Annotated in this window: 52 protein-coding genes (2 of these 52 only partly in view); 30 read left to right on the top strand and 22 right to left on the bottom strand. The window is 40.1% G+C overall.

Annotation, left to right across the window (positions count from 1 at the left end; translation table 11 throughout):
• Window positions 1-1,415, bottom strand: partial view of a DUF885 family protein gene (locus tag AN390_RS09735; protein WP_055254166.1) — the 5' portion only. Its footprint begins 427 nt before the window's first position; only the first 1,415 of its 1,842 coding nucleotides appear in the window; it begins with the start codon at window positions 1,413-1,415; the stop codon falls past the left edge of the window.
• Between the two features lie 152 nt (window positions 1,416-1,567).
• On the opposite strand from AN390_RS09735, the gene AN390_RS09730 reads away from it, so the two are divergent.
• From AN390_RS09730 to AN390_RS09720, 3 genes are all read left to right on the top strand, one after another.
• Window positions 1,568-2,839, top strand: a complete 1,272-nt coding sequence (locus tag AN390_RS09730; RefSeq protein ID WP_055254164.1) for an amidohydrolase family protein — start codon at window positions 1,568-1,570, stop codon at window positions 2,837-2,839.
• A 210-nt stretch (window positions 2,840-3,049) separates the two neighbouring features.
• Complete coding sequence (locus AN390_RS09725) at window positions 3,050-5,467, top strand: TonB-dependent siderophore receptor (RefSeq protein ID WP_055254162.1); 2,418 nt, start codon at window positions 3,050-3,052, stop codon at window positions 5,465-5,467.
• A 154-nt stretch (window positions 5,468-5,621) separates the two neighbouring features.
• Window positions 5,622-6,173 (top strand): GbsR/MarR family transcriptional regulator, encoded by a 552-nt coding sequence (locus AN390_RS09720; RefSeq protein WP_004586357.1) that lies wholly within the window; start codon window positions 5,622-5,624, stop codon window positions 6,171-6,173.
• A 54-nt stretch (window positions 6,174-6,227) separates the two neighbouring features.
• Here AN390_RS09720 and AN390_RS09715 read toward each other — a convergent pair whose 3' ends face one another.
• Together AN390_RS09715 and AN390_RS09710 are read right to left on the bottom strand one after the other, a co-directional pair.
• Window positions 6,228-7,244 carry a lytic transglycosylase domain-containing protein gene (locus tag AN390_RS09715; RefSeq protein WP_004586358.1) on the bottom strand — a complete coding sequence of 339 codons (1,017 nt, stop codon included), beginning with the start codon at window positions 7,242-7,244 and terminating at the stop codon, window positions 6,228-6,230.
• A complete protein-coding gene (locus tag AN390_RS09710) occupies window positions 7,237-7,524 on the bottom strand; it encodes a YcgL domain-containing protein (RefSeq protein WP_004586359.1) in 288 nt (95 codons plus the stop codon). The genes AN390_RS09715 and AN390_RS09710 overlap by 8 nt, the downstream gene beginning before the upstream one ends.
• 155 nt (window positions 7,525-7,679) lie before the next feature.
• Between AN390_RS09710 and minC the strand changes: the two genes are divergently transcribed.
• From minC to minE, 3 genes are read left to right on the top strand one after another with little or no spacing between them, the layout of a single operon-like run.
• The gene (gene minC, locus AN390_RS09705) at window positions 7,680-8,387 is read left to right on the top strand and encodes a septum site-determining protein MinC (RefSeq protein WP_004586360.1); all 708 of its coding nucleotides are present in this window, start codon (window positions 7,680-7,682) and stop codon (window positions 8,385-8,387) included.
• Window positions 8,388-8,392: 5 nt separating this feature from the next.
• A complete protein-coding gene (gene minD / locus AN390_RS09700; protein ID WP_024031716.1) occupies window positions 8,393-9,202 on the top strand; it encodes a septum site-determining protein MinD in 810 nt (269 codons plus the stop codon).
• Window position 9,203: 1 nt separating this feature from the next.
• Entirely contained in the window at window positions 9,204-9,467 is a 264-nt protein-coding gene (minE, locus tag AN390_RS09695; protein ID WP_004586362.1) for a cell division topological specificity factor MinE, read from the top strand.
• An 85-nt stretch (window positions 9,468-9,552) separates the two neighbouring features.
• On the opposite strand, the gene AN390_RS19885 is transcribed toward minE, so the two are convergent.
• The gene (locus tag AN390_RS19885) at window positions 9,553-9,810 is read right to left on the bottom strand and encodes an outer membrane protein (protein ID WP_236695090.1); all 258 of its coding nucleotides are present in this window, start codon (window positions 9,808-9,810) and stop codon (window positions 9,553-9,555) included.
• Window positions 9,811-9,956: 146 nt separating this feature from the next.
• Window positions 9,957-10,274 carry an outer membrane beta-barrel protein gene (locus AN390_RS19880; RefSeq protein ID WP_236695088.1) on the bottom strand — a complete coding sequence of 106 codons (318 nt, stop codon included), beginning with the start codon at window positions 10,272-10,274 and terminating at the stop codon, window positions 9,957-9,959.
• 134 nt (window positions 10,275-10,408) lie between these two features.
• Between AN390_RS19880 and AN390_RS09685 the strand changes: the two genes are divergently transcribed.
• Entirely contained in the window at window positions 10,409-11,305 is an 897-nt protein-coding gene (locus tag AN390_RS09685; RefSeq protein ID WP_055254160.1) for a LysR family transcriptional regulator, read from the top strand.
• A gap of 70 nt (window positions 11,306-11,375) precedes the next feature.
• Window positions 11,376-13,061: an RluA family pseudouridine synthase gene (locus tag AN390_RS09680; RefSeq protein ID WP_055254405.1), complete on the top strand. Its 1,686-nt coding sequence runs from the start codon at window positions 11,376-11,378 to the stop codon at window positions 13,059-13,061.
• Window positions 13,062-13,233: 172 nt separating this feature from the next.
• Here the strand turns inward: AN390_RS09680 and rnd are convergent, their stop codons facing one another.
• From rnd to AN390_RS09665, 3 genes are all read right to left on the bottom strand, one after another.
• Window positions 13,234-14,364 carry a ribonuclease D gene (gene rnd, locus AN390_RS09675; protein ID WP_055254158.1) on the bottom strand — a complete coding sequence of 377 codons (1,131 nt, stop codon included), beginning with the start codon at window positions 14,362-14,364 and terminating at the stop codon, window positions 13,234-13,236.
• Window positions 14,365-14,415: 51 nt separating this feature from the next.
• On the bottom strand, window positions 14,416-16,068 hold the full coding sequence (gene fadD / locus AN390_RS09670; protein ID WP_004586367.1) for a long-chain-fatty-acid--CoA ligase FadD: 1,653 nt from the start codon (window positions 16,066-16,068) through the stop codon (window positions 14,416-14,418).
• Between the two features lie 115 nt (window positions 16,069-16,183).
• Window positions 16,184-17,035 carry an alpha/beta hydrolase gene (locus AN390_RS09665; protein WP_055254156.1) on the bottom strand — a complete coding sequence of 284 codons (852 nt, stop codon included), beginning with the start codon at window positions 17,033-17,035 and terminating at the stop codon, window positions 16,184-16,186.
• Window positions 17,036-17,615: 580 nt separating this feature from the next.
• On the opposite strand from AN390_RS09665, the gene AN390_RS09660 reads away from it, so the two are divergent.
• The gene (locus AN390_RS09660; protein ID WP_054981946.1) at window positions 17,616-18,905 is read left to right on the top strand and encodes an alkaline phosphatase; all 1,290 of its coding nucleotides are present in this window, start codon (window positions 17,616-17,618) and stop codon (window positions 18,903-18,905) included.
• 64 nt (window positions 18,906-18,969) lie between these two features.
• Here AN390_RS09660 and AN390_RS09655 read toward each other — a convergent pair whose 3' ends face one another.
• The 3 genes from AN390_RS09655 to AN390_RS09645 all read right to left on the bottom strand — a co-directional run bounded on the left by AN390_RS09655 (window position 18,970) and on the right by AN390_RS09645 (window position 21,998).
• On the bottom strand, window positions 18,970-19,299 hold the full coding sequence (locus AN390_RS09655; protein WP_055254155.1) for a hypothetical protein: 330 nt from the start codon (window positions 19,297-19,299) through the stop codon (window positions 18,970-18,972).
• 68 nt (window positions 19,300-19,367) lie between these two features.
• Window positions 19,368-20,072: a tRNA (adenosine(37)-N6)-threonylcarbamoyltransferase complex dimerization subunit type 1 TsaB gene (gene tsaB / locus AN390_RS09650; protein WP_055254153.1), complete on the bottom strand. Its 705-nt coding sequence runs from the start codon at window positions 20,070-20,072 to the stop codon at window positions 19,368-19,370.
• Between the two features lie 9 nt (window positions 20,073-20,081).
• Window positions 20,082-21,998, bottom strand: a complete 1,917-nt coding sequence (locus AN390_RS09645; RefSeq protein WP_055254151.1) for an ATP-dependent DNA helicase — start codon at window positions 21,996-21,998, stop codon at window positions 20,082-20,084.
• A 395-nt stretch (window positions 21,999-22,393) separates the two neighbouring features.
• On the opposite strand from AN390_RS09645, the gene AN390_RS09640 reads away from it, so the two are divergent.
• Window positions 22,394-23,677: a sodium:proton antiporter gene (locus AN390_RS09640; protein ID WP_004586375.1), complete on the top strand. Its 1,284-nt coding sequence runs from the start codon at window positions 22,394-22,396 to the stop codon at window positions 23,675-23,677.
• A gap of 133 nt (window positions 23,678-23,810) precedes the next feature.
• Window positions 23,811-25,748 (top strand): cytochrome c/FTR1 family iron permease, encoded by a 1,938-nt coding sequence (locus AN390_RS09635; protein WP_055254403.1) that lies wholly within the window; start codon window positions 23,811-23,813, stop codon window positions 25,746-25,748.
• A 58-nt stretch (window positions 25,749-25,806) separates the two neighbouring features.
• Here the strand turns inward: AN390_RS09635 and AN390_RS09630 are convergent, their stop codons facing one another.
• Window positions 25,807-26,055 carry a hypothetical protein gene (locus tag AN390_RS09630; protein WP_004586377.1) on the bottom strand — a complete coding sequence of 83 codons (249 nt, stop codon included), beginning with the start codon at window positions 26,053-26,055 and terminating at the stop codon, window positions 25,807-25,809.
• 435 nt (window positions 26,056-26,490) lie between these two features.
• On the opposite strand from AN390_RS09630, the gene hisG reads away from it, so the two are divergent.
• The 11 genes from hisG (at window position 26,491) to AN390_RS09575 (ending at window position 35,249) form a co-directional block, all read left to right on the top strand.
• On the top strand, window positions 26,491-27,390 hold the full coding sequence (gene hisG / locus AN390_RS09625; RefSeq protein WP_004586378.1) for an ATP phosphoribosyltransferase: 900 nt from the start codon (window positions 26,491-26,493) through the stop codon (window positions 27,388-27,390).
• 5 nt (window positions 27,391-27,395) lie between these two features.
• A complete protein-coding gene (gene hisD / locus AN390_RS09620) occupies window positions 27,396-28,697 on the top strand; it encodes a histidinol dehydrogenase (RefSeq protein ID WP_055019036.1) in 1,302 nt (433 codons plus the stop codon).
• The gene (gene hisC / locus AN390_RS09615; RefSeq protein WP_055254149.1) at window positions 28,687-29,796 is read left to right on the top strand and encodes a histidinol-phosphate transaminase; all 1,110 of its coding nucleotides are present in this window, start codon (window positions 28,687-28,689) and stop codon (window positions 29,794-29,796) included. The genes hisD and hisC overlap by 11 nt, the downstream gene beginning before the upstream one ends.
• The gene (gene hisB, locus AN390_RS09610) at window positions 29,793-30,854 is read left to right on the top strand and encodes a bifunctional histidinol-phosphatase/imidazoleglycerol-phosphate dehydratase HisB (RefSeq protein WP_024031732.1); all 1,062 of its coding nucleotides are present in this window, start codon (window positions 29,793-29,795) and stop codon (window positions 30,852-30,854) included. The genes hisC and hisB overlap by 4 nt, the downstream gene beginning before the upstream one ends.
• A complete protein-coding gene (hisH, locus tag AN390_RS09605; RefSeq protein WP_004586382.1) occupies window positions 30,851-31,441 on the top strand; it encodes an imidazole glycerol phosphate synthase subunit HisH in 591 nt (196 codons plus the stop codon). Before hisB ends, hisH begins: the two co-directional genes overlap by 4 nt.
• A gap of 33 nt (window positions 31,442-31,474) precedes the next feature.
• Window positions 31,475-32,209 carry a 1-(5-phosphoribosyl)-5-[(5-phosphoribosylamino)methylideneamino] imidazole-4-carboxamide isomerase gene (locus AN390_RS09600; RefSeq protein WP_055254146.1) on the top strand — a complete coding sequence of 245 codons (735 nt, stop codon included), beginning with the start codon at window positions 31,475-31,477 and terminating at the stop codon, window positions 32,207-32,209.
• On the top strand, window positions 32,191-32,970 hold the full coding sequence (gene hisF / locus AN390_RS09595; RefSeq protein ID WP_055254144.1) for an imidazole glycerol phosphate synthase subunit HisF: 780 nt from the start codon (window positions 32,191-32,193) through the stop codon (window positions 32,968-32,970). The genes AN390_RS09600 and hisF overlap by 19 nt, the downstream gene beginning before the upstream one ends.
• Entirely contained in the window at window positions 32,961-33,575 is a 615-nt protein-coding gene (gene hisIE / locus AN390_RS09590; RefSeq protein ID WP_029772961.1) for a bifunctional phosphoribosyl-AMP cyclohydrolase/phosphoribosyl-ATP diphosphatase HisIE, read from the top strand. Before hisF ends, hisIE begins: the two co-directional genes overlap by 10 nt.
• Before the next feature lie 123 nt (window positions 33,576-33,698).
• A complete protein-coding gene (locus AN390_RS09585) occupies window positions 33,699-34,193 on the top strand; it encodes a lipoprotein (RefSeq protein ID WP_055254143.1) in 495 nt (164 codons plus the stop codon).
• The gene (locus AN390_RS09580) at window positions 34,194-34,379 is read left to right on the top strand and encodes a DUF1289 domain-containing protein (RefSeq protein WP_024031736.1); all 186 of its coding nucleotides are present in this window, start codon (window positions 34,194-34,196) and stop codon (window positions 34,377-34,379) included.
• Between the two features lie 63 nt (window positions 34,380-34,442).
• Window positions 34,443-35,249: a glycosyltransferase family 25 protein gene (locus tag AN390_RS09575; RefSeq protein WP_055254141.1), complete on the top strand. Its 807-nt coding sequence runs from the start codon at window positions 34,443-34,445 to the stop codon at window positions 35,247-35,249.
• Between the two features lie 8 nt (window positions 35,250-35,257).
• Here AN390_RS09575 and AN390_RS09570 read toward each other — a convergent pair whose 3' ends face one another.
• From AN390_RS09570 to AN390_RS09560, 3 genes are all read right to left on the bottom strand, one after another.
• Window positions 35,258-36,529, bottom strand: coding sequence for an O-acetylhomoserine aminocarboxypropyltransferase/cysteine synthase family protein (locus AN390_RS09570; RefSeq protein WP_024031738.1), 1,272 nt, complete (start codon window positions 36,527-36,529; stop codon window positions 35,258-35,260).
• A gap of 315 nt (window positions 36,530-36,844) precedes the next feature.
• Entirely contained in the window at window positions 36,845-38,917 is a 2,073-nt protein-coding gene (locus AN390_RS09565) for a bifunctional diguanylate cyclase/phosphodiesterase (protein ID WP_055254139.1), read from the bottom strand.
• A gap of 142 nt (window positions 38,918-39,059) precedes the next feature.
• Window positions 39,060-40,850, bottom strand: a complete 1,791-nt coding sequence (locus tag AN390_RS09560) for a M61 family metallopeptidase (RefSeq protein WP_055254137.1) — start codon at window positions 40,848-40,850, stop codon at window positions 39,060-39,062.
• Window positions 40,851-41,053: 203 nt separating this feature from the next.
• Here AN390_RS09560 and AN390_RS09555 point away from each other — a divergent pair, with 203 nt between their 5' ends.
• The 6 genes from AN390_RS09555 to AN390_RS09530 all read left to right on the top strand — a co-directional run bounded on the left by AN390_RS09555 (window position 41,054) and on the right by AN390_RS09530 (window position 48,144).
• Complete coding sequence (locus tag AN390_RS09555) at window positions 41,054-42,589, top strand: GGDEF domain-containing protein (RefSeq protein ID WP_055254135.1); 1,536 nt, start codon at window positions 41,054-41,056, stop codon at window positions 42,587-42,589.
• Between the two features lie 79 nt (window positions 42,590-42,668).
• Entirely contained in the window at window positions 42,669-44,012 is a 1,344-nt protein-coding gene (gene ppnN / locus AN390_RS09550; protein ID WP_055254133.1) for a nucleotide 5'-monophosphate nucleosidase PpnN, read from the top strand.
• Window positions 44,013-44,022: 10 nt separating this feature from the next.
• Window positions 44,023-44,796 (top strand): flap endonuclease Xni, encoded by a 774-nt coding sequence (gene xni, locus AN390_RS09545; protein ID WP_055254131.1) that lies wholly within the window; start codon window positions 44,023-44,025, stop codon window positions 44,794-44,796.
• A 69-nt stretch (window positions 44,797-44,865) separates the two neighbouring features.
• Complete coding sequence (locus tag AN390_RS09540) at window positions 44,866-45,252, top strand: DUF3192 domain-containing protein (protein ID WP_004586398.1); 387 nt, start codon at window positions 44,866-44,868, stop codon at window positions 45,250-45,252.
• 6 nt (window positions 45,253-45,258) lie between these two features.
• A complete protein-coding gene (locus AN390_RS09535) occupies window positions 45,259-46,947 on the top strand; it encodes a hypothetical protein (RefSeq protein ID WP_055254129.1) in 1,689 nt (562 codons plus the stop codon).
• A gap of 189 nt (window positions 46,948-47,136) precedes the next feature.
• Window positions 47,137-48,144: an isocitrate dehydrogenase gene (locus tag AN390_RS09530; protein ID WP_004586400.1), complete on the top strand. Its 1,008-nt coding sequence runs from the start codon at window positions 47,137-47,139 to the stop codon at window positions 48,142-48,144.
• A 204-nt stretch (window positions 48,145-48,348) separates the two neighbouring features.
• On the opposite strand, the gene AN390_RS09525 is transcribed toward AN390_RS09530, so the two are convergent.
• Entirely contained in the window at window positions 48,349-51,348 is a 3,000-nt protein-coding gene (locus tag AN390_RS09525; protein WP_055254126.1) for an immune inhibitor A domain-containing protein, read from the bottom strand.
• A 444-nt stretch (window positions 51,349-51,792) separates the two neighbouring features.
• Here AN390_RS09525 and AN390_RS09520 point away from each other — a divergent pair, with 444 nt between their 5' ends.
• Window positions 51,793-53,517, top strand: a complete 1,725-nt coding sequence (locus tag AN390_RS09520; RefSeq protein ID WP_054981927.1) for an acetolactate synthase 3 large subunit — start codon at window positions 51,793-51,795, stop codon at window positions 53,515-53,517.
• Entirely contained in the window at window positions 53,517-54,014 is a 498-nt protein-coding gene (gene ilvN / locus AN390_RS09515; protein WP_004586403.1) for an acetolactate synthase small subunit, read from the top strand. Before AN390_RS09520 ends, ilvN begins: the two co-directional genes overlap by 1 nt.
• A 207-nt stretch (window positions 54,015-54,221) precedes the next feature.
• Here the strand turns inward: ilvN and AN390_RS09510 are convergent, their stop codons facing one another.
• The 6 genes from AN390_RS09510 to AN390_RS09485 form a co-directional block, all read right to left on the bottom strand.
• Window positions 54,222-54,497, bottom strand: a complete 276-nt coding sequence (locus tag AN390_RS09510; protein WP_004586404.1) for an HU family DNA-binding protein — start codon at window positions 54,495-54,497, stop codon at window positions 54,222-54,224.
• Window positions 54,498-54,703: 206 nt separating this feature from the next.
• Window positions 54,704-55,243 carry a DUF3833 domain-containing protein gene (locus AN390_RS09505; protein ID WP_055254124.1) on the bottom strand — a complete coding sequence of 180 codons (540 nt, stop codon included), beginning with the start codon at window positions 55,241-55,243 and terminating at the stop codon, window positions 54,704-54,706.
• Between the two features lies 1 nt (window position 55,244).
• Window positions 55,245-55,718 (bottom strand): chalcone isomerase family protein, encoded by a 474-nt coding sequence (locus AN390_RS09500; RefSeq protein WP_055254401.1) that lies wholly within the window; start codon window positions 55,716-55,718, stop codon window positions 55,245-55,247.
• A 50-nt stretch (window positions 55,719-55,768) separates the two neighbouring features.
• Entirely contained in the window at window positions 55,769-56,281 is a 513-nt protein-coding gene (locus tag AN390_RS09495) for a DUF2878 domain-containing protein (RefSeq protein ID WP_055254122.1), read from the bottom strand.
• Window positions 56,256-57,518, bottom strand: a complete 1,263-nt coding sequence (locus tag AN390_RS09490) for a cyclopropane-fatty-acyl-phospholipid synthase family protein (RefSeq protein ID WP_004586408.1) — start codon at window positions 57,516-57,518, stop codon at window positions 56,256-56,258. Before AN390_RS09490 ends, AN390_RS09495 begins: the two co-directional genes overlap by 26 nt.
• Before the next feature lie 53 nt (window positions 57,519-57,571).
• A protein-coding gene (locus tag AN390_RS09485) for a DUF1365 domain-containing protein (RefSeq protein WP_055254120.1) crosses the window boundary here: on the bottom strand, window positions 57,572-57,671 show its end. The gene runs 638 nt beyond the window's last position; only the last 100 of its 738 coding nucleotides appear in the window; its start codon lies beyond the right edge, outside the window — the gene reads right to left on this strand; its stop codon occupies window positions 57,572-57,574.

The raw sequence follows: 57,671 nt of genomic DNA, 5'->3' as shown, positions 1-57,671 counted from the left end.
ACCGTGTAGCCGCCAAACTTTCTAAAATCTGGTAGGCCATCTATTTCTTGCTGTAAAGCAATTTGAAAGTGATGGCCTGGCGCGGCTTCGTGTATAGAGAGTGTTTCTAATAAAAATTTTGGCTGCGCTTTTAAGTTATAAGTATTGATGTAAAAAATACCTGGTCGAGAGCCATCAGGTGCCGGCGCTGCATAAGATGCACCCGCTGCAGATTGAGCTCGATAAGGTTCAACCGCTTTTACAACATAAGGGGCTTTAGGCGCAACATCAAACAGTAAAGGGACGCGCGCATCTATTTTTTGTTTTATATCTTCATACGCTGCAATTAATGCCTCTGGCGTATCGTAATAAAATTGGTCCGAATCACGTAAGTGCTGAAAAAATTCATCCAAGGTGCCGTTAAAACCTACCTCGTGTTTTACTTTTTTCATCTGACTTAAAATACGCGAAACTTCACTTAAACCAATATCATGTATTTCATCTGCAGAAAGGCTCAACGTGGTATTTTTTTTAATTTGATATTCATACCAAGCTTTACCATTAGGCAAGTCACTATAACCTACCGTTTCTCGGCTTTGAGGAATGTATTGATTGGCTAAAAAGTCGCTCATACTTTTATATGCAGGCACTAATTGCTGCATAATAAGTGCTTTATATTGCGCCGTTATTTGCTGCTTTTGCTGTGCAGTAAATGAGGCTGGTAAGTTTTTAATTGGCCCCCAAAATAACGAATCCTCTGCATTTTTAACCACATGCGCAGCAAATTGTGGCTGAAGCTTTTTAGCTAATGGTTTTGGTAAGGTAATGCCCGCTTTAATCCCTTTCGCCATCGCGCGCTCTACACTGCTGAGCCACGTAATAAAGCCTTCGCTTCGTTTTATAAAATTATTGTAATCTTCTACGGTATTAAATGGCTGCGCACTTTGTCCCGAGCCAAAACCTGCAAAGGTATTATGCGCTCCCGCCATTTGGTTAATAGGCAGCATATAGCTTGGAAATTGCATTCCCTCTAAATTAAGTGCTAGGTCTCTTTGTAATATTTCATAGCTGAGTAACGCTTGCCCTGTTAATTGCGACTTATCAATAAGTGTTAAACGTTGTTGATACTTTTTGTAAAACGCGGCTTTTTTTGCCCGATTTTTTTGAGTAATAGCGGGGGTAAACTTATCATTAAATTCACTGCGCCCACTATAAGTTGCATTAATAGGTTTAAAGCTGAGTAACTCGTTGTAGTACTGTGCTACAAGTACATCTAATTGCTGCTCATAAGAGAGCTCTGAAACAATAGCTGCAGGTGCGTTTGACGTGTTTAGCTGTGCACTATTGCCAGTGTTATTACTGGTTTGTGTGTTCATACAGCCACTTAAAGCAAACATAACGCCACTGGCAACTAAGGCTAATTTAATTGATTTCATGGTAATCCTTTTTAGTATCGTCAGTCGATTATGCGCATTTAACCTGCGTTAATAAAGAAATTACGATAAGTGGCGATTAACCTATTATATTTACACTTTTATATTAGGTTGTTACATTTCAATTAATTGAACCGCCACCAGAAGAAAAAACAATGAAAAAAAAGCTACTCAGCGCCTCCGTTGCACTTATGTGTTTAGGAAGCTTTAACGCGCAAGCCCTTACTTATATATCTGCTAAAGCAATGGTAGATGTACAAACAGGCGAGGTTATTCAATCGCCGCTGATCACCATTGATAATGGGGTGATCACTGATGTTACACAAAACAAAAAGCCGAGCATGAGCAAAAACGATCAGCATATTGATTTACCCGAGCTCACTTTAATGCCGGGCCTTATGGATATGCATGTACATTTGACCAGCGACCCTACGGTATCTCGAAGTGAGCGTTTAAGTCAGTCGGTACCGCGCATGGCCATTAAAGCCGCGCACTTTGCTAAAAAAACATTGCTTGCAGGTTTTACTACCCTCAGAAATGTAGGAGCCGAGGGCTATAGCGTTATTGCAGTGCGTGATGGTATTAACGCCGGAGATATTGTAGGCCCGCGTATTTGGGCAGCTGGCCCTTCGCTTGGGATCACAGGCGGACATTGCGATAATAACCGTTTACCACCAGAGCTAAAATACACTTCAACAGGGGTAGCCGATGGCCCATGGGCTGCACGTGTAAAAGTACGAGAAAACATAAAGTATGGCGCTAATGCCATTAAGTTTTGCGCCACGGGGGGCGTTTTTTCTAAAGGTACAAAAGTGGGTGTACAGCAGTATTCATTTGAAGAAATGAAAGCCATTGTAGATGAAGCCCACATGCGTGATTTACCTGTAGCCGCTCACGCACATGGCACAAGTGGTATTAAAACAGCTATAAAAGCCGGCGTAGATAGTATTGAACATGCCAGCTTTTTAGATGATGAAGCCATCGCACTTGCTAAAAAACATGGCACGTGGTTATCAATGGACATTTATAATACAGAATACACACTGAGCTTTGGTGAGCAAAATGGGGTAGATGAAGAAAACCTCAATAAAGAACGTCAAGTGTCTAAAAAGCAGCGCGACAGCTTTAACCGCGCAGTAAAAGCCGGTGTAAATATGGTATTTGGTACCGATGCTGCTATTTACCCTCATGGCGATAACGCCAAACAATTTAGCCGTATGGTTAAATTTGGCATGAGCGAACTACAAGCAATACAAGCTGCCACCATTAACAGTGCAAAGCTATTAAAAATGGATAATAAACTGGGTCAGCTAAAATCAGGGTTTGCAGCCGACATTATTGCCGTAAAAGGTAATCCACTTAAAAATATCTCTGTGCTTGAGCGCATTCCTTTTGTTATGAAAGCAGGCGTTGTTTATAAAAAATAGTCATTAATTAATGTATTATTTTACAAAAGCATGAAAGCTTACACTTTCATGCTTTTTTATTAACCGCATTAATTTAACCTTAAATTTACTTTTTAGAACAATAACTCACCTACTACGCAATTAATTTCACTTTTTTAGAATTTTTTATTCACTTAACGAATAATAACTATTATTATTCGCACACTCTATGGAATGCGAATAATTATCAATATGAAAAAGTTCAAATACTCTCTTGTTACACTTGCGTGTTTAAACGCATCATTAGCGGTTGCTGCAACAACGGCTGAAAAAGACATTGAGCGCATCAGCGTTTACGAAAAGCAAAACCAAGTTGTAATGAGCTCAGGCCTTGCAACTAAATCAGACATGTCGTTAATGGAAACACCGGCACCAGTTGTTATTATTGACCGTGAACTTATAGAGTCACAAGGTGTAGATAGCCTACAAGAACTTGTACGTAATGTAAGTGGTTTAACTCAAGCCGGTAATAACTACGGTATAGGCGACAATTTAGTCATTCGTGGTCTTGATGCTAATTACACTTACGATGGTATGTATGGTGGTGCAGGCTTAGGTAATACATTTAACCCAACTCGTTCACTCACTAATGTTGAGTCGGTTGAAGTACTTAAAGGCCCTGCTACCGGTTTATATGGCATAGGTAGTGCTGGTGGTGTTATAAATCTAATTGAAAAAAAGCCTGAGTTTGAAGAAAAACATAAAATATCTGCCGAACTTGGCCAGTGGGATAGTTATTCACTTGCCTTTGATAGCACCAATGCGATTACCGATGACCTAGCGTATCGCGTAATGGCTAAAACAGCCTCAAGCGATGGCTTTCGTGATTTAAAAGAAGACCGCGACGAAATTTATACCTCGCTTAAATACATACTAAGCGACAAGCAAGATATCATGCTCTCTGCTGCCTATATTAAAGACTCAATTGCAGTAGATTCTATTGGCCACCCTATTCGAATTTATAATGCAGAAACCGCCAATGGTTTAACTGCAGGTGAAGTAACTGGCGCAGATTTAGTAAATGACCCATCTGGTAATGGTGTTCAATTAACTGCGGCTCAACAAACACAATTGGCACAGTCGCTTTCATCAACCGATGGCCTTACCCCGTACGATTTTGGTACTAACGGTATTATCTCTCCTATGGCGGATGATAATGAAGGTGAAGAGCTTCGCTTTAAGCTAACCCATAATTACTTTATTACAGATGATTTATTTTTAAATCAGCAGTTACAGTACCGTAACTACACATCAAGCTTTGCTCGTCAAACTGGCGCGTTTAATTACGTGTATTCAACACGCGATGGCATTATAAATAACGACCCGCGTGCCCCGTTAGTTGAAGACGGTGTGCTTTACCCGTTTGCAGCGCGACGCCAAGAATACCGCCAAGTCGAAGCTGATGAAAAGTCATGGCAGTATTTCTTAGATTTACGCTATGACTTTATGTTAGGCGACGTAGATAACGAATTACTGGTTAATGCAAACTACGAAGACAGAGACATTCGCTTTAAACAGTATTCTATTTACGATGCTGACAAAGTTATTTACGACAGCGAAGGAAATGTACTTTACCAAGGCACCCTGCCATATATTTATGATATGCGCTCACCAAATTGGCCAACAGGCAGTTTTGATGACTACGACCCACTAAAAACCAGTGACTACAATAAAAAAGTACAAGCGTGGGGCTTAGGTATTCAGCACGTAGGCTACATTACTGAGCAGCTTACAACTCGAGTTGGTGTTGCTTATAATCGCATTAAGCAAACATATGAGCACTATGGTGTAGATGAGCGTTATAGCTCAAGCCGCGCTGAGCCAACGCCTGAAGCAAACACATCAGACAGTGGCTTAACTTATAACTTAGGCGCAACCTATCAACCTACTGAAAACTTTTCCGTGTTTATTAACCACGCTAAAGGCCGTACTGCCTACAGTGTATTAGGCTCAGTAGCAGGTACGGAGGCCGACCGTGAAGACTCTGAGTCTATCAGTAACGATTTAGGCTTTAGATTTAAAGCATTTGATGATCAGCTTTTAGCATCACTGGTGGTATTTGAAAGCGCGCGTACAAACCTTGAATACACAAACCCACTTTATGAAGCCGGTGTGTCTGGGCCTGATGTAGTAGAGAGCTACTACGATGGTGAAGAGCAAACCAAAGGCGTTGAACTCGATTTAAATGCGCACTTAAACGAGCAATGGAAAGTAAATGTAAACGGCGTATACCAAGATGCCCGCGATAAATCTAATCCAAATAGCAGCAGTTACGATACGCGCCAAAAAGGCGTACCGTATGTAACGGCAAGTACGTGGGTTACCTACTACGCCGATATGTTTAACCTACCTGAGGCTGTTAATGTAAGTGGCGGTATTACTTTTGTTGATAACAGAAGCACTAACTCAAGCTCATTTAGTATTCCTGATGGCTATGTACCAAGCTACACGGTGTACGACGCAGCAGTTTCGTACACCACCGATAAGTGGCACATGCAGCTTAATTTAAACAATTTGTTTAATAAAAAGTACTACTCTAAAGCCATGTTTTTAGGTGGTATGCCAGGCGAAGAGCGTAATGCAAAACTAAGTTTTAGCTACACACTTTAACCCTGCCTAAGCAATTAATTTACTCCTACTAAAAGTAGGAGTAAATTAAACTTAATCTTGATTTAATACTCTACAAAAGATACCAGGCTAAACGTTGCTATAATTTATAAGCGTGCTAGCATTACTTTCTGAATTTACTGAAACTTAAAAAGCTATGAGTCTATCTGAAAAAAACTTAGCCTTTGTTATGCACTGTGGTGAAATGGGCAGCCGTTGGGGTTTCAATCGTACGATTGGCCAAATGTGCGGTTTACTGATCATCACCAAAGAGCCCATGACCGCAAATGAGATTGCCGATGCGCTAAGTATCTCGCGTGGCAATGTAAGCATGGGAATTAAAGAGCTCCAGTCATGGCAATTAATTAAAGTGCATCATATCCCTGGTGATCGTAAAGAATATTACGCCCCAGCGGGTGAAATTTGGGATATGGCTAATCGCGTATTTGAAGAACGTAAAAAGCGTGAAATAGACCCTACCCTAAGTTTGCTACGTGATAACCTTTTAGACGAAGCAAACAACGAAGAAGAGCGCTATGCACAAAAGCAAATGGGCGAAATCCACAACCTACTCGAAACGGTTACTAAGTGGTCTTCAGAGTTACAACGCTTAAGCCCAGAGCAACTTAATAAGTTAATGAAGCTTGGTTCAGGAATTGGCAAGGTTATCGATTTAAAAGATAAAATATTTAAAAAAGAACATGATTAAACAAATAAAAAAAGCCGCATAGCGGCTTTTTTTTATTATACAACTGCGTATAAATTATATTTTTGGATAACCAATTCTATCTGATAGATAGCCCACGCTGGTAGCAAAGTAATATGAGCGGTTCCAGTGCATAAACACTTTGTAATTATCGTACGCTAAGTACATACGCCCATTAATGTCATCGGGCATTACCAGTGCAGCGCGTACATCAACATTAGGTAAGTCAGAGCCGTCAGCTTTGCGTACACCCAGAGCTTGCCAGTCTGCAAGCGAGCGCTCTGAGTCGTTCCAATATTCTAACCATTGCTTACGTGTTTTAGTGCCGCGTTTTAGCACGTATTTACTGTCAAAATTTTCAGGTAATTTTACCTGGCGACCCCAAGTTAGTGAGTCATTCCAACCTTCTTGTTTTAAATAATTGGCAATCGATGCAAATGCATCCTCTTTTGTGGTCCAAATATCTTTACGGCCGTCGTTATTGTAATCAACAGCGTAGGCGTTAAAAGAGGTAGGCATAAACTGAGTTTGGCCCATTGCTCCAGCCCAAGAGCCTTTAAATTTATCAAGCGTAATATGGCCTGACTTTAAAATATCTAATGCTGCCCAAAGCTGGCGCTTATAAAGTGCTTCACGACGACCATCAAAGGCAAGCGTCACTAGCGATGAAATAACATTATGGCCACCTTGTATTGTGCCAAAGTTACTTTCAAGACCCCATAATGCCACTATAAAGCGTGCTTGTACGCCAAACTCTTTTGCAACTTGTTCAAGTACATCTTTATTTTCTGCGTAGAGTTTACGTGCACGATCAATTTTCCATTGCGGTACACGTTTTGGTAAGTAGGTTTCGAGGGTTTCTTTAACCTCTGGCTGGTTTTTATCAGCCGATACTACTTTTTCTTTGTATGAGGCAGTCGCAAATGCATCGTCTATTAACTTGCTATCGTACCCTTTAGCAATGGCCTCTTGTTTTAAATCACTTAAATAAGTTTGAAATTCGGCCTGCGTTTTAGCAACTACAGAGCCACTTAAACACACTGAGCATAAAATTACGGCTAACTTTTTAATCACTATCAACTCCGTTTTCTTTTCGTAATTGGCTAAGTAAATTTTCTTCCGGCGGTGGAATTTGCAAATAGTAACCCTTGTCTGGGTCAGCTAACGCTGCTTTTACTGTTTCAAGGTCGGCACCGCCTAAATGATCACGCTTTGCTAAATTGATAATCATTACATAAATAGGTTGACCAAACATAGCCAGTAAAGGTTCAGGCACTTTACTAAAATCATCTCTTTTTTCAACAAATAAGAAGGTATCCGCTTTTTTCTTACTTTTATATACCGCAGTGAGCATAATGGCCCTATTTAATCTTGCTTAACATTGCCGCACACTATAACATGAGAGTAATAATAAGTTAGAAAAATTAGATTAGAAATTTCATTAAAGGCCTTATTCAGCCTACGTTTATCTAAAATTAATTTCTAATCAGACAAATCAATTGAGCGTGTATGTCGGAACAAATTTTTGAGCTAAAAGGGAACCTTTTCACGTTGTCAGTATTGCATCTTTATAGCACTGATATCGCCCTTCTAGCAGAACAGTTGTATGTAAAAATAGCCCAAGCTCCTCGTTTTTTTGAAGGAGCGCCTATTGTTGTTAATTTAGAAGAAATTAAAAACAGCTCACTTGATTTTGTACATTTAAAATCTCTCATTGAGCGTATGAGCTTTAATGCTGTAGGTGTTTGTAATGGCTCAGATGAGCAACACACGCAAGCTAAAGCCGCTGGCCTTTCTGTACTAAATTACTCGCAAGATGCTAAAAGTGCACCCGTTAAACAAGAGGCGCCTAATACCTCTATTGTTGAAAAAAACGTGTACTTACCTGCGCAAGTAATTAATGGCACGGTACGCTCAGGGCAGCAAGTTTATGCAAAAGACAGAGACTTAATTGTACTTGGTGCAGTTAGCCATGGTGCAGAAGTAATAGCCGATGGTAATGTGCATATTTATGGCACCTTACGCGGGCGTGCAATTGCAGGTGCAAAAGGGATTAAAGACGCCTGCATTTATTGCCAAAAGCTCGAAGCCGAATTGGTTTCAATTGATGGCAATTACTGGATCAGCGACTCATTACAAGGTGAGCACTGGGGCAATGCAGTACAAATACAACAAAAAAACGAATCATTAGAAATTTCAGCTTTGGTTAAAGGATAAATCTCATGGCAAAAGTAATTGTCGTTACCTCTGGTAAAGGCGGTGTTGGTAAAACAACATCAAGTGCTGCAATAGGCACCGGTTTAGCTTTAAAAGGCTATAAAACAGTTATTATCGATTTTGATATTGGCTTACGTAATCTAGATTTAATTATGGGGTGTGAGCGCCGCGTAGTATACGATTTTGTAAACGTAATAAACGGCGAAGCCAACCTAAATCAAGCGCTTATTAAAGATAAACGCGTTGAAAAATTATTTTTACTACCCGCATCACAAACACGTGATAAAGACGCCCTTACCCGCGAAGGCGTAGAGCGCGTTTTAAACGAACTAAAAGAAGACTTTGACTACATTGTGTGTGATTCACCTGCAGGTATTGAAGCCGGCGCAATGATGGCGATGTACTTTGCTGATGAAGCAATTGTAACAACAAACCCTGAAGTATCTTCGGTTCGAGATTCAGACAGAATTTTAGGTATTTTACACAGCAAATCGAAACGTGCTGAAGAAGGCCTAGAAAATATTAAAGAACACCTATTATTAACACGCTACAACCCTGAGCGAGTTGAAAAAGGTGAAATGTTATCGGTAGAAGATGTTAAAGATATTCTGTCGATTCCTTTACTTGGTGTTATTCCTGAGTCGCAAGCGGTATTAAGTGCGTCTAATTCAGGCCAACCAGTAATACTTGATGGTGATTCAGATGCAGGGCAAGCATACGCTGATGCAATCAATCGCTTACTCGGTGAAACAGTCGATTTTCGCTTCTTAGATGTTGAGAAAAAAGGCTTATTTAAACGGATTTTTGGAGGTTAATGTGTCTTTACTTGACTACTTCCGCTCAGAAAAGAAAAATAGCGCGTCATTAGCAAAAGAGCGATTGCAGATCATTGTCGCGCACGAGCGTTCGCAACGCGGAACACCGGATTACTTACCACAATTAAAACAAGATATTTTAGATGTGATCCGTAAGTACGTAAATGTAAACACTGATGCAGTGCAGGTACAGTTTGATCAAAACGAAGATGATTTAGCGGTACTTGAACTCAACGTGACATTACCTGACGAAGAAAAAAAGTAGCACAACTAAAAGCGGCATTTTAAATGCCGCTTTTTGCTTTGCACACTCACTACACGTATGTGGTGCATTGTGTTGTGTTTTAAATTTAAAAGTTTACACGTAAACCAAGTAAAAACTCATGGCTTGCTGCACTGTCAATTTTAAAGCCATCGGTAAATGCATCTTGCCCCGTTTGCACATCACCAAATTCAATGTATTGATACTCAGTGTATAACGACATAGTTTTAGTTATTTGATAGTTAACCCCTGCACCAATATTCCATGTAAATTCGGTTGAATCGTCATCAGCATACGCATCGTAATAGCCATCAACATTTCCATCGAATGCGTCAAAGGCGCTAATGCCTGCACCACCTAATTTGCAGAATAGCTGTTATCAGCAACCCCTAACCCCGCTTTAATATAAGGCGTAAACGCGGTGCTGTTATCAAAATCGTAAAAGCCTTCAATTGTATAAGTGGTGGTCTTTAAATCCCCCTTTAATACATACTACTCACCTTCACGTGCACCCACGCCAACTTTTGTATCGCTATAGTCAGTATCATGATAGCTAATACGCGCCTCTACTCTAAATTGAGGATTGAACTGATAACCTAAACCAATACTGCCTACACTGCCCTCACCGGCATCAAATTCAGATGGAAAATCGGCATCTTCGGCAATATTGTTACCAATGGCTTGAGAGTCATTTGCTTGCGAACTATAGCCTACATGTGCAGTTCCATAAAACCCCTCTGCACTAGCTAAAGTAGGCGCGGTACACGCTAAAGCAATTGCTGCAACTATAGTTTTTTGTAATGTGTTCATTGTCATTCCTGATCTTTTTAACAACCAAATTATTGGGCTGTAAGGCTAATGTTTAATTCGCAGCTAATATAACTTTTAGATACACAAGCGAATAGATACAATAACGGCACAATACAATTCCGACTTTCAGAACAATGATTAACTATTTACGACACATGGCTATTTTTGCCAAAGTGGTTGCTGGCGGTTCATTTCGTATTGCAGCTAAGGAGCTTGGCATAGCACCTTCACGTGTTAGCCATAGTGTTTCTGACTTAGAACAGTTTTTAGGCGTCACTTTATTACATAGAACAACCCGTAAATTGTCGCTTACCCCTGAAGGTGAAAAATTTTACGCCCACGTAGAAAACATAACAAAACACGCAGAGGCAGGTTTGAACGAAATTAACTCTGTGGGTGATGAGCCTATAGGGTCTTTAAAAATATCGCTACCCGCCTTTTTAGCAAGCTCCGAAATTTTAGCCGCGATAGCAGAATTTGTGCAAACCTACCCAAAAGTGAACTTGTCTCTTAATTACACAGACCAAGTAATAAATATAATGGATGAAGGACTCGATTTAAGTATTCGAGTTGGCTGGCTAGAAGACAGCTCACTCATGGCGCGTAAAATTGGAGAGAGTAAACGCTTTTTAGTTGCCTCAAGTAAGTACGCGAGTAAGCATCAACCCCCTACGCACCCAAACGATTTAAAACAGTGGGATTGGGTTCATTTTAGTATGCGCGGCAGCACTGTAGATTTTACATCCCCAAATGGCGAAGTGGTGTGTATTTGTGAAAAGTCGCGCGTAAATGTAAATAGTGCGCTTGCAATAAGTCACTTTGTATCTGAAAACTTGGGCCTTGGCATATTGCCCAAAAACCTAGTAAAAAAACAATTAGCACGAGAAGAGTTCATTCACATTTTACCTAACTGGCAACTCAAGCCGCTTGGTTACTATGCGGTATGGCCAAATAATGCACGCAGAGAAAACCTAACACTATTATTAGTGCGCTTTTTAGCTAAGCGCGGTTTAATAACCGCAGAGGATTAAGCAAGTACCCCTTAAGTGAATATGTTATTATGGGCCCATTACTTTGCTTTATGCCTGCTATTACTTTGCTATGTTAAATCACGCTTCTTGTTTTACTTTATTTGATTGCTCTGTAGATTCTATAGCGCTTCCAGATAAATTTACGTTTCCGTTTTACTACCAGCCTCATCCGTTATCTGTTTTAGCCGCAACACAATTGCAGCAGCAACTTGAAACGCATTTACCGTATAACGAAAATGACAGCAGTAATACAGCAACGAATGATGGCAAAATGTTTGGTGTACTGGTTGTACAAAACCAGCAACAACAACTTGGCTTTTTAGCGGCGTATTCAGGCCAGCTTGAAAATTTAAATACCGATATAAAATGCGTGCCTAATGTATCTACAATGGCACTGGAAGATGTGAGTTATTTAAAAGAAAGTAAAATAATTAACGACATAAATGCGCAAATACATGCCCTAGAAAATGCAAGTACATTGAATAAATTAACAGCGTCATTAAATGCGGATAAAGCCGCGTTTGATCAGCAGTTACACGCTCAACAAAGCGTAATGCAAGCCAATAGAAAAGCACGTAAAAAGGCGCGCAGTGCACTTGAAATTGAGCAAAGCCAAGCGATAACGCCTGAGCAACAAGCAAACTTGAATGAATTGGCCAAACAAAGCATAGAAGATAAAAAACACTATCAAAGCATAAAAGATCACTGGCACGATAAAATAACTCAGCAAGAGCAGGCGCTTAATGCCCTACACGACGAAATAAAACAGTTAAAAAAACGACGTAAGGTTTTATCTAAAAACCTACAAAAGCAAGTGTTTGCACAGTACCAGTTTTTAAATGCAGAGCATGAAGTTAAAGATCTCAATGCCATATTTGCAGCATTGCCAGAGCATACTCCGCCATCAGGTGCTGGAGATTGCGCTGCGCCCAAGCTATTACAATACGCTTACCTTAATAATTTAAAGCCAGTGGCTATGGCTGAGTTTTGGTGGGGGGCCGCACCTAAATCGGCAATACGCCAACATAAAAACTATTACCCTTCTTGCTACAGTAAGTGCCAACCTATTTTATCGCACATGTTAAAAGGCCTCAGCATAGAAGATAACCCGCTACTCGTTAACCCTGCTGAAGGTAAAACGCTGCCGATTGTCTATCAAGACGATGATATTGTTATTATAAACAAGCCCAGCGAGTTTTTATCTGTACCAGGTGTCAATATTGAAGATTCTGTGTATTTACGTATTCAAACGCAATTTCCGCACGCTACAGGCCCGTTAATTGTGCACAGACTAGATATGTCTACATCAGGTTTATTAGTGGTGGCGCTCAATAAACGAGCCCACAAAGCACTACAAAAGCAATTTATTGCCCGCACCATTGATAAACGTTACATTGCGCTGGTTGATGGTATTGTGCCCAAGGACAGTGGCAAGATAGAGCTGCCCTTGAGACTTGATTTTGACGATAAGCCACGCCAGCTTGTTTGTTATAAAAACGGCAAACCCGCACTTACTACATGGCAGGTGCTTGAACGTAAAAACAATATTACACGCCTACAGCTCTACCCTAAAACGGGCCGCACTCACCAATTAAGGGTACACTGCGCTCATCACTTAGGGCTGAATATGCCTATTATTGGTGACACACATTACGGTAAAAAAGCCAACAGGTTACACTTACATGCCGAGTATTTGGCGCTAGATCACCCCATTACACATAAGCGTTTAACGTTCAGCGTAGCGCCCGATTTTTAATACCAATTCGCATAATTAAGTGATCTATTTTGAGGATGGAAAAACGTGTTGATAGCAAGGCAAAAAAATCGCTAGAATTTTTTAACGCAGATAGCGACACGTTTAGCCCCTAAAAATGATTAAATATTATTGCGAATTGGTATAACATAGCCTGTTAGCTTAAAAAGTGGGTTTAATTATCCCACTCTTTAAGAGCGTCTTTAACAAAACTATAGCGCCAAGAATTAAGTAAATCAGGTTTAATATGAGTTAGCTTTTGCTCATCGGTGAGTTTCCAATTCCAGCTAATAAGCTGATTAATTTGCTTTTTAGAGGCCATTACATCCTCTGGTATACCCTGCTCTTTTGCCACTTTAGTGATTTTTTGCTTAATATCTTTAGCTACTTTTTTATAAGACGGAAAATCAATTAAACGCTTAAGCACTGGCGGATGCTCATCAACCGGGAGTACTTTGGCCTTTTCAATACACTTTAGTATTTCGACTCCAGAGCGGTTTACTTCCATTGACTCAACACCCGGAATTTGTCTTAGCGTATTTAAACTCGAAGGCCCACGTTTAGCAATTTCCGTCATATTGTGCTCTTTAAGCACAAAGTTAAGCGCTAAATTTTTACGAATAGCTTTATTACGACGCCATACAGCTAATTCTTTTAATACTGCGAGCTCGTGCGGTTTTAGTTGCCATGCGTTTTTTATATCTTTGTAAAGCAGCTCATCTGGGGTTTGAAAGGCGCGTTTATTTGCAATTAACTCGCTCTCATTTATGACAATATCAAATAACTCAGCTTTATTTATACGCTCAATTATTAGTTCAAAACAAGGAAGTAAATGAAACGTATCAGCGGCTGCATAATCGAGCTGCTTTTTAGTTAATGGGCGCTGTAGCCAATTAGTTCGCGATTCACTTTTGTCTATTTCTATGCCTAATAGCTCTTTTACCATTAGCGCAAAGCCCATACAGTTGCCTTCGCCTAAAAGCTGAAGAGCAAATTGTGTATCAAACAATGGAGCGGGTACAAAGCCTGCATATTTTTGAAATACTTCAATATCTTCTGAGGGTGAATGCAACACTTTCAGTACTGATGGATCTTGTAATATTTGCCAAAATTCAAATAACGAGAGTTCGGCAAGTGGATCTATAAGGGCAAGATGCTCGCCATCATATACTTGAATAAGTGCAACTTCAGGGTACAAAGTACGGCGGCGCATAAACTCTGTGTCTATGGCTAAAATAGGCTTGTTTTTTATTTGCTCAACAAAGGTGTTGAGTTGATTTTGTGTTTCGATCAATTGGTATTGCACTTAATCTCCTACAATAAAAAAGCCGGCTAATGCCGGCTTTTTTATAGTTTACTAATCTTTTAGGGCTCTTCTGAGAATTTTACCTACATTTGTTTTAGGTAACTCATCCTTAAACTCAACGAGTTTAGGCACCTTATAGTTAGTTAAATTATCACGACAGTGATTTATTATATCTTTTTCAGTTAAAGAAGGGTCTTTTTTAACAACAAAAACTTTAACTTGTTCGCCACTTACATCGTGCGGAATACCAATAGCCGCTACTTCTAGTACGCCGTCGTGCATGGCAACCACTTCTTCTATCTCATTTGGGAACACATTAAAGCCCGATACAATGATCATGTCTTTTTTGCGATCAACAATATAGAAGAAGCCTTCATCGTCGTATGTGGCAATATCGCCGGTAGCAAACCAGCCATCTTGCAAACATTCTGCAGTTGCATCTGGGCGGTTATAGTAACCTAGCATAACTTGTGGGCCTTTAACCCATAGCTCACCGGGTTCACCTTTTGCCGCTTCTTCTCCGTTTTCAAGCATTAGCTTAATTTCGGTATTAGGAGCAGGTAAACCAATAGAGCCATTATAAGCTTCTAAATCGTACGGGCTTACAGTTACAAGCGGTGCACACTCAGTTAAACCGTAACCTTCCATTAATTTAGAATTAGTCACTTTTTGCCATTTTTCAGCTACAGGACGTTGTACCGCCATACCGCCACCTAATGACATTTTTAAATGACTAAAATCAAGCTCTGCAAACCCTGGTGTATTAAGTAGCCCGTTAAACAGGGTATTTACACCGGTAATAGCAGTAAATTTATGCTGATTAAGCTCTTTAACAAATGCTGGCATATCACGTGGGTTTGTAATTAATACATTCAAACCACCGTATTTCATAAACGTTAAGCAGTTAGCCGTTAACGCAAATATATGGTAAAGCGGTAATGCAGTAACAACAACTTCAGTACCACGGTCTAATACTTTATCTAAACAGCCCGATACTTGCTCAAGGTTACCAACCATGTTGCCATGACTTAACATCGCCCCTTTAGATACGCCGGTTGTACCACCTGTGTATTGTAAAAAGGCCAGATCAGATAAGCTCATTTCTGGGCGCGTATACTTTGCAGGGTCACCTGCTAGCACATCTGAAAACTTAATTGTATTTGGTAGGCTGTAGCTAGGTACCATTTTTTTTATGTATTTAACCACAAAATTAACGATATGCTTTTTAATACCACCCACCATGTCGCCCACTTGGGTAACAACAATGTGTTTTACATCCGTTTTTGCAAGTGCTTTTTCAAGCGTGTCTGCAAAGTTAGCCAATATAAAAATAGCTGACGCGTCAGAGTCTTTTAATTGATGCTCAAGCTCTCGTACTGTGTAAAGTGGGTTTACGTTAACCACCACACAACCTGCACGTAAAATACCTAAAATAGCGATAGGCGTTTGTAACAAGTTAGGCATCATTACGGCAACTTTGTCGCCTTTTTTAAGACCTAAATCATTTTGAATATACGAGGCAACACGTTGTGTCGCTGTATCTATTTCATCATACGATAATGTTTTACCCATATTCGTAAATGCAGGTAAATCTTTGTAATCGGTAAAACTTTTTTCGAACACTTCGAGTAACGAGTTGTAATGCTCAGGATCGATTGTTTCAGGCATACCTTCTGGGTAGCGCTTAAGCCAGATTTTTTCCACTCTTAGCCCCTGTTTATAATTATATTTTTATTAACCTTAATCTAAGTAAGGCACTTTAACAATTGAGCAAATACTCTAATGCAGGAATAATCCCACATTTGGCGCTAATTTACAATTAACATGCACCATTTTGCAGCATAAAGGCTTGAATATGCTCAAAACATAACCCACTGCTTTGCATATGGCAATGATGCCCGCCATCTACATTAATTACCTTCAAGTTGTTGTAATAGCTAATATACTTGGCCAAATTTTGTTTTACAAACGAATAACCTTGGTTACCTAAAATTAATTGGCTTGGTGCAATTAATTGTTTTATTGCACCAATACATTGCGCTTCATCAAACCTAAAACCTGAGTGATTTTTAAGCTTAGGGTCTGTTGTTAACTCATACCCTAGTTCACTTTGCTTAATATTACGACTCATCAATAAGGTGATCAGTTCGTTATTTAAATCTGTTGTATTTGCACGCGCTTCGATAATCGCTGATTGCGATTTATAAACGCGCTTTTTTTTATTGTAGGCGCGCTCTCTGTTCAGTATCGCCCCTTTTAATTGCTCACATACTTCATCACTGGGGGTTGTAACACAGCCAATCCCTTCAATAAAGGTAACTGAATACACATACTCACTAAAACAACTTGCAAATAAACCTGCCACCATTGCGCCCATTGAATGACCGACTAAATGTACCTTTTTTGCCCCTAAGCTCTTTATAAGTTGGTACACATCGTCAATATAATCAACAAAATAATAATGAGCGTCCTGTGCACGCCAATCAGATAGCCCATGCCCAACAAAGTCAACACAATACCAAGTATGCTGCGGATTAACCTGATCCAACATAGGTGTAAAACTATTACTGTTATCTAGCCACCCATGCAAGGCTATAACCAGCTCATCGCCAGTGCCTTTTTGTAAGCCTCGCAATGTTATATTTCTTGTTTTTATTTCAAATGGCTGCAACAGACACCTCTTTTTAACGTGCGACATTATTTATAACATACTAGTTGTCAGACCTCTAATACCAAAAGTTTTTATATTTTTTATACTTATAAAGACCACTTGAATTTTAAGGTTAACTTTTGAGTTTCAATTATGTATTTAATTTCAATAACTTAAACTGTTTTAAGTTTCATTAATTCAATAAATAATTACAAACAGAGCTCAAATACTCTTCAGGTAAGTAATGTATACCACTATATTCAGTACACTATAATTAACATAACCTAAAAAAATGGCTGTATTGTTTTAGTGACAATTAGCTAAACCTGTTTATATACTTTGCTTTTTATTCTTACTTCATTTCATTATTATACGCGTGCGTATTGAACTTTGTGGATTGAAACTTGTTCAATCTACGGGCGGTTAAATCCTGGTACGAGGTTTGTAACCTTGTGGGCTGAGTAACAACCTAGCAAAAAACTTAATCGCCTTAGAAAGAATTTTTGGGCAGCGCATGTTTGGTATTTATGCTGCAAATTCAACACGCCGTAACCATATACAATTGTGGTGCTATTTAAACAGCACATTCATAGGGATAAAAATGAAAAACCAACTTAGCTTATTAGCGCTTTTATGTGCATCTACCAGTGTTTATGCAAGCGATGCACCTAAAAATGTAATTTATATGATTGGTGACGGAATGGGTCCTGCCTATACAACCGCTTATCGTTATTTTAAAGATGATCCAACCACCAAGCAGATTGAAACAACCGTATTTGATACTATTTTAACAGGCATGGCGCGTACTTACCCTGACGATCACACTTATGTTACCGACAGTGCTGCAGGTGCAACCGCACTGAGTAGCGGCCACAAAAGTTATAATGGTGCTATTGCAGTCGATACAGACAAAAAGCCCGTTAAAACCATGCTAGAAATAGCAAAAGAACGCGGTATGACAACAGCATTAGTCGCTACCTCGCAAATTAACCATGCCACCCCAGCAAGTTTTGCTACACATAACGAATCACGTCGAAATTACGATGCCATTGCTAATGAGTACATAGATAACAAAATTGCCGGTAAACTCCCTGTTGATTTAATGCTAGGCGGCGGTACGCAGTATTTTATTAGAGAAGACCGTAACCTCGTTGATGAATTTAAAGCAGCTGGTTATCAATATAGCGATGATATAAAAAACCTTGGTCAGATCACACAAGTACCGGCACTTGGCTTATACGCCCCAATGGGCCTGCCGTTTGCGCTTGATGCTAATTCAAACCACTTAACGCAACTAACAGCTAAAGCATTTGATTTACTCGACGGCCAAAATAAAGACGGCTTTTTTGTCATGATTGAAGGCAGCCAAATTGATTGGTGTGGACATGCTAACGATGTAGCCTGTGCCATGGCCGAAATGGATGACTTTGCTCAGTCGATTGAAAAAGCAAAAGCCTATATTGATAAAAACCCTGATACTTTATTAGTGGTTACTGCAGATCATTCAACTGGTGGGTTAACCCTCGGTGCGCACGGGCAATATAAGTGGGATACAGAAGTTATTAAAGGCGTTAAAGCAACAGCCGTTGAGCTGACAAAGCAATTACTCGCTGCTGATGACCTAGAGCCTATTTGGCGCGCCAACACAGGTATTGAATATACACCGGCTAATAAAGTAAAACTTGAACAAGCGAAAAAAATGGGCGAAACAGCGCTTAATTTAGCCATTAAAAGTATTATTAGTGACGCCAGCTTTACTGGTTGGACAACAGGCGGACACACCGCTGTAGATGTACAAGTATTTGCCTACGGTAAAGGCAGTGAACACTTTAACGGTGCTCAAAATAATACAGATATTGCCGATAAACTAATTGGCTTTATTAAACAGTAGCCATAAGCTTACGCAAAAAGCCCGAACCTGTGTTCGGGCTTTTTATTTTTTACTGTTACTGGGGCTAAGCGTATATATCGACGCCTATTAAATCTTGTACTTCGGCGCGACGCTCTAAATTTGCAAATTCAGTATATGTTGAAATTGCTTTACTCACCGTTGGGCTTGGTTGGTCATAAATAGTTTGGCTGTACTTTGCGTTACTAGTGTTTTGACTAAAGTATTGATTAGCAAGCTCTACACCCGCTTTACTAGTTTTTACATAATCTGTGTTTGTTTTTTGACTGGCGCTATCATCCGCTAAACCTTGTGGTTTAGAGGGTAAAATTTTTGTAGAGGTAACCTTTGCAGGAATATCTCCAGTAAAAAAACCAGCGCCAATTGGCAAAGTCATAGATAACTTCCAACAATAAACATATTAAAAATTATGATTTAAAAACACCCAATTTGCAACTCTTGTGCTTATTCGCGACCCGGTAGTTTTTTCCATGTTACTGTATCGCGCACATATTTAGGTTGCGCATCACTTGCTTTAACAACCTCGCCCTTTAAAAAGGCCGTGTCTACATGGCTAAGCATATAGCGAGCATCTGGCAAAGTAATGGCTGTATTTATGGTTATATTGCTAACGTTTTTAAGTGCATCAGGGTAACTTTTAAATCCCGTGCCAACGGCAATCGCGTGTAACTCTTCACTGCTTATGTGCTCTTTGCTTAATAAATCAGGTTTTATAACACACTCTTCATTTACTAACTCCATGCGTGCGTTATTTACTCGGTATTGGGCAAAATAAATTTCTCCCATACGCGCATCTATAGCTGAATACACTACTGGTGCCTGCGTTTGTTCGTACGCTTGCTGGGCCATAATTGCCAAGGTTGATACGCCCACTAATGGTAAATTGGCTGAATAAGCTAACCCTTGTGCAATAGCAACACTAATGCGTACACCGGTAAAGCTACCTGGCCCTTGGCCAAAGCCAATAACGTCTAAGTCTTTTAATTTACACTGTGCTTTATTAAGAAGCTCATCAACTAAAGGGAGTATTTTTTGACTATGTTGCTGTGGGCATTCTTCAAAATGATGAAATGTTTGGCCCTCAAAGTGTAAAACTAAAGATAACGCTTCGGTTGAGGCGTCTAGGGCAAGAATATTACTTTTAATCATTTTAGTACTCTAGTTAATGTGTTTTAAAAATGTGTTTGCATCTTCTAAGCTTCGCGTGCGGCGCATCGGCGGTAAGCTTTTTAAAAATACTTGGCCATATTGGCGCGTTACTAATCGGTTGTCGCAAATAACCAGCACGCCTTTATCTTTGTTATCTCGTATTAAACGCCCCACGCCCTGCTTGAGCGCTATAACAGCTTGCGGTAACTGTATATGAGCAAACGGGTCTTTGCCTTGCATTTGGCAATCTTGCATTTTGGCTTGCAGTAATGGGTCATCCGGTGCTGCAAAAGGTAACTTGTCAATAATAACACAGCTTAGCGTGCTACCACGTACATCAACCCCTTCCCAGAACGAGGCAGTGCCTAACAATACCGCATTACCATGGCGCGTAAATTTTTCCAGTATTATACGCTTAGACATTTGCCCTTGCATATAAACTGGGTAGTCCATTTGTGTGGTTAACCCCTCAGCCACCAAATGCATCATTCGGTAACTTGTAAACAGCACAAAGCAACGCCCTTTAGCCGATTTAATCAGCTCTAGGGTTAATTTTATAATTGCATGAGGCATGTTCTCTGCGTGCGATTCAGGCAAATATCGTGGTAAGCATAAAAGCGCCTGATTAGGATAATCAAAGGGGCTATCAACCATCATACTTTGCGCAGGAGTAATACCTAAGCTTGCATTAAAGTGATCGAGCTTATTATCAACCGATAACGTGGCTGAGGTAAATACAAACCCTGCGCCGGCGTCTTTCATCATTTGAGCAAATTTAGCAGAGACATTAAGGGGCGTAATATTAACCGTTAAATAGCGCCGCGTGGTTTCGTACCAATAGCTAAAGCCCGTTTGTGCGGTATCAAAAACACGCTCTAACTGACCTTTAAACGCTAATGTACGCTCAAACGGATGCTCTATTTTATCACTTCGCTCTAGGCACAGTTTTAATACCTGATAAACAAAGTCTAAATCGCTAATTACCCGATGCAGCGCTGCGCAAATTAATTTATCACTGAGCTTTTCGCGCCAATCTCCTCGGCTACCATCTACACCAAACTGTAAACGTAAATCAGCCACACTGGTTTCTAGCTTATTAAGGCTTTTTCCAAGTTGCAGCATATCGGGAATTTCTGCACGGTAAATAGCGCGTAAATCGTTAATTAAATCCACCAGCTTTTTAGTGCTAATACTTTCACCAAAGTAGTCACTGGCAATTTCGCTAAGCTGGTGTGCTTCGTCAAAAATATAAGCGTCGGCAGTAGGCATAAGTTCGGCAAAACCGGAGTCTTTTACTGCCATATCAGCAAAAAATAAATGATGGTTTATAACCACTACATCCGCTTCGGCTGCATTTAAACGCGCTTTGCGTATATAACATGATTGAAAGTCTGGACACTCTTTGCCTAAACAATTATCGGCTGTCGAATTAACATAGGGCAGTACCTTGGCGTCTTCTTCAATACCAATACAATCGGCTAAATCACCCGAGTGTGTTTCACTGGCAAATTTTGCAACCATAGCAAGTTGATGCATTACATCAGGATCGTCTGTTGGTACATGGGCTACATGTTGGTTTAGCCTATAAGTACACAGATAATTAGCGCGCCCTTTTAACAATGCGGTTTTTTTAGATGCATTAAGTGCTTTTACTAGCTGAGGTAAATCGCGGTGGTATAACTGCTCTTGCAAGGCCTTAGAGCCTGTTGAGATAATTGTTTTACCCTTAGATTTAAGGGCAGGCGCTAAATAGGCAAACGTTTTACCTGTACCAGTCCCCGCTTCAACCACTAACTGCGTGCTATTTTTTAATGCATCGTTAACGGCAACGGCCATATCAATTTGAGGTTGGCGAGGCGTGTATCCATCTAAAGATAACGCTAACGGCCCGGTTGCACTAAACAGCTGTTTGATAATACCAGTCACTTTACAAAAAATAATAGCAAGATTTTACGTAAGCCTGGCTATAAGGGCAAGCCAATTGAAATTAGAGTGTCTTAAAAAATGAAGAAAAAACCAACCATACAAATTGTATACATATATTTACACTAAATTACACTATTACACCCGCAAAATAGCCGCGTTTACTTTATTAAATTAACGGCAGTAATCAGTCATTATGTTGCCTAGGCAACTTTGTATTAATCTCCTCATTACAAGCAATAACACCAGTAAATTTGCATTAACTATATGTCTCCTAAAGACATAAAAAAAGTGCTAAAAGCCCCATAAATACTGTGACACAGCCTAGTCACAGGAGTAATATACGGCTCGTTTAATTCGCTCTTTTTTGTTCTCTAAAATAAATTTAAGGTTAGCCAATGAATGCTTGGTATCTCATTTGTTTTCTCTCTGCTATCGCAATTTTTATTGCTTATGCAAACCAGTATGTTCTTAAAATGCAAACAACGATTGCTATAACAACAGGCTCGGTTGTTATATCGTTGTTATTAATTATTTCAGTTAAGTTATTAGGCGATACAACTGCATTAGAAATGACGCAAATTGTAGCCAGTATTAATTTTAATGAATTGCTTTTAAAAGGCATGCTTGGATTTTTGTTATTTGCAGGTGCTTTAGAAATTAACCTGTTGGCACTGCGTAAACAACGATGGGAAATAACCGCTTTAGTTTTGTTCTCTACCGTAGTCTCTACTTTTTTAATTGGCTATTTAAGTTTTTATATTTTTGCCGCTCTTGGCTGGCCCGTCCCTTTTATTTATTGTTTACTTTTTGGCGCCTTAATAAGCCCAACCGATCCAATTGCTGTACTGGCAATTATTAAACAATTACGCGCCCCTGAAGGTATTTCGGTACAGGTAGAAGGCGAGTCTTTATTTAACGATGGTATTGGTTTGGTAATTTTTACTACGCTGTTTTCTGTTGCATTTTTTGGCACCGATGCCAACCCAGCCGACATTGCAGAGCTGTTTTTTGTTGATGCCATAGGTGGAATCGTGTTTGGCTTAGCAATGGCCCTTGTGGGTCACTTTTTAATTATTAACTGTAAAGATGTAAATATACGCCTATTAATAACCTTAACCATTCCAACTGCGGGTTTTGCCGCTGCCAATGTATGGGAAATATCTGGTGCGCTTGCCATGGTAACCAGTGGTATTATTTTAGGTAATATTACTCGCGCAAAAGCAACCGAGCGCACAGGGCCTGAAAACACGCGCTATATTAAAGACTTTTGGCACGCCACCGACAGCTTTTTAAACGCTTTATTGTTTTTGATTATTGGTATGCTGATTGTCACTATGCCAGTAACAATGGGTGAAATTGGCTTAGGCCTTGTTATGATCCCTGCTATTTTATTAGCACGTTTTATTAGTGTTGGTGCACCATTTGTAATATTTAAGCGCTTTAAAAACTACGACAAACACAGCGTTAAAATTTTAACTTGGGGTGGTTTACGTGGCGGTTTAGCATTAGCTATGGCTGCAGCTATTCCTCGTGATCAAGTATTTATATCAGGCAGTGATCTGCATGATTTAATCGTTATTGTGACCTATGTTGTGGTTATATTTTCTATTATTGTGCAAGGTTTAACTATCTCTCCTCTCATTCAAAGTAGTATTAAATCTGCCGAGCAAAGTCACTAAGTTTTCTTTATTAAACCCGCAGTCTATTCACTGCGGGTTAGTTATTTATGGGGGATTATTTTTAGCACGGTTTTATTTATTTTAAGCGTAATAAAAATAGTTTTAATTTTAAATGTTTTTTATGGGGCTAATTATGTCCAGTAAGTATACCAGTGTTTTTTCGTTATTTTATGGCATTACACGTCGCCACGTTTTTCTCTTTCCTTTGTTCTTACTCACTTTTTTATGTTTTTCTGCTTTTGCCTCAACGCCTGCTGAGCAAGCTAAGACTAAACAAATATCACAACTTGCAGAGTACGTAGGGGTTGATTACGTTGGCGCGGTGCAAAAAGGCGAGGTAGTCAGTAAAGACGAATTTCAAGAAATGTCTGAGTTTGCAAATTTAATAAGCACGCTAGCCACACAGTTAAGCAGTGCTAATAATCAATACAGTCATATAAAAATACAAGCTGGCGCCTTACATAACGCCATTATAAATAAACAAAGCGTACAAAGTGTTCGTGCTGCCAGCTCAAAGCTTAGGGAGTCTTTGCTTGAATTTATGCCACAGCTTTCTTTGCCTACATCTTTATTACCCCTAAAACAAACAAAAGCACTTTTTGCAGAAAATTGCTCTATGTGCCATGGCATAAATGGACAAGGTGATGGCCCACTTGCTAAAGGTTTAACACCACAGCCCACCAACTTTACGGATAAAGAGCGAGCCACAAATCGCACAATTATGGGATTATATGAAGCTGTATCCAATGGCATAGACGATACGCCAATGGTTGCTTTTAGCCAATTTAATGAGCAACAACGTTGGTCACTCGCCTTTTATGTAGGCAGTTTAGCTTTTCAAGATATAACTAAGCCGCAACACAATAACCAGACGATCAGCACTTCAGACATCATTAATCTTAACCCTGCGCAGCTTTCACAAAATCAATCCCCTGCCCAAGTTCAATTTATTAAGTGGCTGCGCGGTAATCCTGAACACTTATTTAAAAACAAAGCGGAGCCACTTAGCGTTGCACGCTCGCAACTTATTGCAGCGCAAAATGCACATGCTAATGGTGAGTATGCAAAAGCCAGCGAACTGGCTATCAGTGCCTATTTAGATGGTTTTGAGCTGATAGAAAATAATTTAAATGCATACGATGAAAGCTTGCGTAAAAGCATTGAAGTACAATTGATGAACTTACGTAACACATTCAAAAATGAAAAAAACACCGAGCTTGTCAGTGCGCAAGTTAATGCTGTACTTGCACAATTAGCAGAAGCAAACAACCTACTTAATGACACCACACTTAGTGATGGCGCCTTGCTATCAGCCAGTTTACTTATTTTGCTGCGCGAAGGCCTAGAGGCACTATTAGTTGTTATTGCGCTAATGACGGTGCTTATAAAAACCAAACGCCAAGATGCGCTTAAATACGTTCATATTGGCTGGGTAATGGCCCTCATAGCAGGTGGCTTAACATGGGCAGCAGCGCAAACATTAATACAAATAAGTGGTGCAAGCCGCGAAGTAATGGAAGGGATAGGCGCCCTATTTGCAGCTATTATTTTGCTATATGTTGGGGTATGGATGCACAGTAAAACCAGTGCTCAGCAGTGGCAGGCATATATTCAGCAAAATATTAATACGCGTTTAGAGTCTGGCACACTGTGGGGGCTCGCGGGCCTCTCGTTTATAGCGGTATATCGTGAAGTGTTCGAGACGGTATTATTTTATCAGTCGTTATTAACACAAAGCTCGCAAGCACAGTATTCATCGGTTGCGATGGGCTTTGCATTGGGTGTGGTTTTATTAGCGCTTATTGCATGGGTGTTAGTTAAATATTCGATTAAGTTACCTATTGCTAAGTTTTTTGCGTATACAACTTATTTATTATTTGCACTTGCCTTTGTATTAATGGGTAAAGCTGTCATTGCATTACAAGAGGCTGATTTAGTCGCGATTAGTGTAATGCCGATAAACTTTGATATTGCACTACTGGGTTTAAAATCTACGTGGCAAGGCTTTATAGCGCAACTTGCCGTAGCTGTTATATTTAGCTTTTACATTATTAAAGCTAAAAAACACTAGCAAACACATCCTTAATAGTAAAAAGTTGTACGTGGCTTTTTACTATTAAGGGTTTAGATCATGCCCATGTATCTAAATGTTTATTCCCTTCGTCATCTACGGTAATCGCTTTTTCATTAGCTGCACTTGCACTTTTTTTGCCCTGCGCCTGCGCTAATCTTTTTTTGTTGAGCGTCTGCTTTTTTTCATTTTCAAGCTTAATTTTTTGCGCTTGCGGCATATTTTGCACACCTGCAATATGAAATGTACTTTTTGGCTCAAGCTCTAACCGCGAAATTTTCCCTAAAAAAGGGATCATTATATCCATACTCCCCTCCTTAACCTGTTTATTAAAAATTAGATAAATTGACCAACAAAGCCCAATTTGCCTACAATTTAAACATTAAAACAACTAAAAATACTGATTAGCTCTCAATATTATCGGCAGTTATAAGATATGCTTTAATTTGGTAAAAAAAAACTTGCCTTAGCTAGGCGGTTTATGTTTTTATGAGTGCGAAATTTATTGAAACAGATTAAAGCTTAACGCTCACTAAATAGCGGTAAGCAAAATAGGATACAAACATGCGCTTAAACCTGACAACAGTACATCATCACCACCATTCACCGGAATAACCTGTCAGGTCTTTCGCTGAGAGGTTATTCCTAAAAGGAACCTCTGGCGATTCAAAACACATTGATTCATTTTCGCCCTGAGGTTCCCCTCGGGGTTTTTAGTTTTTAAATTAAAGGAAAATGAATAATGAGTAACACAAATCGTCTACGTATCGCCATCCAAAAAGGCGGTCGCCTGTCTAAAGATTGTCAAGATTTACTAAAGCAGCTAGGTGTTAAATTAAACCTACGTGAGCAACGCTTAATTGCACATTCAACCAATATGCCAATTGACGTACTTCGTGTGCGCGATGACGATATTCCGGGCTTAGTAATGGACGGTGTTTGTGATTTAGGTATTGTTGGCGAAAACGTACTAGTAGAAGTACAAGCCGAACGTGAACGCCAAGGTGTACCAAGCGAAGTTAGCAAACTAGCAAAACTAGACTTTGGTTACTGCCGCCTTGCACTTGCATGGCCACAAGAGCTTGGCCCACGTGATAAAAGCTGGTTTGAAGGCAAACGTATTGCAACAACCTACCCAGAAATTTTAACGCAGTGGTTAAAGCGCGAAGGCATTAATGCAAGCACTGTAATGCTTACAGGTTCAGTAGAAGTTGCACCTCGTGCCGGTCTTTCAGATGCAATTTGTGATTTAGTTTCTACCGGTGCAACGCTTGAAGCGAACGGCTTGATTCAAGGTGATACAATTTTAGAATCAAACGCGTGTTTAATTCAAAATAAAGACCTGCAAGATGAAGATAAACTAGCGCTAATCAATAAGCTTATGCCGCGCCTTCGTGGTGTTAAACAAGCTAAAGAAAGCAAATACATTATGCTACACGCGCCAAAAACTAAACTTGATGAAATTTGCGAAATTTTACCAGGCTCTGGCCAACCTACTCTACTTGCACTTGCTGGTAACGAAGAGTACGTAGCACTTCACATGGTAAGCAGCGAAACATTATTTTGGGAAACAATGGAGCAGCTTAAAGCCCTAGGCGCTAACTCTATTTTAGTAATGCCAATTGAAAAAATGATGGAGTAAGTACCATGCTTCGTTGGAATGAGGAATCTTCACAAGTACAAGCAGCGGCGCTAATGCGCCCTGCGGTTTCTGCCAGCGCAAAGGTTGAAGCTATATGCCAAACAATTATGAGCGATGTGAAAGAGCAAGGTGATAAAGCCTTACTTGATATGGCTAAAAAGTTTGATAATAGAGCTAACCCTCGTTTACGTGTACCGCTTGATGAAATAAACGCATCAGAGCAAGCACTAAGCGCAGAGCTTAAATACGCAATTGACACCGCTTATGCAAACGTTAAACGTTTTCACGAAGCGCAATTGCCTAAAGATATTAAGTTATCAACCCAACCTGGCGTTGAATGTGAACTGAAATATCAGGCCATCGAAGCTGTGGGTATTTATGTACCAGGTGGCAGTGCTCCACTGCCATCATCGGTTATTATGCAAGGTGTACTTGCACAATTAAGTGGTGCTAAAACCGTCGTACTTGCCACCCCTGTACAAGGTGATGAAAGCATTAACCCTGCGATATTATATGCGGCTAAGTTATGTGGCATTACAACTTTAATTGAAAGTGGTGGCGCAGGTGCTATAGCCGCAATGGCTTACGGCACCGAATCAGTGCCTAAAGTGAACAAAATTTTTGGCCCAGGTAATAGCTTTGTAACGATGGCAAAGCAGCTTGTTGCGCAAACAATTCCTGGAATGGCAATCGATATGCCAGCAGGCCCCTCTGAAGTATTAGTGATTGCAGATGAGCGTGCAAACCCAGAATTTATAGCGGCAGATTTACTCTCGCAAGCTGAGCACGGCGCAGACTCGCAAGTTATTTTATTGTGTAACAGCGAAAGTATCATTGAGCAAACACAGCAGGCACTTACACGCCAGCTTGCTAAGTTAAGCCGCAAAGATACAGCCGAGCAAGCTCTGGCTAATTCATCACTTATTTTAGTCGACTCTGTTGAGCAAGCATTTGACGTATCAGCGCAATATGGCCCTGAGCACTTAATTTTGCAATTAGCAGATTCAACACCTTACTTAGATAAAGTAAAAAATGCAGGCTCGGTATTTGTTGGCGACTACACGCCAGAATCAGCGGGCGATTACGCATCGGGTACTAACCACGTGTTACCTACCTACGGTTACAGCGCAACCTATTCAAGCTTAAACTTGCTTGATTTTTTCCGCACTTACACAGTACAAACTATAAGTAAAAGTGGCCTAACACAGCTGTCAAAAGCTATTTTGCCACTAGCAGATGCAGAAGGCCTTGATGCACACGCAAATGCGGTTTCAATTCGTTTAGAGGCAATTAAAAATGAGCAATGAGAGCGCACAAGCGACTAGCTTATTACCACAAAATATTGCAGCACTTGCTGCCTATAGCTCTGCTAAAAGTGAAAAGCTAACAGGGTCAACGTGGTTAAATGCCAATGAAAGCCCGTACGCTAAAAATATTGAACTGAGTATTGAAGATTTAAATCGCTACCCAGATCCACAACCGCAACTGGTTATTGACCGCTATGCTGCGTATGCAGAGCTTGAAAGCGAAAACGTATTAATGACGCGCGGCGCCGATGAAGGCATTGAGCTTTTAGTACGTACCTACTGCGAACCTGCAAAAGACAGTATCGCGTTATTTTTGCCAACCTACGGTATGTACAAAGTAACCGCTGATACGCACAACGTTGCAATCAATGGCTTAACCCAAGCGTTATTACTTGATGGCAGTGTTGATGAAATAGTTGAGGCAGTGGGCAGCTCAAAATTGGTGTTTATTTGTAATCCAAATAACCCAACCGGTAGCATAACCCCCCTTGAAAAAGTAAAAGCAATTGCAACAGCGCTTGCCGGTAAAGCTTTAGTTATTGTTGATGAAGCCTACATTGAGTTTTGCCCTGAGCAAAGTGCTACAGCGCTGATTAACGAATATAGTAATGTAGTGGTACTGCGCACTTTATCTAAAGCGTTTGCGCTTGCAGGGCTAAGAACCGGTTTTACACTTGCACAAGAAAGTGTACTTGCACCTATTCGTAAAGTGATTGCGCCGTATCCGGTATCGGGTGTGGTAGCAAGTATTGCAGCACAAGCCATAGCGCCTGATGCAATAACATCAATGCGCCGACAAGTGACTATTTTAAATAGTTTAAAAGCTAAGCTTGTACAGTGGTTAAACGCATCCCCAGCTGCATTAAAAATTCTCACTGGTGAAGGTAACTTTGTTACCTTAAAATTAGCCGACAAAAACTACTTTAAAGTAGCACTTGAACAAGGTTTAGTGATGCGCGCGTTTACCCTATACGGTGAAGACGATTGGCTACGTATCTCCATTGGTAATGAGCAAGAACTTGAGCAAGTAAAAATTTGGTTAGATGGCCTTGATAAGCCAGCAACCTCACCTCTTTTATCAGGACAAGAAGTATCATGAGTAACCCCTATTTATTTATTGACCGTGACGGCACCATAATTGAAGAGCCAATCACCGACAAACAGGTAGACAGCCTAGAAAAATTAGCGTTTTTACCTGGTGTTATCCCGGCTTTATTACAATTACAAGCCGCAGGGTACCGCTTAGTAATGGTATCTAACCAAGATGGCTTAGGCACAGACAGCTTCCCGACTGCTGACTTTGATATAGCACAAGATAAAATGATGGACATACTGCAAAGCCAAGGCATTAGCTTTGACGAAGTATTGATTTGTCCACACTTTGACGAGCAAAACTGTGATTGCCGTAAACCTAAAACAGGTTTATTAACTGAACTTATGCGCTCAGGCAAAGTTGATTTAGCACGTTCATATGTAATTGGCGATCGCCAAACCGATATTGGCCTTGCTCAAAACTTATGTTGTGAAGGCATTTTGTATGATGGCAGCTGGCCTGCCATTGTTACAAAGCTTACAACTGCCAACCGTGAAGGCCGTGTTACGCGTAACACCAAAGAAACCCAAATTGATGTAGCCATAAACCTAGATCAAACTAAAAACGGTAGCATTGAAACAGGCCTTGGCTTTTTTGATCATATGCTTGATCAAATTCGCACCCACGCCAACATTGGTTTAAACATTAAAGCGAAAGGCGATTTACACATAGATGAGCACCACCTTGTTGAAGACATAGGTATTGCCCTAGGTGTCGCGCTTAAACAAGCGCTTGGCACTAAATCGCAAATAGCGCGCTATGGTTTTGCACTGCCAATGGATGAGTGTAAAGCAGAGGCACAAATTGACTTATCGGGCCGCGCTTCATTTGTATTAAACGCTAACTTTAGCCGTGAAAAAGCCGGCGATTTAGACGTACAAATGGTTGAGCACTTTTTCAAAAGCTTAAGCGATAATGCCGCTATTAGCCTTATTTTATCGGTGAGCGACGGTAACTGTCATCACCAAGTAGAAGGCTTATTTAAAGCGTTTTCACGTGCCCTTCGTATGGCAGTAGCACAAGACACGACCCAACAAACAGCCAGCTCTAAGGGATGTTTATGATTGCCATAATTAATACCGGGTGTGCCAATATAAATTCAGTTCGTTTTGCCTTTGAACGCTTAGGTCAAACGCCAACAGTCATTACCTCGCCAGAGCAATTAGCCGGCTTTGAGCGTGCTATATTACCAGGCGTTGGACATGCATCTGTTGCCATGAAGCGTTTAGTAGATAACGGCTGGCAACAAGCTATAAACGAATACCAGCGCCCACTTATGGGTATTTGCTTAGGTATGCAGTTACTGTGCGAAAGCACCGAAGAAGGTAACGTACAATGCTTAGGTAAAATACCAGGCCAAGTAAAAGCCCTTGATGTTGGCAATTTAACATCGCCGCATATGGGTTGGAATAACTTAAGCGTAAATAAAGAACATGCACTCACCAAAGGCTTAACACAAGACGAGCAAGTGTACTTTGTACATAGCTTTGCGCACACCGTAAACGATGCAACACTTGTAAGCGGCGAATACGGCCAAACCTTTTCAGCCATTGTTGCAAAAGACAACTACGCTGGCATGCAATTTCACCCAGAGCGCAGTGCAAAAGTAGGCACACGTTTATTACAAAATTTTGTTGATTGGCAGTTATAAACGGCCCATTAACCAACAATAAAGAGATTATTTGTGATTATTCCAGCATTAGACGTATTACAAAATCAAATTGTTCGTTTATACCAAGGTAAGTACGACACCGCTCAGTTTTACCCTTTTGAGCTTGGCGCACGGTTAAAAGAATACGCCGACAGCGGCGCAGGTAAATTGCACCTTGTAGATTTAGAAGGCGCACGCGATCCAAGTAAAAAACAGTGGCAACATATTCAAGCCGCAACTAAAGCGCTTAACGTACCGTATCAAGTGGGCGGCGGTATTCGCTCAGAGCAAGATGTAAGCGATTGGCTAAAAGCCGGTGCTAACCAAGTTGTTATTGGTTCTATGGCGGTAGAAAAACGCGAGCAAGTAAAAGCCTGGATTGAACAATTTGGCGCCGAGCACTTTGTTATTGCCCTTGATGTAAATAAAACAGCCACGGGCTGGGCTCCTGCTACGCACGGTTGGTTGAGCGAATCTGAGTTTGGTTTACTTGAGCTTGTAGATTTTTATGTAAGCTTGGGCGTTATTGACTTTTTATGTACGGACATCAGTAAAGATGGCACCATGACTGGCCCATCGTTTGAGCTTTACGAAGATTTAAGTCGCCATAACAGCAGCATTAAAGTGCAAGCTTCGGGTGGCGTAAGCTCACTTGATGACATTAAAAAGCTTAAAGAGCTGGGCGTAGGTGGCGTTATTTTAGGTAAGTCACTACTTGATGGCGCATTTAGTGTTGAGGAGGCGTTGGCATGTTATCAAAACGCATAATCCCGTGTTTAGATGTAAAAGACGGCCAAGTAGTAAAAGGCGTTAAATTCAAAGGCCACGAAATAGTTGGCGATATTTTAACAATGGCAAAAGCCTACAGCGATGCCGGCGCCGATGAACTGGTTTTTTATGAAATAAGCGCAAGCGTTGAAAAACGCCTACTTGATGTAAATTGGGTAGAGAGCATTGCCCGCCACATCGATATTCCATTTTGTGTGGCTGGCGGTATTAAATCGGTAGCCGATGCAGCACGTGTACTAGAGCGTGGCGCTGACAAAATAAGTATTAACAGCCCCGCTATTGCCCGCCCTGAGCTTATAAAAGAGCTACACGATGAATTTGGTAAGCAATGTGTTGTTGTAGGTATTGATAGCTTTTACGATGAAGTGACCGGTGAATACTTAGTGTATCAATTAACCGGCGATCCTAATGCATCAAGCCGAACACGTTACAAAACCGAAGAATGGGTTAAACGCGTACAAGACTTAGGCGCAGGCGAAATTGTTTTAAACTGTATGAACCAAGATGGCGTACGTAATGGGTACGACAATGAGCAGCTGAGTAAAATGCGCGCATTATGTAATATTCCTTTAATCGCATCAGGCGGTGCAGGCAGTATGCAAGATTTTGTTGATGTGTTTAAACAAAGCGAAGTCGATGGCGCATTGGCAGCAAGCGTTTTTCACAAAAATGTGATTAACATTAGCGAATTAAAACAATTTTTAACCGATAACCAAGTGGCAGCAAGACTATGCAAGTAACACAACAAAACCAAACTCAAGTAGATTTTGCTAAAAGCGAAATGATCCCTGCGATTGTTCAAGATGCTCGCTCTGGTGTTATTTTAATGCAAGGCTTTATGAACAGCGAAGCACTAAAGGTAACGCTTGAAAGTAATAAAGTAACCTTTTACTCGCGTTCAAAGTCACGTTTATGGACCAAAGGTGAGTCATCAGAAAACTACTTAAACGTAGTATCTGTTCATACCGATTGTGACTACGACTCAATTTTAGTACTGGCTAATCCAGAAGGCCCAACATGTCACTTAGGCACACAAAGCTGCTTTGGTGATGATGCAAAACCTAGCCTAAGCTTTTTAGCGCAATTAGAAGATGTGATTGTTGAGCGTAAAAACGACGACCCAACAAAAAGCTACACAGCTTCATTGTTTGCTAAAGACTTAAGCCGTAGCTGTCAAAAAGTAGGTGAAGAAGGCGTAGAAGTAGCGCTTGCTGCAATGAAACACGATAACGATGAGCTTACTAATGAATCGGCTGATTTAATTTATCATCTTACTGTATTGCTACAACGCCAAGGCTTAGCTCTTGAAGACGTTGTAAAATGCCTACAAGGTCGTCATAAATAATACAGCTGCTTTATTTTAGCGCATTTACAGGCCCATATTTTATGGGCCTTTTTACGTTATGGTATTTATTTTTTTACATAGGTTGCGTATGGTGCAGCTTATCTAATTCTTTTAGCGTTGCTTATGAATAAATCAATTATCACAGCCTTATCCTTATTGGTACTAACAGGCTGTGTAAGCCAAAAAGCCCCTGCGCCTAAAATAGTAAAAACGCAAAACGCATGTAGCCCACTAAACACATTACTTAGTGCGCACACTAACGGCTTTAATGCAGTAAAAGCAAATAAAGTGGGAAATGATTTTATAAACCAGTGGCATGCTAATACTCATTTTATAGGTAATACCTGCACCATTACTCAACATAATAAGCAGTTTAGTTATCAATGCACGAGTGAAAACAAACAAGCCGATGCCACAAATCTACATATACAAACAGTGGATAAAATACGTCAATGCGTAGCGTCACAAGGCTGGTACGAAAATACGAAAGAGTCAGCAACCTCAATGAGTAGTAACTTTGTTTTGGATGAAGCTCACCCAGTTATCACCTTATTTACCTCTCAAAGCAGAATGCGCTATATTACCCGTTTTGAAATTGCTCCACCGCTAGGAAATTAAATGCAAAAACCCACACACTCAAACACTAAGTTAAAAACAGACTGTTTAGGCATATGTGAGCGCCGCAGCGGTTATTGCACTGGCTGCGGGCGAACTAATGAAGAAATATTTGATTGGATCATCCTCAGCCAAGAAGAAAAAAACGCCATTTTAGCGCAGCCGCGAGCTGACTTAAAAAAGCCATAAATTTGCCACTTGCGTGTAACAGCCCCCCTTTAGTATTGCTAAAAACGGTAGGGGGTGAACATCATGGCAGCATTATTTGTAATAAACTTAGCGCGCTCCGCGCAGCGACTCGCAAATACTCAAACGCAACTGGCACGTGTTAACTTGCCATTTGAACGGATTGACGCCGTAGATGGCTCACAATTGAGTACACAACAAAAGTTCCTACATTACAGCCCGCAATTGAATAAACAGCAGTATCACTATCCGCTAAGTAATGGCCAAATTGGCTGCTATTTAAGCCACCGTAAAGCATGGCAAAAAATAGTTGATGAAAAACTAGATTACGCGATTGTGCTCGAGGATGACTTTTATATTGATGACAGCATTCATAATGCGATAAAAAATATTGAGCAGCTACAGCAGCCCTGGCAGCTTATTAAACTCGCCGCTTATGAAAACCGAACTCGCCCTATTGCCTATCAGCAAAACCTAAATAACCACCAGCAATTAGTCATACATAAAAAGCTAATGACTGGCTGTTGTGCTACGGCAATAAGCTATGAAGGGGCTAAGCAATTACTTAAAGCCACAGCTCAATTTGGCCGCCCTGTAGATTGCGACTTACAGCATATTTGGGAAACCCACGTAAATGGTTTTTCGCTTATGCCATACCCTGTTTCGCAAAATACAGACATACAGAGCGATATTGCAAGCTGCGCTACTAAAACCAAGGTTAAAAAAGCTTTTTTTAAACGTAAGTTTCAACAATTACACAGCGGCGTTTTAAATAAACTTTATACAAATGCATTTATAAAACAAACCAAGCAAATTAAACCTAATAAAAAAGGCGCTACAAAAGCACCTTCTTTACTTACGCAAGGTTCTTAATTTTATAACTATGCTTTATCGAGCGCTTGGCTTACATCGGCAATAATATCGGCAATGTTTTCAATACCGACTGATAGGCGAATTAAATCACGGCTCACACCTGCGTTTGCAAGCTCTTCATCATTTAATTGGCGGTGCGTGGTTGACGCTGGGTGACAAGCCAGCGATTTAGCATCGCCAATATTAACTAAACGCAAGATCATATTAAGCGCATCAATAAAGCGCGTGCCTGCTTCAAGGCCGCCCGCGATACCAAAGCTTAAAATGCCTGAGGCTTTACCACTGGTGATTTTTTGGCTCATTGCATTATATGGGCTTGATGTTAAACCAGCGTAGTTAACCCAAAGTACTTTAGGGTGATTTTCTAAGTATTCAGCCAGTTGCTGCGCGTTTTCGCAGTGACGATCCATTCGTAAACCTAAGGTTTCTAGGCCAATTAAAATGTCAGATGCGTTTTTGGGCGCAAGTGCTGCACCGGTATTTCTAAGTGGCACTACTCTACAACGACCAATAAAGGCTGCTTCTGCAAAGGCATCGGTATAGACCACATTGTGATAAGACGGATCGGGCTCATTCATCATTGCAAAGCGTGTGGCATTGGCTTTCCAATCAAATTTACCTGAATCAACAATCATACCGCCAATAGCTGTACCGTGTCCGTTTATATACTTTGTCAGTGAATGAACCACTATATCGGCACCTAACTCAAATGGGCGGCATAAATACGGTGTAGCTACAGTATTATCAACAATAAGTGGCACCCCTTTACTATGAGCAATGTTAGCTAAACGCTCAATATCGACAATATTACCTGCCGGGTTACCAATGGACTCACAAAATACTGCGCGGGTATTATCATCAATTGCGTCTTCAAAGGCGCTAAAATCATCAGCTTTAATCATGCGTGCTTCAATACCTTGGCGCGGTAACGTATGGGCAAATAAGTTATATGTACCGCCATATACTTGGCTGGTGCTCACAATATTAGTGCCTACTTCACACAAGCATTGAATAGCATAGGTAATAGCTGCCATGCCCGAGGCTACCGCTAGCGCACCAATGCCCCCTTCCATTGCAGCAATACGCTGTTCAAGCACCGCATTGGTTGGGTTCATAATACGAGTATAAATATTGCCTGGTACTTTTAAGTCGAATAAATCAGCGCCGTGTTGCGTGTTATCAAACGTGTAAGATGAGGTATTATAAATAGGCACTGCTGCTGATTTTGTGGTTTCTTCAGACTCGTAACCATGGTGCAGTGCTAATGACTCTAATTTCATAATTATTTCCTTCAATATTGTGATGATTAAACCTAGCATTATTAGCTTATAAAATGCACATGAATTAAATTAATGAATTATGAGTGTCAGGGGTATTAAAGTTTGCGGGATGAGTTTTACTCAATCTAGTGGGTGTTTTATTTCACTACGTAGGTTTTGTTTTATCTAAATACCAAAGCAGTAGCAGTAAAGCCTTTAATATTAATGTGTAGCGTTATTTGGCTAAAGGGTTTAAATACTAAATGCGGTGGGCGGCTCAATTTACGCTATTTAAAGCTCACTGGCTTTTAAGGTTAACACTTATAATAAATGTACTTATAACGCTTTAAAATCAAGTAACTGCAACGCAGGCAGCGGTTTACTAAAGTAGTAACCTTGAATCAAATCGCAATTTAGCTCGGCTAGTAATTTTTGTTGTGCTGATGTTTCTACGCCTTCAGCTACCACACTTAAGCCTAAGCTATGCGACATTGCAATTGTGGCTTTAACTAAGCTGTAGTCTTCTTGGTTTTCGGTAATACCACAAATAAAGCTGCGATCTATTTTTAATACCTCAAACGGATATTGCCTTAAATAGCGAAGCGATGAGTAGCCTGTGCCAAAGTCATCCATGGATAGTTTAATACCGAGCTTATTAAGTGCATGCAATGACTCTGTTATATTGGTTTGTACGCTCATTAACACGCCTTCGGTTATTTCAAGCTCGACATTTTTAGAACTTACTCCGGTTTTTTCTAACGTGCTTGCTATAAAACTTAGCAGCTCTGAATCTCTAAATTGGCTTGGTGATAAATTAATTGCCATGCTGTAGTTTTGTTGAGAGCTTGCCTGCCACTGCGTTAAAAATGCTAATGCCTGCTCAATAACAAACTTTCCAATAGGAATAATTAAACCTGTTTGCTCTGCTAATGGAATAAACTCATCGGGCATAACCTTACCAAGCACACTATTGTTCCAGCGTAATAGCGCCTCAGCCCCAATTATTTTAAGTGTTTTAGCATCGCATTTAGGTTGGAAATACAATTCAAATTCATTTTTTTCAAGAGCAACATGCATCTGCTCTTCTATTGCTAACCGCCTCTTTATGGCGGTATTCATTTCGCTGGTAAAGCAGGCGTAGGTGTTTCTGCCAAGCGCTTTTGCTTGGTACATTGCTGTGTCTGCATGGCGTAATAAATCAGAGGCTGTTACCCCATTATCAGGGTACAAAGCCACGCCAATACTTAACGTTAATAACAATTCGCGGCCATCTATTTCAAAGGGAGTTCTAAAGCTTTTAAGTAAGCGTGTAACAATCGCATCTAGCTGTTTTTTACTGTGTAGCTCTGGTTGTAAAATAATGAATTCATCGCCCCCCAACCTGCCTACGGTCGCGTTTTCATTAACTATTTGGCTCAATTTATTAGCGGCGCTGATAAGTAATGAATCGCCAATTTCATGCCCGAGTGTGTCGTTTACTTTTTTAAAGTCATCTAAGTCGATAAAAATAACAGCGGCTAAAGTGTTTTTTTCGCTCGCAGTGTTAATTAGCTGAGTAAGTCGTTTTAAAGAATTAAAACGATTAGGGAGTAGCGTTAAGCTATCGTAATAGGCTTGTTTACGTATAAGTTTGTTTGACTCATGCTGCTCTGTTATGTCGCGAATTATCACCATTACTTGGTCTGAATGATGTAAATAACTCACTCGCGCTTCGAAATACAACACGCCTTTGGGTACTAAAAGTTCGTATTCAAAACATACATTACCTTTGTGAATTAACAGCTCTTGAATATTGTCTTTAAACATTTTGGCTACAGTATAGGGCAATACGCTAAACATCGATTTATTTAAAAATTGCTCAGGCTGTAAATGTAAGTTGCTCAAATCATTTGCATGGTAATCAACTATGGTGCCATCCGGTTTGAGTAAAAAGTACAAATCAGGAATGGCTTCAAATACTTTTTCGAGCATCTGCTGTTTATCCATAGCTTGCGCTTGTGCTTGTTTTACATCGCTCAAGTCTATGTCTATGCAGTACATCTGTTTTACCCCATGCTGATTTGTAAACATAACATGGCTTGAAAACACAGTAACATTGCTGCCATTTTGATGCTGTAATGTAAGCTCAGCCGCGGGTATTTCGATATCGTTTATGAGCCACTCACGATGAGCATCTATAACCGCATCTTGCATTGGGGGCGGAATAATTAAATCTTCTAGTTTTTTTCCGGTTGCGTACTCTTTTGTATAGCCATAAAGCAGCTCACTGCCTTTATTCCAATAAATAACGCGGCGCTGCTCATCGTATCCTTGCACAGAAATACTGTGTATCGCATCAAATAACTGATGCAGCGGATCGTTAAGCACAAATTGATGTGAGAGGATTTGAGTGGTTTTTAATGACTTCATTTATACGCAACCTAGAGTCGTTATTAACACAATAATAGGACGTACTCTTAAAATTAGCACTTTTAGGTTGGTTTTTAAGTGATATACCTTTGCATAAGATATAAAAAAGGAGCCAAAGCTCCTTTAATAAAACGCTATTATGTTAATCAGCTTGCACATTAATGGGGTGCTCTACCCCCATCCATGCTTTAAATAAGGCCCGTTGAGATAAAGTTGCATTTTTATCAGCAACCACCTTTTTAGGTTTATCATAATCTTGCGATAAAACGAGGGTTGTCGATTGGAGCGCATCGCGACGAATAAAATCGATAGTGACTTTTTCTCCCGCTTTAAATACTTCTAAGCTCGATTTTAAATCTTTTCCAACATGCTGCTTGTTAACCGCCACAATTTTATCGTCTGTTGTGAGGCCCGCCTGCCATGCTGCTCCGCCTCTGCGAACGTGGGTGAGCGTTAATAACTCACCGCTATTTTTTGCAGTTGCATCAATGCTTGCTAATGGCTTAGCGCTCTCAGGGCGAGTAAGCTTTAAGCCAACTTTACCTAATAAAGCATCAAAATCTATATTAGCTGGGGTGCTCACGTTATCGTGCCACCACGTTGTGTAGTCTTCACCTGTTAGGTCTTTTAATATTGCCAGTACATCTTGCTCAGTAAACCCTTGTGGTAACGTGTGCTTGTTGTATAAAGCATTGTGTACTTGGCGGTAATTAACTTTTGCCTGGGTTGTTTCTAATAAATGTATATCTAACAACATAGAAAGCAATGAGCCTTCTAAATATATATTGGTGCTGTAATTACGCGCGTGGTCGCCGCCTTGGTTTATCCATTTATCAAAGCTTGTTTCGCTGGCACTTTGTACTTCTCGACCTGGTGTTTGTAAGTGGCGATTAATTGTTTTACTCATCACTTTAAAAAACTCATCGGTGGTTTCTATGCCTGATCGCACTAATAGATGATCTTCAAAGTAGCTAGTAGAACCTTCCGAAATCCATAATAAATTTGAGTAGTTCATGTTGGTGTAATCATAAGGCGCCAGCCCTTTAGGGCGGTAAGCTTTTACATTCCAAGTATGAATAAATTCATGCGCGGCGGTACTTATAAAGCCTAAGTAGTCTTCGCGGCTACCAAAACGATTCCGTGGGCGCTGTATAATGGTTGAGTTTAAATGCTCAGTTGCCCCGCCAGCACCCGATGTAGCATGCACCATAAATACATAACGCTCATACGGGTAGCTATTCCAAATAACATTACCTGTGGTCACTAATTTTTTTAAATCAGTAAGCATTAGTTGCTCATCGTAGTTGCCTTCGCCCCATATAACTAACTCGTATTGGCGGCCATCTACTTCAAATTTATGAAGTTTGTTAATTCCTGTCTCTATTGGTGAGTCTACCAGTACATCGTAGTCTGCGGCTTTAAAACTGTGTTTATTACTCGCATTTTCCATACCTGATACAGAGCGCCACGCTTTTGGCACCTTTAAATCTACGGTAACTGGTTCTTGGCGAAACGATTCACTAAACATAAAAAAGCCAGATGCATCAATAAACGCATGGCTATCGTCTATGTGGCGTGCACGTTTACCTAACTCGTTTGCATATACTTGGTAATCAATATTCACGTGTGTTGGCTCAGCTAAATGCACTCGCCATATGCTGTGATTAATTTTTTCCCATTTTAATGCATTGCCATTGTCGTCTGTGGCCGCAAAGTAACGTACCCCATTGGCTAAGTTTAATATTTCGTAGCGACCAGTACGCCATGCAGGCAATTTAACATCGATATGCGATTGCGCCGACTTTGGAAACTCTACACTTACATTACCTAAATGATGTTGTGGCTGTGTAATACTTAAAGAATAATTTACATCGGCTAACGCAGGGGCTGCACAACAGGCCGCTAACATTGACAGGACTAAACGCTTTTTCATAATGGCTCAAGGTTACTTATTATTTGAAATAAGCCTAACAAGGCATAAATTAAAAGTGAATTAAAAACGACAAACAACCTAATAGCTCAGTTTACATGCAGGGTCTAAGTAAAAATGCTAAGTTTTTAATTAGATAACTACACTTAATATGATTTTGTTGTAAACTGAAGGTAATGTAATTAATACGATGGCGGTATGCTTAGGTGTCTGAAAACTCTAACGCTGTAGATAAAAAGTTAAAGCAAGCAATTGAAGCAAGGATAGCCATTGAAAATGCGCGTAAGCTCCAAGTTGATACTTTATCAAATCTAACTGCAAAACTGTCTTTAAGCTGTAAAGGGCTTGATATTGAGCTTGATAATAAACTCGCCAAATTTAGAAGTTCGCTAAATAAAGGTGTCGGGTTTGAAATATTATCCCCTTTAATTGATGACATTTTATTGTTACTTCAAAACCAAGAGGCGTTACAAACAGCCCATCAGCGAGAGCTGTTTTCGAGCGTACAAACAGCCGGTAAGCTTTTACAAAAAACCAAAGGGTTACCAGACGATACCCGCCGCACCTTAAGACATTTACTCGACCACGAAATTAATAATGTACAGTCTACGCACGACTACATCCCGATATTAAATCAGCTTATTAACTTTTATCACCATGCTTTGCATAGCAAGCTTTCAACCACGGATGAAACAAGTACCAATGCTTCTCCTCGTATGGCTAAAAAGCTGTTAGAGCTTGCTAATGAGCTGGTGTTAGAGGATGAATCGACTGAACAAATTAAACAAATAAAAAATACAATTACCGAAAACGATAATGTAGAAGCCCTGCTGCAAGCTGCTTTAAATATAATAAGCGTCGTGGTCAAAAATATCAGTAAAGAGCGCCAATCGGCACAAAGCTTTTTAGTCTCGCTTAACCAAACATTAGAAGAGTTGCACTCATCAATTGTATCTACCAGCCAGCACTCTAAATCAATGGGGGAAGAGTTCGATACACTAAATAAACGTATTGAAGGAAAAATAAAGCATTTAAACGAGCAAACCCAATCTGCTACGTCTATTTCCTCTTTAAAAGAATTAGTTGATAACGAGCTAAAATCACTCAGCCAAGACTTTATTGCTAAAGAGCAGCTAGAAAGAAAAGACCGCGAAACGCTGATTGCCAGCTTTGATGAAATTAACGAGCGAATCGGCAGCTTAGAAGGCAAACTAACCAAATATAAAAAACGCCTAAACGAGCAACGCTTTAAAAGTTTACTCGACAGCCTTACAAAACTTCCTAACAGAGCGGCTTTTGATGAACGTTACAATCACGAGCTTCACTTATTTAATGTCCAAGCCTCGGATGTTACCCTAGTGGTTATTGATGTGGATCACTTTAAGTCAATTAATGATAGATTTGGTCATACTGCAGGCGATATAACCTTACAAGTTATTGCAAAGGCGCTGCAAAAATCAGTAAGGCAGTCTGATTTTATAGCCCGCTACGGCGGAGAAGAGTTTGTTTTACTAATGCCTGGGCTTTCGTTGTTGAACGCAGCGCAGCCGCTTGAAAAACTTAGAAAAGTGATTAAAAATATTCCTTTTAAATTTAGAGAAAAAGAAATAGAAATCACCATTTCGTTAGGCGCTACACAATTTAAAAAAGGCGATACACCGCTCAAAGCATTCGACAGAGCAGATGACGCCCTCTATGAAGCAAAGAAAACGGGTCGGGATCGCCTTTGTATGAGTAAATAATGTCATAATTCTCAATTAGTTTGAGTGCTAAAGTAGATGACATGCAGTTTTTACATTTTAAGCAGCAAGGAGAATGCCGATGTTAATACAGTTAAACCCGACTGGGGTTTTAGATTTACTGTCACAATTGGAAGTTGATTTATTAGAGCAATCTTCAGCCAGTGAACGTTATCGACTTTTTAGAAACTGTGCCTTAGCCGTCCTTAACGTAGGCAGCCACACAGACGCAAGTAATGAAATTTACGACAAATACCAAGACTTTGATATTCGTTTAGTCAGTCGCGAGCGCGGCATTAAAATTGAGTTAGAAAACCCTCCCGAAACCGCCTTTGTTGATGGCGAAATAATTACCGGTATTCACGAGCATATTTTTTCGGTGATCCGCGATATTTTATTTATTTGCCAAAAATACGAAAAAGATCTTAAAGAACAAAAAGCCATTACCCACATGGTATTTGATATGCTTAGAAACGCCGGGGCGCTGCGCGTTAACAGCGAACCAAATATGATTGTGTGTTGGGGTGGGCATTCAATTAACGAAATAGAATATAAATATACAAAACAAGTAGGTTACGAGCTTGGCTTACGTGGTTTAAATATATGCACTGGCTGCGGCCCGGGGGCAATGAAAGGCCCGATGAAAGGTGCCACTATTGGCCATGCTAAACAACGTATTAGCGAAAACCGTTATCTTGGTTTGACCGAGCCTAGTATAATTGCCGCAGAGCCGCCAAACCCTATTGTAAATGAGCTGGTGATTTTACCCGACATTGAAAAGCGCCTTGAAGCATTTATTAGAACGGCGCATGCAATTATAATATTCCCAGGTGGTGCAGGTACTGCAGAAGAATTACTTTATTTATTAGGTATTTTGCTGCACCCAGATAACGAAAAACAGTGTATGCCTGTTATTTTAACCGGCCCTAAAGAAAGCGAAGCGTACTTTAGCGAGTTATGTAAGTTTGTAGAGCTGACATTAGGCAAAGAAGCCCTTGATAAGTTTGAAGTAATCATTGATGATCCAGCGCTAGTAGGGCAAAAATTAAAATCAGCTATGGCAAATGTACGTAATTATCGTAAAAGCCAAGGCGATGCCTACTACTTTAACTGGACACTTAAAATCGATAACGATTTTCAGCAACCTTTTGCACCTACGCACGAAAACATGGCAAGTTTAGATTTGCACCTAGAACAGCCCAAGCAGCAATTAGCAGCTAACCTACGTAGAGCGTTTTCGGGGATTGTTGCTGGCAATGTCAAAGATGAAGGCCTACGCGCTATAAAAGCACATGGACCTTATGTGTTAAGTGGTGAGCCTGATTTAATGAAAGATATGGATAAACTATTACAAGCCTTTGTAGACCAAGGTCGTATGAAGTTACCCGGTAGTAAGTATATCCCTTGTTATGAAATAAAAGCATGAGTTTGACTATTTGAAACCCCATTTACTTTTAATTGATGCGCTTAATTTAATTAGGCGCATTTACGCAGTTGACGCTAACCAAACACACCATAGTGAAGAGCAGATGCTAAAGGCCAGTTGCGCGCGCGTAGCACATGCTTGCAAAAAGCTTTTACAGTCAACAAATGCCACTCACGCTATAGCTGTTTTTGATGGCGACAAAAGCTGGCGCTACCACTTTTATAAGCAATATAAACATTCTAGGGCCCCCATGCCCGACACGCTTAAAAATGCGCTGCACTACTTTAAAGAAGCTATAGAGCAAACGGGCATCGTTGTATTTGAACCGATCAACGATGAAGCCGACGATATCATAGCCACCTTAGCCGACAAAGCTGCAAAAAATAAGATAAACAGTACCATTGTTTCTACCGATAAGGGTTTTTTACCTTTTTTGAACGACTATATTTGTGTGTACGATTACTTTAAAAAGACCTACCTAGATTGCGACAGCATTGAGCAACGTTTTGGTATTGAGCAAAGTAAACTTATTGATTTTTGGGCCTTAGCGGGTGATAAAACTAACGATGTACCCGGCGTTAAAGGCATAGGGACTAAATCGGCTCAGCTTATTGTAAATACCTACGAAAGCATTGATAGCGCCATAGAAGATGATGCCCTATCAAGCAGTATTCAAAAAAAGCTAGTTGAGCAAAAAGACATGTATGTTATTTCTAAACAATTAGTAACTTTACGTACAGATATACAGCTAGGTTTTAGTTTAAAGCAGTTAAGGTTGCATTAGTCGCATGTTGATAGCACTGTTTAAGCGTACAACATATACTCACTTTATTGTTGCGAGTGTGAGTTAAAAATGATTAAAAAGTTTATAAGATACTTAATATTAGGGTTAGGCTTGTATGCACTCATTGCGACTTTAGTGATCACCTTTTATAAAGATGACCCGCAAGCAATGATTTGGCAAGACCGTGAGGCCTTTAACGAGCGATACATAAGAAAGCTGTCAATTGATGAGGCGGTTACTTTAAACAGTGTACTCGATTATTTAGGAAGCCCCGATTTAACCTATGCCAAACGTAATAAAGACCAAGTATGGCAGATTGTTTTTTACCGTACTCAGCACCAAACTTCAGATGGCATAACCACGATGGATGAATGCACCGGCTTATTATTTAAAAATGGTGAGTTATTTTTATGGGGCCCCAGCGCCTATACAACTTATCAGGAAAAGATCAGGTGATGGCCAATGGATGAGCCTATTTCAAAACAGTTAGTGCGGTTACTGCATAACACACATCAAATACTAACAATTTATAGTGACAAAACGCAGTGGCAACATCTTTATCCGCTTGTTGTACAAACAGCCCAGCACTATCGCGTTTTGTATCAGCAACACCCGCACGCTTTACAAGCGCGTTTAAGCTTGTACACCAGCCACTACGACTTTGCTACAAACCTCGTTATTAACCAATGTGTTATTAGCACCGCACTGTGCGCTAGCCAGCAATTTGATGACGAACTAACCGAGCTTTATATTGGTGTTGCATTGGTAGAGCATTGCTGCGTTGTAGCGCAGCATAATAAAATTGCGCAGCAGCAAATGCTTACACTGAGCGATAAAAAAATATGGCGTTTTCGCCATCAGCTAGCAGCAAAAGTGTTGCTCAGTGCACAGCACCCTACTCAAAATAGCGTGCGTATGTTGGCTAAACTAAATAAGTATAAGCAAGCGTTACTAAGTACTAGCGACATAATGCTATATGACAATGCCATAACCTTGTGTGCATTAAGTAATATTATCGCGATGAACATCACCTATACATCGAAAAAGAACCCATTAAATTTTTACAAAGCTTTGGGTGAGTTGTATGTCAAAACAGCTAACCCATTTGCGCAAAGGTTAATTAAGGATTTAATAGCGCATATAGGCCCACACCTGCCAGGCAGTAAAATTGTTTACAGCGACCAAGCAATGGTTTACCTAGCAAGTGATGAGGCTAATAAGCATATACTAATTAATGCCAATAATGAGAAAAAACTGGCGTGGTACAAGGTTAAAACCTCACTTAAAGATCAACCAATGCAATGGCTATGTACTGATAAACGGGTATTATTTTTAGCCTGGAACAATGAGCACCTGGTACGTAAAGCCCCGGCGCAGATAAGTTCTAAGGCCGAATTAATAGCGTTAGTGAGTCATATAAAAGTAGCGCATGAATATAGTTTTAAAGGCTTAGATAAATTACTTTCCCCTTTTAGTGAAATAACACAAAAGCTCTGCCAAGCAGTCAGGCCCTATAACAATCAGCACCAAGCCGCCAAAGACTTACGCCATAGCTTGTCGATGGTCGGCTACGATAATGCACCGGCGATTATTCAGCGGGTTATATTTGAGCAATTAGTGGATACATCACATCATCCGCACAAACACATCGTACTGAATAAACTTAATAGCTTTATTAGTATTTTAGCTTTAATGGTAAGTAATAACCCAAAACAGCAATTTGAACATATAGCCTTGCCCATCTATGGTTACGTGCATTATTTATTAACCCATTGCAGTGCACAGCTCTGTGCAAAAGTAACCATAAGTAGCGTGCCTAACCAAACCTATAGTGCCCCATTAGCAGCCTTTTTTGGGGTGGAAACGATTAATAATGAACATTTAAATACAGAATTAACACAACTACTGAGTGATAATCCATGGACCAAGCCCCTACTCGATGCTGAACAACAACCTAAAAAAGAGCTAAACGAGCAGCATAAATTATGGATTAGTTTAAAGGTCGTGGCGCAAACTATTTTTAAACCCGCTCTGCCTTTAACGCCTTGGCAAAAACAAACTTTAAATGCGCAGCTAAAAGCACAAGGCTTTAAATCTGAGGATGATTTTTTTGCGCAACTGCAAGGCTTATCGCTATATAACAGCATTTAAGTCACTTATGCTGACTATAAGCACAGGTTATACCCTGTATTTATAGTATAAACTGGCAAAATGGGCGATAAGTTGGTATAAATGCGCCCTCAAAATATATCCACATACGTCACATAAATGACCTAACAAGCAGTTACTATTATTAGTAATAATTTATGTGCGTTTTTTATTCTTTTAAAGGAAAAGTCAATGGCCAAACAAACCATCACAGTGATCAAAGGCGACGGCATCGGTCCGAGCATTATCGACTCAGCACTTGAAATATTAAAAGCCGCAGGTTGCGATTTTGATTATGAATTTGTTGATGCAGGCCTAGCTGCACTAGAAAAAACTGGCGAGCTACTTCCTCAAGAAACAATTGATACAATCGCTAAAAACAAAATCACTCTTAAAGGTCCACTAACGACGCCGGTAGGTGAAGGTTTTACGTCTATTAACGTAACATTACGTAAGCAGTTTGGTTTATACGCAAACGTACGCCCTGTTAAATCTTTTGTTGGTACTAAAGCACGTTACGATGATATCGATATCATTACTATTCGTGAAAATACCCAAGGTATGTACTCAGGTTTAGGCCAAGTAGTAAGCGAAGACGGTAACGAAGCAGAAGCTAAATCTGTAATTACTCGCGAAGGCGCTGAGAAAATCATCACTTTTGCCTACGAGTTAGCAGTACGTGAAGGCCGTAAAAAAGTAACCGCAGTACACAAAGCAAATATCTTAAAATCTACCTCTGGCTTATTTTTAAAAGTTGCACGTGAAGTTGCTGAGCGTTACCCGCAAATTGAATCAACTGAAATGATTGTTGACGCAACATGTATGAAGCTAGTAATGACACCAGAAGAGTTTGACGTTGTAGTAACAACTAACTTATTTGGCGACATTTTATCTGACCTTTGTGCTGGCTTAGTTGGCGGTTTAGGTATGGCACCAGGTGCAAACATTGGTGAAGATGCTGCTATTTTTGAAGCCGTTCACGGAAGTGCACCAGATATTGCTGGCAAAAACCTAGCAAACCCTACTTCAGTAATTTTAGCGTCTATCCAAATGCTTGAGCACTTAGATATGGGCGACACGGCTGAGCGTATTCGTAGCGCAGTAGCTGATGTAATTAAATCTGGCGATCGCACAACACGTGACTTAGGCGGCAGCCACGGTACAACTGATTTCACTCAATCAGTAATCGACCGTTTATAATTTAACAAGGTTAATCTTGTTTTAAGCCTAAAAAGCCAGCATATTGCTGGCTTTTTTGTATTTTAACCTTTGCTGATAACATCACTTGGCATAACTACGCTATTTATTTTAAATAGAATTTTTAATGCAGCGAGCATCACCTTTTATACCACTGGTGTTAAGTTATTAGACATTTAAGTCGATTGGTATTACTTCACAAAATCATTAAACTTTATTGCTGGTACGCCGGTAAAATCCACTTATCACTAATAGCGCAATTAAATAACCTATTGCCCCACCACTTGATGACGATTCACTTTGCGCTTCTTGTACCGAGACTGTTAGCTCACTACTTATAACTTCATTGGTTTGACTGTCTGTGAGTACAAGTTTTACTGTATAACTACCTGCACCTTGGTAATTATGACTTGGGTTTTGCGTTATACCTAGTGGGCTGCTATCGCCATAATCCCAGCTATATGTATAATTACCAGATCCACCTAATGGTGAGCTATTAAATTGTACCGCTAAGTTATTTGCCGTATGGCGTGTACTTAATTGCAGCGGTGCATTAACACTCAAAGCATGCTGTTGGCTAACACTTATTCCTTGCGTATCAGTTACTATTAACGCGAGGGTATAATCTCCAGAGTAGCTAAATTGGTAATCTAGGTTTTCAGTTTGCGATACGGGTTCACCATCTATAAGCCAACTCATGTTGTAAGGTGCTTTACCGCCAGTTACGATTGCTTGAGCAGATAAAGTCGCACCGTTTAACTGATACGTTAAATTTTCAATTTCTAGCGGTTTTGTGATGGTAATTTGTTTAGTTTGTGTTTGCGTAGTCGTCTCACCCATTGCCGAAAAGGTAACGCTGTATGTGCCGTAATCGGCATAGGTATGTGTAGGACTTAGCTCAGTACTCGATTGCCCATCACCAAAGTCCCATAAAAATGTATCTGTGGGGGTTAACTTTAAACCGGCTACATTAAAGCTAACGGTTGCCTCGTTTACTGTTGTGGTTATTTGTTGTAGCGCATCATAGCTAAGCAAAAGCTCTGCTGTTTCACTTTCAGGGTGTTGGCTGACTATTTCAAAGTTAAACCCTTGGGGAGTAAGCACCACACCTGATTCAGCCTGCTGCGTAAAGCTGTAATCAAAATGATCATTAAACTCACTAATGGCAGCTAAGTCTTGATCGCCTAAACCTGCACTTTGCTGATATAAACTAAATGCAGCATCGCGTACTTGTATAGGTGTATCTGCAAGTGTGGTGCTACTTGTACCGCGATAAATTGGCTTTTGATCCGCATCAACCACTAAATTAAAACCACCCCCTGGGTGATCAGTTGTGTTGTTGTTATCAAATGCACTATTGCTATACCACAATAAAGCTCCCGGTGAATATTGCTCTGCTTGTAAGCCGGCATCCACACCTCTGTGCGCACGTAGCTGTATATAGTAGTGGGCTGGTTTAGCATAAATATAACTACTCACGCGGCTAAAACCATTTAACGCTAAGTTAATACTTGGCTGCTCTGCGTTATTTTGCCAAATCACAGTATTGTTGTTTGTTATTTTTAAATCATCGGCTACAAAACCATAATACTGTGTGTTTGTATCGGTAATATACTCAATACTTAATGTAATGGTTTGTCCTGCATATTGTGTTAAATCAAACTCATGCATTAAAAAACCATTAGGTTGCTGCGCATCTGCATGTAAAAACGAATCACCAGTTATATACGGGCCTATATCGCCATAATAAGGATTTGTCTCGATTGTATAATTACCAGCTAAAGGAGTTTGATTTACCTTTACTTGTACAAGGTCATAATCGCGCTCAATACTGTAGTAAGCTAAAAAGCTAAGAGTCAGTGGTGTAGCCGCCTCAGGTAAGGTCACGGTTTGTGAGAGCGTGTGTGTTAGGTTGTTACCTGTACCAGAGTAAAATTGAAAATCACCTTCAACCGGGGTTTTAAATTTTTCTAGCTGCTGCGCAAGTGTCACTTTAATTTGGCTTTGCTGCTGAGAAAGTGAGCTAGTATAAACTAGCGACTGCTGAGGCTGACTGCTCACTTCCTCCATGGTTAAATTAAGCTGGTTCACCCAATTGCCTTGGTATCTGTTTTGTAAATACTCAAGCGCCTGTGCACTAAACATAACGGGCTGTGAACCTCTAGGCCCACCAGCCCAGCTACCAGTAGACATTATTGACCAAGACGATACAGGCTCACCTACGGTATTTGACTGTAAATCGTACTCATCTGCTAAACCTAAGTCGTGACCAAATTCATGCGCAACGACACCTATGCTGGCATCTATTGGATTTATCGTATAACCCGATAACTTAACGCTACTACCCGCAATACTGACAGGTTCACTGTTTTCATCAAATACGTAGTAGCGGTGAGACCAAATTGCATCAACGCCTAAATAGCCTCCACCGGATTCTTCACCAATACTGGAATGAAAAACCATAACATGGTCGATAATGCCGTTTGGCTCGTTGATAATGCCATCGCCGTCAATATCATCTAAATCTGTTAAATCATATTGCGTTAAATCAATATCAAATTGTGCAGTGGCTTTTTCGACTGCTTCTTTTATCAGTGCGGGGGCATTTATATCGCGTGTGTTACCTACGCGCTCACCATAGGTTTTTGCATTACTATCTGCCCTAACCCACCCATATACTTGCCCGCTAAAAGTTAAGCTAGCGCCTGATGCGTCGTAATAATAATCGTATACGCTGCTAAGTGTTTCATTATTAGGGCCTACAAACCCACCCTCATTAAAAAGCAATTGTTGGTAATGCTCTTTTGTATAATTTTCGTAATACATATCGGTATCATCATCAACTAGCTGATTGTCATCGTGCTTTAAATCAGGAAAATCAATTAAGATAGCCAGTACTTTAACCTCATTTAGCGCGCTACTGGGGCTAGCCGCACTTGCATATTGCAGCTGCTTATTGGCTTGCTTAGCGCTTAAGCGGGCTTTCATGGTAGAAACAGGTTTTAACTGCGAAGGGTTAAGCCGTGCAGTATTCGCTAAGTAGCTTTCAACCGTTGGCTTGTTAGTGGTTTGTTGGGTATCAGCGCGTTTATTTAACCAATACTCTATTCTTTGTTTGTTAATAATACCTGGGTCATGCGCGCTGGTATTTGCTGCGTTAAGGTTTAGGCTGCAAAGAAATAAGCCAAGCCATATTATTTTTTTCACTGTATCTTCCCCAGATAAACTATTGCTCTATCATACCTAATATATGCATTAAGCACAGCGCTCAAATCACCTATTTACCCATTATGGTTACTCGGTAAAATTAGCATAATTTCTTCATATTTTTTATATAACTACAAATAGCGTGCAACTTTTTAGTATGAAAACAAATTAATTTGAAATTTTAATCCAAAACAGCCCTTTCAAGGTTGACATAAGCACGTAAAACCCTTAAAAATAACCCCATATAGAATTTTTAATCTAAAGCAGCATTTTGCTTTTTATAAAGTGACAATTATGAAAAAACAACTTCACCTTTTAATCTTACTCGTAGTGGTCTTAGTGATAAGCCCAGCGGGGATGTATTAAAAAGTGAAATTGCTTTTTAAAAACCCTCGCACTACGCGGGGGTTTTTTTATGCATAAACAGCGCACAGAGGAATGAGGATGAGCAAACAAGAATATAATGGTTCTGAACTAGTTGTTCAGGCATTAAAAGAGTTGAAGGTTAAGTATATATTTGGCTACCCAGGTGGGTCGGTTTTAGATTTATACGATGCACTTTTTCAACAAGAAGATATTGAACATATTTTAGTACGTCACGAACAAGCCGCAACCCATATGGCTGACGGTTATGCCCGAGCTACTGGCGAAGTTGGTGTTGTACTTGCTACCTCAGGCCCTGGCGCAACTAACTGTATTACAGGTATTGCTACCGCTTATATGGACTCAATTCCGATGGTGGTATTATCGGGGCAAGTACCTACTAGCTTAATTGGTGACGATGCATTCCAAGAAACTGACATTGTTGGCTGTTCTCGCCCGGTTGTAAAACATAGTTTTAACTGCAGAAGCGCTGAAGAAATTCCGGCTATTTTGGCAAAAGCGTTTTATATTGCAAGTACTGGCCGCCCAGGACCCGTTGTTGTTGAGCTACCAAAAGATATGCTTAACCCTGCTATTAAGTTTGAGTACAACTTCCCTAAAACAACAGAGCTTAGAACCTACAGCCCAAATACAAAGGGCCACTCTAAACAAATTCGCAAAGCGGTTACCGCAATTTTAGAAGCAAAAAAACTGGTTATATACTCAGGCGGCGGTATTATTTTATCTAACACCTCTGAGCAATTAACCCGCTTAGTTGAATCGCTAAATGCACCTATCACTAATACATTAATGGGCTTAGGCGGTATTTCGGGTATTCACCCAAATTACGTGGGTATGCTGGGTATGCACGGTACGCTTGAAGCCAATAAAGCCATGGCAAATGCCGATGTAATTTTAGCATTGGGAGCACGTTTTGATGATCGTGTAACCAATAATGTTAAAAAGTTTTGCCCTAATGCAACCATCGTTCACGTAGATGTAGACCCAACCTCTATTTCTAAAACGATTAAAGCACACATTCCGGTTGTGGGCTGTTTAGCCACTGTGATGGAGCAACTGCAAGCCGGCATAGATAAAAGTAGTATTCAAATTGATCGCAGTGCACAAGAGGATTGGTGGCGACAAATTATTAGCTGGCGCGAGCAAAAGTGCTTAAGCTACAACACCGATGGCGATAAAATAAAGCCTCAAGCTGTTATAGAAGCAGTGTATAAAGCCACTAATGGTGACGCATATGTAAGCTCTGATGTAGGTCAGCACCAAATGTTTGCAGCGCAATATTATCCATTTAAAAACCCTCGCCAATGGATCAATTCAGGGGGCTTAGGCACCATGGGCTTTGGCTTACCAGCAGCGATGGGGGTTAAGCTTGCCTTTCCTGATAAAGAGTCAGTGTGTGTAACCGGCGATGGCTCAATCCAAATGAATATTCAAGAGCTATCAACATGCTTACAGTACAACTTGGCTGTAAAAGTGGTTTCGCTAAATAACCGCTCATTAGGCATGGTACGCCAATGGCAAGATATGATTTACGGCGGTCGCCATTCATCTTCATATATGGACTCATTACCTGACTTTGTAAAACTTGTTGAAAGCTATGGCCATGTAGGCATAAAGGTAGATACTTTAGATGAGCTACAACCTGCTATAGATAAAGCCATGAGCATTAACGACCGTTTAGTATTTTTAGATATTAACGTTGATGAAAAAGAACATGTATATCCAATGCAAATTAAACTAGGTGGCATTGATGAGATGTGGTTACGTAAAGGAGTAAAAGCATAATGCGTCGTATATTATCTATTTTATTAGAAAACGAACCGGGAGCCTTATCTCGCATTGTTGGGCTTTTTTCACAGCGCGCCTACAACATCGATAGCTTAACAGTGGGCACCACTGATGATGAGTCACTGTCACGTATCACAATTACCACTATGGGTGATGATAGAATCGTTGAGCAAATTACTAAACAAGTTAATAAATTAGTTGATGTACTTAAAATTATTGATTTGACCGAAATGAGTCACATCGAACGTGAATTATTACTTGTTAAAGTATTTGCCCAAGACGAAACCACACGTGCAGCGGTTACACGCGTTGTAGATGTGTTCCAAGGTGCTATTTTAGATATGGGACGCCAAAGCTACAGCTTACAACTGGTAAGCAGCACAGACAAAATAGAATCGTTTTTAGACACCCTACGCCATGAAACCGACATTATTGAAGTGGTGCGCTCTGGTGCTGTAGGGATCGGCCGTGGTGACAAAGCGTTAAAAGCGTAATTAATTAAAGCTTAAGCGTTTAATATTAAATCCCTGCTAAGCAATTAGCAGGGATTTTTTATGTTAAGCCTTGCCTTACAACGCTCTGCATTAATACCTAATTAGGCATGTGGGAATAAGCTTAACTTAGGTAAGCTCGCTACTTTAATACAGGCAAAAAAAAAAGAGCTTAATAGCTCTTTTTTAAAAAATTCTGTAAAGCGCCAATTAAGGGTTTACTTGGTCTTTAAGACCTTTACCTGCTTTAAAGCTTGGGATAGTTGCCGCTGCGATTTGGATCTCAGCACCCGTTTGTGGGTTACGGCCAGTACGTGCTGCACGTTCTTTAACTGAGAAAGTACCAAAACCTACTAATGCAACTGAATTACCTTCTTTTAAAGAAGAAGTTACAGCGCCAGTAAACGCGTCAAGTGCACGTGTAGCAGCAGCTTTAGAGATTTCTGCATCAGTAGCGATTTTTTCAACTAATTGAGCTTTATTCATTGTTAGATTCCTATTCGTTATTATTTTGCCTTCGCAAAACCTATCTTTATGCATTTTTAAGGAGTTAGCAACAGCAAATTGCATTTTTTGCTTAAATACTTCGAAAATGCGTAAAATTTTAATAATTCTCGGTAAAATACAGCGTGTTGGGTTAACTAAAACTTAATTTAAGTACACAAAAGGCACACTTTAAATAACACACTGCTCTATATTTTTTCGATAACTAAGGTCACTTCCCCAACCTCGACACCAAACTTAACAATAGACGTTCGGTTTATCAAGCGCGATTGTGTAACCAGGTACATCCAATCATCAAAATTCACCTCAAGCGTACTGCCGTCATAGGGTAAGGCCACATTGTAGTTCCAATGAAACACACTGCCTGCGCTTTTACCAGTTGCAATGCCAAGCACATCATCAGCACGTCCCACTAAGCTATTATCGTCATTAAGGGTGACATACCAAATACGCTTTTGTGTTTCACCATCGTCATACACAAAGTCTTCCTCTATAACGCCCTCGTTCCCTTTCCAGCGCGCATTCATAGTGACAACAAGTTTACGTGTGAGTTCGCCTTTATAATCTTGCACAACGCCGTATGCTTTCAAATCGCCACTAAAAAACGCTTTAAAATCAAATTCTGGGTTGCTGCTATTGTAGTGCTCTACTTTTGGCGCGGAGCAGCTCACTAAAAATAATGCGGCCATTAAAATACATAGCTGTTTAAATTTATTTATATTGCGCATGTTAAATCCCTAATAATTGTTTTCTAAGTGCTGGCTCTGAGGTGTTTGGGCTTAGCCAAATAGCTAAAAACTGATTGGCAAATTGCGAGTCACTAATTTCACCTAACTTTTTATCATTATGGTAAAAAGTAGCCTGACCGCTTGGTGATGTTTGTAAGCTTAACGACTCGCCTTTTTTAATGTCTGGCCAAAGAGCGAGCAATTTATCAGCATACTTAGCAGATAAGTCACTTTTACCTAAATGCTGCCATTGCTCTTTAGTGGCTTTAACAATGTCTTTTGCTGCAAAGTCTCGCAAATAGGTGAGCGTAAATTTAACTGGGTGCGCCCCCTGTTTGTAACTCCCTGAGCGGGTATATAACGTTGCATCGTAAACATCCCAAAATAAATATTCCATGCGCGCCTCGCCCACTTTTTTAAAGTCAGTTTGCTCTTCGCTAAAGCTCAATGGGGTAAAAAAAGTAGCCATAATCATTGTGGCCGTTATTGCACATATTTTTGCGGTGATATTCATACAAGCTCCTGTTATTGCTTGCTAAAATTTATAATCGCTTTAATTTTTTGGTTAATAATAAGAATTAATGTAAAGGCAGCAGCCCACAGTGCGCCGTACAGAAGCCAAAACATCCACACAGGTGAATAAATACTAAGCACGCCAAATTGAGCGCCTGAATAATAACTAATTGGCGCCAAGGCTAAGCACACTAAATAGGCTTGCCAAAGTTTTAGATTAGTAATAAACGCCATTGATGTGTTTAAGCAAAGCAATAATGCTGCCCATAGCAAGGCTAACCAAAGCGGAAAAGGGGATACTTTAAATTCCAAAAGGTTTAGCTGCACAGCAAGGTATTCACATAACAGCGCAATTGGTAAAGCTTTGACTAAAAGCAACGCGTCGAGCTTATGCTGCTTTGATAAAACAAACATAAGCACAACAATACCAGAGGTGTATAAAACAGATTGAGCTTCTAAAAACAGTGATAAAAACCACACTGTTTGAAAAAGCACAAAATTAATAATTAAGGGCAATTTCGTCATTTTGACTAGTAAAACGTGGTTTACGCGCCGTTAAATGAACGGTACTTGTTGCTCGCGTTCTAAAAGCGCCTTCGCAATAAGCAAAATAAAATAACCATAATCTGTAAAAACGCTCATCAAACTTGTCACTGTCTAGGGTGTGCCAGTTATCAATAAAGCGTGTGCGCCAATCGGCTAGTGTTCTAGCATAATGCGCGCCTATGTCGCTTACAGTATGAATAACCATATCGGTATTGTTCTTAATTTGCTCGCTCATCTCATTAATTGAAGGCAAACAACCACCGGGGAAAATATACTGCTGAATAAAGTCAGAGTTTTTTAAATAATGTTGATAACGTTGATCGCCAATAGTGATCGCTTGGATAAGCATTGCACCGTCTTCTTTAAGCAAGCTATTACATTGCTTAAAAAAGCTTGGTAGGTATTCATGCCCTACTGCTTCTATCATCTCTATTGATACAAGCTTGTCGTATTGCCCTTCTAATAAACGATAATCAAGCTTGAGCAAAGTTATATTATTTTCAAGTCCTAACTGTTTAACCTTGTTTTCAACATAGGCATATTGCTCATCAGAAATCGTTGTTGTGGTGACATGGCAGTTGTAATGTGTGGCCGCGTAAATCGCAAACGCCCCCCAGCCTGTGCCAATTTCAATAACTGAATCGCCTTCGTTTATCTCTACCTGCTCACAAATTTGTTTCAGCTTGTTTTGTTGAGCGTCCTCAAGAGAGGCGTCTTTTGATGGATAAACAGCGCAAGAGTAAAGCATTTCCTCGCTTAAAAATGACTCGTATAAATCGTTACCTAAATCATAATGTGCAACGATATTCTTTTTCGACCCAGATTCTGAGTTGCTGTTTTTAAGATGGTTAAAACGGTGGGCTAAGCCACTAAAAAACGAGAATTTTTTTTCAAAAGCATCTAATTGTTTTTGGTTTATGGCAAAAATTTCGATGAGTTTGGTCAAGTTATCGCACGACCATTGCCCAAGAATGTAAGACTCACCTGCACCCACACTGCCAGATAGTGCAAATGCTTTATACATGGCAGTGTCGTTAACGGTAATCGTGGTTTTTAAGTCTGAATGTTGTTGACCAAATACTGTTGAGCGACTGTTCTCAACTAACACTATTTGGCCTGTTTCAATACTTGCAAAGGCTTTGGTGACTAGCTTTTTATATAAGTTTGTAAACCAACCAGTTTGCTCTTGGCAGTTTATACTCGAGACTTTTTCCATCTTAAACCCTTTATAATTGTATCGCTACCCGCAACTAAGCCTGTTTAACTATACTAAAGTTTTCCTGAATGACCTAAAAAAGGAACCCTTTTAATAAACAACTTAAGTGCTTGCACATAAATACCTTTGAAAATAGATAAAGTCATCGCAGGA

The sequence above is a fragment of the Pseudoalteromonas sp. P1-11 genome, assembly GCF_001399995.1.
Classification (GTDB): Bacteria; Pseudomonadota; Gammaproteobacteria; order Enterobacterales; family Alteromonadaceae; genus Pseudoalteromonas; species Pseudoalteromonas atlantica.
This window is presented reverse-complemented; position numbering and strand designations above follow the sequence as displayed.

Bases quoted from the DNA above. Each gene is read 5' to 3' on its own strand.
- AN390_RS09730 (WP_055254164.1), top strand. From the start codon at position 1,568: ATGAAAAAAAAGCTACTCAGCGCCTCCGTTGCACTTATGTGTTTAGGA.
- AN390_RS09725 (WP_055254162.1), top strand. From the start codon at position 3,050: ATGAAAAAGTTCAAATACTCTCTTGTTACACTTGCGTGTTTAAACGCA.
- AN390_RS09720 (WP_004586357.1), top strand. From the start codon at position 5,622: ATGAGTCTATCTGAAAAAAACTTAGCCTTTGTTATGCACTGTGGTGAA.
- AN390_RS09710 (WP_004586359.1), bottom strand. From the start codon at position 7,524: ATGCTCACTGCGGTATATAAAAGTAAGAAAAAAGCGGATACCTTCTTA.
- minC (WP_004586360.1), top strand. From the start codon at position 7,680: ATGTCGGAACAAATTTTTGAGCTAAAAGGGAACCTTTTCACGTTGTCA.
- minD (WP_024031716.1), top strand. From the start codon at position 8,393: ATGGCAAAAGTAATTGTCGTTACCTCTGGTAAAGGCGGTGTTGGTAAA.
- AN390_RS19880 (WP_236695088.1), bottom strand. From the start codon at position 10,274: ATGAACACATTACAAAAAACTATAGTTGCAGCAATTGCTTTAGCGTGT.
- AN390_RS09685 (WP_055254160.1), top strand. From the start codon at position 10,409: ATGATTAACTATTTACGACACATGGCTATTTTTGCCAAAGTGGTTGCT.
- AN390_RS09680 (WP_055254405.1), top strand. From the start codon at position 11,376: ATGTTAAATCACGCTTCTTGTTTTACTTTATTTGATTGCTCTGTAGAT.
- AN390_RS09660 (WP_054981946.1), top strand. From the start codon at position 17,616: ATGAAAAACCAACTTAGCTTATTAGCGCTTTTATGTGCATCTACCAGT.
- AN390_RS09655 (WP_055254155.1), bottom strand. From the start codon at position 19,299: ATGACTTTGCCAATTGGCGCTGGTTTTTTTACTGGAGATATTCCTGCA.
- tsaB (WP_055254153.1), bottom strand. From the start codon at position 20,072: ATGATTAAAAGTAATATTCTTGCCCTAGACGCCTCAACCGAAGCGTTA.
- AN390_RS09640 (WP_004586375.1), top strand. From the start codon at position 22,394: ATGAATGCTTGGTATCTCATTTGTTTTCTCTCTGCTATCGCAATTTTT.
- AN390_RS09635 (WP_055254403.1), top strand. From the start codon at position 23,811: ATGTCCAGTAAGTATACCAGTGTTTTTTCGTTATTTTATGGCATTACA.
- AN390_RS09630 (WP_004586377.1), bottom strand. From the start codon at position 26,055: ATGGATATAATGATCCCTTTTTTAGGGAAAATTTCGCGGTTAGAGCTT.
- hisG (WP_004586378.1), top strand. From the start codon at position 26,491: ATGAGTAACACAAATCGTCTACGTATCGCCATCCAAAAAGGCGGTCGC.
- hisD (WP_055019036.1), top strand. From the start codon at position 27,396: ATGCTTCGTTGGAATGAGGAATCTTCACAAGTACAAGCAGCGGCGCTA.
- hisC (WP_055254149.1), top strand. From the start codon at position 28,687: ATGAGCAATGAGAGCGCACAAGCGACTAGCTTATTACCACAAAATATT.
- hisB (WP_024031732.1), top strand. From the start codon at position 29,793: ATGAGTAACCCCTATTTATTTATTGACCGTGACGGCACCATAATTGAA.
- hisH (WP_004586382.1), top strand. From the start codon at position 30,851: ATGATTGCCATAATTAATACCGGGTGTGCCAATATAAATTCAGTTCGT.
- hisF (WP_055254144.1), top strand. From the start codon at position 32,191: ATGTTATCAAAACGCATAATCCCGTGTTTAGATGTAAAAGACGGCCAA.
- hisIE (WP_029772961.1), top strand. From the start codon at position 32,961: ATGCAAGTAACACAACAAAACCAAACTCAAGTAGATTTTGCTAAAAGC.
- AN390_RS09585 (WP_055254143.1), top strand. From the start codon at position 33,699: ATGAATAAATCAATTATCACAGCCTTATCCTTATTGGTACTAACAGGC.
- AN390_RS09580 (WP_024031736.1), top strand. From the start codon at position 34,194: ATGCAAAAACCCACACACTCAAACACTAAGTTAAAAACAGACTGTTTA.
- AN390_RS09575 (WP_055254141.1), top strand. From the start codon at position 34,443: ATGGCAGCATTATTTGTAATAAACTTAGCGCGCTCCGCGCAGCGACTC.
- AN390_RS09570 (WP_024031738.1), bottom strand. From the start codon at position 36,529: ATGAAATTAGAGTCATTAGCACTGCACCATGGTTACGAGTCTGAAGAA.
- AN390_RS09565 (WP_055254139.1), bottom strand. From the start codon at position 38,917: ATGAAGTCATTAAAAACCACTCAAATCCTCTCACATCAATTTGTGCTT.
- AN390_RS09560 (WP_055254137.1), bottom strand. From the start codon at position 40,850: ATGAAAAAGCGTTTAGTCCTGTCAATGTTAGCGGCCTGTTGTGCAGCC.
- ppnN (WP_055254133.1), top strand. From the start codon at position 42,669: ATGTTAATACAGTTAAACCCGACTGGGGTTTTAGATTTACTGTCACAA.
- AN390_RS09540 (WP_004586398.1), top strand. From the start codon at position 44,866: ATGATTAAAAAGTTTATAAGATACTTAATATTAGGGTTAGGCTTGTAT.
- AN390_RS09535 (WP_055254129.1), top strand. From the start codon at position 45,259: ATGGATGAGCCTATTTCAAAACAGTTAGTGCGGTTACTGCATAACACA.
- AN390_RS09530 (WP_004586400.1), top strand. From the start codon at position 47,137: ATGGCCAAACAAACCATCACAGTGATCAAAGGCGACGGCATCGGTCCG.
- AN390_RS09520 (WP_054981927.1), top strand. From the start codon at position 51,793: ATGAGCAAACAAGAATATAATGGTTCTGAACTAGTTGTTCAGGCATTA.
- ilvN (WP_004586403.1), top strand. From the start codon at position 53,517: ATGCGTCGTATATTATCTATTTTATTAGAAAACGAACCGGGAGCCTTA.
- AN390_RS09510 (WP_004586404.1), bottom strand. From the start codon at position 54,497: ATGAATAAAGCTCAATTAGTTGAAAAAATCGCTACTGATGCAGAAATC.
- AN390_RS09505 (WP_055254124.1), bottom strand. From the start codon at position 55,243: ATGCGCAATATAAATAAATTTAAACAGCTATGTATTTTAATGGCCGCA.
- AN390_RS09500 (WP_055254401.1), bottom strand. From the start codon at position 55,718: ATGATTATGGCTACTTTTTTTACCCCATTGAGCTTTAGCGAAGAGCAA.
- AN390_RS09495 (WP_055254122.1), bottom strand. From the start codon at position 56,281: ATGACGAAATTGCCCTTAATTATTAATTTTGTGCTTTTTCAAACAGTG.
- AN390_RS09490 (WP_004586408.1), bottom strand. From the start codon at position 57,518: ATGGAAAAAGTCTCGAGTATAAACTGCCAAGAGCAAACTGGTTGGTTT.